At 70.1% G+C, this 56,555-nt stretch carries 48 protein-coding genes, 1 tRNA gene, 2 pseudogenes and 1 riboswitch; of the genes and pseudogenes, 40 read left to right on the top strand and 11 right to left on the bottom strand.

Annotated elements, in window-relative coordinates:
- The first annotated feature begins 178 nt into the window (after positions 1-178).
- The 13 genes from hpnC (at position 179) to ACIHFB_RS15535 (ending at position 13,890) form a co-directional block, all read left to right on the top strand.
- Positions 179-1,081, top strand: a complete 903-nt coding sequence (gene hpnC / locus ACIHFB_RS15595; protein WP_365286195.1) for a squalene synthase HpnC — start codon at positions 179-181, stop codon at positions 1,079-1,081.
- A complete protein-coding gene (gene hpnD / locus ACIHFB_RS15590) occupies positions 1,078-2,025 on the top strand; it encodes a presqualene diphosphate synthase HpnD (RefSeq protein WP_400127044.1) in 948 nt (315 codons plus the stop codon). The genes hpnC and hpnD overlap by 4 nt, the downstream gene beginning before the upstream one ends.
- Complete coding sequence (locus tag ACIHFB_RS15585) at positions 2,025-2,165, top strand: DUF6380 family protein (protein WP_400127043.1); 141 nt, start codon at positions 2,025-2,027, stop codon at positions 2,163-2,165. Before hpnD ends, ACIHFB_RS15585 begins: the two co-directional genes overlap by 1 nt.
- Complete coding sequence (gene hpnE, locus ACIHFB_RS15580; protein ID WP_400127042.1) at positions 2,162-3,595, top strand: hydroxysqualene dehydroxylase HpnE; 1,434 nt, start codon at positions 2,162-2,164, stop codon at positions 3,593-3,595. Before ACIHFB_RS15585 ends, hpnE begins: the two co-directional genes overlap by 4 nt.
- Positions 3,595-4,722, top strand: coding sequence for a polyprenyl synthetase family protein (locus ACIHFB_RS15575; RefSeq protein WP_400127041.1), 1,128 nt, complete (start codon positions 3,595-3,597; stop codon positions 4,720-4,722). Before hpnE ends, ACIHFB_RS15575 begins: the two co-directional genes overlap by 1 nt.
- A gap of 116 nt (positions 4,723-4,838) precedes the next feature.
- Positions 4,839-6,830, top strand: a complete 1,992-nt coding sequence (gene shc, locus ACIHFB_RS15570; protein WP_400127040.1) for a squalene--hopene cyclase — start codon at positions 4,839-4,841, stop codon at positions 6,828-6,830.
- Positions 6,830-7,471 carry a 1-hydroxy-2-methyl-2-butenyl 4-diphosphate reductase gene (locus tag ACIHFB_RS15565; RefSeq protein ID WP_365286183.1) on the top strand — a complete coding sequence of 214 codons (642 nt, stop codon included), beginning with the start codon at positions 6,830-6,832 and terminating at the stop codon, positions 7,469-7,471. The genes shc and ACIHFB_RS15565 overlap by 1 nt, the downstream gene beginning before the upstream one ends.
- A 5-nt stretch (positions 7,472-7,476) precedes the next feature.
- Positions 7,477-8,499 carry an adenosyl-hopene transferase HpnH gene (hpnH, locus tag ACIHFB_RS15560; RefSeq protein ID WP_365286181.1) on the top strand — a complete coding sequence of 341 codons (1,023 nt, stop codon included), beginning with the start codon at positions 7,477-7,479 and terminating at the stop codon, positions 8,497-8,499.
- A gap of 4 nt (positions 8,500-8,503) precedes the next feature.
- The gene (gene ispG / locus ACIHFB_RS15555; protein WP_365286179.1) at positions 8,504-9,661 is read left to right on the top strand and encodes a flavodoxin-dependent (E)-4-hydroxy-3-methylbut-2-enyl-diphosphate synthase; all 1,158 of its coding nucleotides are present in this window, start codon (positions 8,504-8,506) and stop codon (positions 9,659-9,661) included.
- A gap of 29 nt (positions 9,662-9,690) precedes the next feature.
- Complete coding sequence (gene dxs, locus ACIHFB_RS15550; RefSeq protein WP_365286177.1) at positions 9,691-11,619, top strand: 1-deoxy-D-xylulose-5-phosphate synthase; 1,929 nt, start codon at positions 9,691-9,693, stop codon at positions 11,617-11,619.
- Positions 11,616-13,001 (top strand): aspartate aminotransferase family protein, encoded by a 1,386-nt coding sequence (locus tag ACIHFB_RS15545; protein ID WP_365286175.1) that lies wholly within the window; start codon positions 11,616-11,618, stop codon positions 12,999-13,001. The genes dxs and ACIHFB_RS15545 overlap by 4 nt, the downstream gene beginning before the upstream one ends.
- 98 nt (positions 13,002-13,099) lie before the next feature.
- The gene (locus ACIHFB_RS15540; RefSeq protein WP_365286173.1) at positions 13,100-13,771 is read left to right on the top strand and encodes an XRE family transcriptional regulator; all 672 of its coding nucleotides are present in this window, start codon (positions 13,100-13,102) and stop codon (positions 13,769-13,771) included.
- Entirely contained in the window at positions 13,768-13,890 is a 123-nt protein-coding gene (locus ACIHFB_RS15535; protein WP_365286171.1) for a DUF6126 family protein, read from the top strand. The genes ACIHFB_RS15540 and ACIHFB_RS15535 overlap by 4 nt, the downstream gene beginning before the upstream one ends.
- A gap of 10 nt (positions 13,891-13,900) precedes the next feature.
- On the opposite strand, the gene ACIHFB_RS15530 is transcribed toward ACIHFB_RS15535, so the two are convergent.
- Positions 13,901-14,698: a tyrosine-protein phosphatase gene (locus ACIHFB_RS15530; RefSeq protein WP_365286169.1), complete on the bottom strand. Its 798-nt coding sequence runs from the start codon at positions 14,696-14,698 to the stop codon at positions 13,901-13,903.
- A 171-nt stretch (positions 14,699-14,869) separates the two neighbouring features.
- Between ACIHFB_RS15530 and ACIHFB_RS15525 the strand changes: the two genes are divergently transcribed.
- The 3 genes from ACIHFB_RS15525 to ACIHFB_RS15515 all read left to right on the top strand — a co-directional run bounded on the left by ACIHFB_RS15525 (position 14,870) and on the right by ACIHFB_RS15515 (position 19,411).
- Positions 14,870-16,939, top strand: coding sequence for an alpha-galactosidase (locus ACIHFB_RS15525; protein WP_365286167.1), 2,070 nt, complete (start codon positions 14,870-14,872; stop codon positions 16,937-16,939).
- A gap of 304 nt (positions 16,940-17,243) precedes the next feature.
- Positions 17,244-17,399, top strand: a riboswitch (cyclic di-AMP (ydaO/yuaA leader).
- A gap of 4 nt (positions 17,400-17,403) precedes the next feature.
- Positions 17,404-18,357, top strand: a complete 954-nt coding sequence (locus ACIHFB_RS15520; protein WP_400127039.1) for a peptidoglycan DD-metalloendopeptidase family protein — start codon at positions 17,404-17,406, stop codon at positions 18,355-18,357.
- Positions 18,358-18,625: 268 nt separating this feature from the next.
- Positions 18,626-19,411 (top strand): SGNH/GDSL hydrolase family protein, encoded by a 786-nt coding sequence (locus ACIHFB_RS15515; protein ID WP_365286163.1) that lies wholly within the window; start codon positions 18,626-18,628, stop codon positions 19,409-19,411.
- Between the two features lie 22 nt (positions 19,412-19,433).
- Here the strand turns inward: ACIHFB_RS15515 and ACIHFB_RS15510 are convergent, their stop codons facing one another.
- Together ACIHFB_RS15510 and ACIHFB_RS15505 are read right to left on the bottom strand one after the other, a co-directional pair.
- The gene (locus ACIHFB_RS15510) at positions 19,434-20,054 is read right to left on the bottom strand and encodes a TetR family transcriptional regulator C-terminal domain-containing protein (RefSeq protein WP_365286161.1); all 621 of its coding nucleotides are present in this window, start codon (positions 20,052-20,054) and stop codon (positions 19,434-19,436) included.
- Positions 20,055-20,090: 36 nt separating this feature from the next.
- Entirely contained in the window at positions 20,091-21,269 is a 1,179-nt protein-coding gene (locus ACIHFB_RS15505; protein WP_400127038.1) for a Glu/Leu/Phe/Val dehydrogenase dimerization domain-containing protein, read from the bottom strand.
- A gap of 155 nt (positions 21,270-21,424) precedes the next feature.
- Between ACIHFB_RS15505 and ACIHFB_RS15500 the strand changes: the two genes are divergently transcribed.
- From ACIHFB_RS15500 to ACIHFB_RS15440, 13 genes are all read left to right on the top strand, one after another.
- Positions 21,425-22,252, top strand: coding sequence for an MOSC N-terminal beta barrel domain-containing protein (locus tag ACIHFB_RS15500; RefSeq protein ID WP_365286157.1), 828 nt, complete (start codon positions 21,425-21,427; stop codon positions 22,250-22,252).
- Between the two features lie 109 nt (positions 22,253-22,361).
- Positions 22,362-23,615 (top strand): MBL fold metallo-hydrolase, encoded by a 1,254-nt coding sequence (locus tag ACIHFB_RS15495; RefSeq protein ID WP_400127037.1) that lies wholly within the window; start codon positions 22,362-22,364, stop codon positions 23,613-23,615.
- 688 nt (positions 23,616-24,303) lie between these two features.
- Positions 24,304-26,490, top strand: a complete 2,187-nt coding sequence (locus tag ACIHFB_RS15490) for an ATP-binding protein (protein ID WP_400127036.1) — start codon at positions 24,304-24,306, stop codon at positions 26,488-26,490.
- An 86-nt stretch (positions 26,491-26,576) separates the two neighbouring features.
- Positions 26,577-27,011 carry a roadblock/LC7 domain-containing protein gene (locus ACIHFB_RS15485; protein WP_210588461.1) on the top strand — a complete coding sequence of 145 codons (435 nt, stop codon included), beginning with the start codon at positions 26,577-26,579 and terminating at the stop codon, positions 27,009-27,011.
- Positions 27,012-27,013: 2 nt separating this feature from the next.
- Complete coding sequence (locus ACIHFB_RS15480; RefSeq protein WP_365286239.1) at positions 27,014-27,385, top strand: DUF742 domain-containing protein; 372 nt, start codon at positions 27,014-27,016, stop codon at positions 27,383-27,385.
- Entirely contained in the window at positions 27,363-27,980 is a 618-nt protein-coding gene (locus ACIHFB_RS15475; RefSeq protein WP_365286150.1) for an ATP/GTP-binding protein, read from the top strand. The genes ACIHFB_RS15480 and ACIHFB_RS15475 overlap by 23 nt, the downstream gene beginning before the upstream one ends.
- A 59-nt stretch (positions 27,981-28,039) precedes the next feature.
- Positions 28,040-28,603 (top strand): GAF domain-containing protein, encoded by a 564-nt coding sequence (locus ACIHFB_RS15470; protein WP_365286148.1) that lies wholly within the window; start codon positions 28,040-28,042, stop codon positions 28,601-28,603.
- Between the two features lie 146 nt (positions 28,604-28,749).
- Positions 28,750-29,778: an L-threonine 3-dehydrogenase gene (gene tdh / locus ACIHFB_RS15465; protein ID WP_400127035.1), complete on the top strand. Its 1,029-nt coding sequence runs from the start codon at positions 28,750-28,752 to the stop codon at positions 29,776-29,778.
- 28 nt (positions 29,779-29,806) lie between these two features.
- Positions 29,807-31,018 (top strand): glycine C-acetyltransferase, encoded by a 1,212-nt coding sequence (locus tag ACIHFB_RS15460; protein WP_400127034.1) that lies wholly within the window; start codon positions 29,807-29,809, stop codon positions 31,016-31,018.
- Positions 31,015-31,917 carry a LysR family transcriptional regulator gene (locus ACIHFB_RS15455; RefSeq protein WP_400127033.1) on the top strand — a complete coding sequence of 301 codons (903 nt, stop codon included), beginning with the start codon at positions 31,015-31,017 and terminating at the stop codon, positions 31,915-31,917. Before ACIHFB_RS15460 ends, ACIHFB_RS15455 begins: the two co-directional genes overlap by 4 nt.
- 36 nt (positions 31,918-31,953) lie before the next feature.
- A complete protein-coding gene (locus ACIHFB_RS15450; protein ID WP_365286140.1) occupies positions 31,954-32,538 on the top strand; it encodes an XRE family transcriptional regulator in 585 nt (194 codons plus the stop codon).
- Complete coding sequence (locus ACIHFB_RS15445) at positions 32,535-33,071, top strand: GNAT family N-acetyltransferase (RefSeq protein WP_400127032.1); 537 nt, start codon at positions 32,535-32,537, stop codon at positions 33,069-33,071. Before ACIHFB_RS15450 ends, ACIHFB_RS15445 begins: the two co-directional genes overlap by 4 nt.
- Positions 33,072-33,101: 30 nt before the next feature.
- The gene (locus ACIHFB_RS15440; RefSeq protein WP_400127031.1) at positions 33,102-33,461 is read left to right on the top strand and encodes an MmcQ/YjbR family DNA-binding protein; all 360 of its coding nucleotides are present in this window, start codon (positions 33,102-33,104) and stop codon (positions 33,459-33,461) included.
- Between the two features lie 64 nt (positions 33,462-33,525).
- On the opposite strand, the gene ACIHFB_RS15435 is transcribed toward ACIHFB_RS15440, so the two are convergent.
- Together ACIHFB_RS15435 and ACIHFB_RS15430 are read right to left on the bottom strand one after the other, a co-directional pair.
- Complete coding sequence (locus ACIHFB_RS15435; RefSeq protein ID WP_400127030.1) at positions 33,526-34,446, bottom strand: transketolase family protein; 921 nt, start codon at positions 34,444-34,446, stop codon at positions 33,526-33,528.
- Positions 34,447-34,491: 45 nt separating this feature from the next.
- Entirely contained in the window at positions 34,492-35,217 is a 726-nt protein-coding gene (locus ACIHFB_RS15430) for a transketolase (RefSeq protein ID WP_400127029.1), read from the bottom strand.
- A 151-nt stretch (positions 35,218-35,368) separates the two neighbouring features.
- Between ACIHFB_RS15430 and ACIHFB_RS15425 the strand changes: the two genes are divergently transcribed.
- A tRNA-Pro gene (locus ACIHFB_RS15425) sits at positions 35,369-35,442 on the top strand.
- A gap of 308 nt (positions 35,443-35,750) precedes the next feature.
- Positions 35,751-36,662 carry a PQQ-dependent sugar dehydrogenase gene (locus ACIHFB_RS15420; protein WP_400127028.1) on the top strand — a complete coding sequence of 304 codons (912 nt, stop codon included), beginning with the start codon at positions 35,751-35,753 and terminating at the stop codon, positions 36,660-36,662.
- A gap of 39 nt (positions 36,663-36,701) precedes the next feature.
- Here the strand turns inward: ACIHFB_RS15420 and ACIHFB_RS15415 are convergent.
- Positions 36,702-36,817, bottom strand: a pseudogene (locus ACIHFB_RS15415) (transcriptional regulator); the annotation flags it as partial.
- A gap of 66 nt (positions 36,818-36,883) precedes the next feature.
- Between ACIHFB_RS15415 and ACIHFB_RS15410 the strand changes: the two are divergent.
- Positions 36,884-37,081: pseudogene (locus ACIHFB_RS15410) on the top strand (transcriptional regulator); the annotation flags it as partial.
- Positions 37,082-37,628: 547 nt separating this feature from the next.
- The gene (locus ACIHFB_RS15405) at positions 37,629-40,586 is read left to right on the top strand and encodes a BTAD domain-containing putative transcriptional regulator (protein WP_400127027.1); all 2,958 of its coding nucleotides are present in this window, start codon (positions 37,629-37,631) and stop codon (positions 40,584-40,586) included.
- A gap of 20 nt (positions 40,587-40,606) precedes the next feature.
- Here the strand turns inward: ACIHFB_RS15405 and ACIHFB_RS15400 are convergent, their stop codons facing one another.
- Positions 40,607-41,209 (bottom strand): sigma-70 family RNA polymerase sigma factor, encoded by a 603-nt coding sequence (locus ACIHFB_RS15400; RefSeq protein ID WP_365286126.1) that lies wholly within the window; start codon positions 41,207-41,209, stop codon positions 40,607-40,609.
- 180 nt (positions 41,210-41,389) lie between these two features.
- Positions 41,390-41,629: a hypothetical protein gene (locus ACIHFB_RS15395; protein ID WP_365286124.1), complete on the bottom strand. Its 240-nt coding sequence runs from the start codon at positions 41,627-41,629 to the stop codon at positions 41,390-41,392.
- Between the two features lie 168 nt (positions 41,630-41,797).
- Here ACIHFB_RS15395 and ACIHFB_RS15390 point away from each other — a divergent pair, with 168 nt between their 5' ends.
- The 4 genes from ACIHFB_RS15390 to ACIHFB_RS15375 are packed head-to-tail and all read left to right on the top strand — an operon-like array spanning position 41,798 to position 46,043.
- On the top strand, positions 41,798-42,646 hold the full coding sequence (locus ACIHFB_RS15390; protein WP_400127026.1) for a 2-amino-3,7-dideoxy-D-threo-hept-6-ulosonate synthase: 849 nt from the start codon (positions 41,798-41,800) through the stop codon (positions 42,644-42,646).
- Positions 42,576-43,727, top strand: coding sequence for a 3-dehydroquinate synthase II family protein (locus ACIHFB_RS15385; protein WP_400127025.1), 1,152 nt, complete (start codon positions 42,576-42,578; stop codon positions 43,725-43,727). Before ACIHFB_RS15390 ends, ACIHFB_RS15385 begins: the two co-directional genes overlap by 71 nt.
- Positions 43,728-43,734: 7 nt before the next feature.
- A complete protein-coding gene (locus ACIHFB_RS15380; protein ID WP_400127024.1) occupies positions 43,735-44,553 on the top strand; it encodes an arylamine N-acetyltransferase in 819 nt (272 codons plus the stop codon).
- 2 nt (positions 44,554-44,555) lie between these two features.
- The gene (locus ACIHFB_RS15375) at positions 44,556-46,043 is read left to right on the top strand and encodes a class I adenylate-forming enzyme family protein (protein ID WP_400127023.1); all 1,488 of its coding nucleotides are present in this window, start codon (positions 44,556-44,558) and stop codon (positions 46,041-46,043) included.
- A gap of 34 nt (positions 46,044-46,077) precedes the next feature.
- Here ACIHFB_RS15375 and ACIHFB_RS15370 read toward each other — a convergent pair whose 3' ends face one another.
- Entirely contained in the window at positions 46,078-46,371 is a 294-nt protein-coding gene (locus ACIHFB_RS15370; RefSeq protein WP_365286237.1) for a helix-turn-helix domain-containing protein, read from the bottom strand.
- 227 nt (positions 46,372-46,598) lie between these two features.
- On the opposite strand from ACIHFB_RS15370, the gene ACIHFB_RS15365 reads away from it, so the two are divergent.
- Together ACIHFB_RS15365 and ACIHFB_RS15360 are read left to right on the top strand one after the other, a co-directional pair.
- Complete coding sequence (locus ACIHFB_RS15365) at positions 46,599-47,609, top strand: zinc-binding alcohol dehydrogenase family protein (protein ID WP_365286235.1); 1,011 nt, start codon at positions 46,599-46,601, stop codon at positions 47,607-47,609.
- A 45-nt stretch (positions 47,610-47,654) separates the two neighbouring features.
- The gene (locus ACIHFB_RS15360; RefSeq protein ID WP_400127022.1) at positions 47,655-50,789 is read left to right on the top strand and encodes a BTAD domain-containing putative transcriptional regulator; all 3,135 of its coding nucleotides are present in this window, start codon (positions 47,655-47,657) and stop codon (positions 50,787-50,789) included.
- 15 nt (positions 50,790-50,804) lie between these two features.
- On the opposite strand, the gene ACIHFB_RS15355 is transcribed toward ACIHFB_RS15360, so the two are convergent.
- Both ACIHFB_RS15355 and ACIHFB_RS15350 read right to left on the bottom strand, forming a co-directional pair.
- Positions 50,805-51,509 (bottom strand): hypothetical protein, encoded by a 705-nt coding sequence (locus tag ACIHFB_RS15355; protein WP_365286112.1) that lies wholly within the window; start codon positions 51,507-51,509, stop codon positions 50,805-50,807.
- Between the two features lie 13 nt (positions 51,510-51,522).
- Positions 51,523-54,741: a BTAD domain-containing putative transcriptional regulator gene (locus tag ACIHFB_RS15350; RefSeq protein WP_400127021.1), complete on the bottom strand. Its 3,219-nt coding sequence runs from the start codon at positions 54,739-54,741 to the stop codon at positions 51,523-51,525.
- Between the two features lie 270 nt (positions 54,742-55,011).
- On the opposite strand from ACIHFB_RS15350, the gene ACIHFB_RS15345 reads away from it, so the two are divergent.
- Complete coding sequence (locus tag ACIHFB_RS15345) at positions 55,012-56,532, top strand: GMC family oxidoreductase N-terminal domain-containing protein (RefSeq protein WP_365286108.1); 1,521 nt, start codon at positions 55,012-55,014, stop codon at positions 56,530-56,532.
- The last annotated feature ends 23 nt before the right edge of the window (positions 56,533-56,555 follow it).

The following is a 56,555-nucleotide window of genomic DNA, read 5'->3' as shown; positions in this document are numbered from 1 at the left end:
CAAGTGGGGCGATAATGCGCGACGCCCCATACCAGGCCAGCCGCGCGGACAGCCGGGCGGCGTGTCCGAAATAGTGCGTATTGGGTCGGCAGTGTAGAACGGGAGATGTGACGGCAATGGCTACGGAAACTCCCCAGGTCGACGCAGCGTGTGCCGTCCCCGCCCCGGGTAGTCGACGGTGACGGGAACCGGCACCGCGCCGACCGGCGATCCGGAGCGCGGCACGCTCGAGAAGGCCGCGGACGAGAACTTCCCCGTGGCCCCGTTCTTCCTGCCCAGGGCCTGGCGCGCCGATCTCATGGCGGTGTACGGATTCGCCCGCCTGGTCGATGACATCGGCGACGGCGACCTCGCCCCCGGCGGCGCCGACGCCCGTTTGCTCGGCGTGTCGGCCGAGGAGGCCGAGGACCGTCTTCTGCTGCTGGACGCCTTCGAGGCCGACCTTCACCGCGTGTTCGATTCGACTCCGCGCCATCCGATCCTGCGCCGCCTCCAGCCGACCGTGCGGCGCCGCTCGCTGACCCCGGAGCCCTTTCTCGGTCTGATCGCCGCCAACCGCCAGGACCAGCTCGTCAAGCGCTACGAGACCTACGACGACCTCCTTGCGTACTGCGAACTGTCCGCCAATCCCGTCGGCCGCCTGGTCCTCGCCGTCACCGGCACCGAGACCCCCGAGCGTGTCCGGCGCTCCGACGCGATCTGCACGGCCCTCCAGATCGTCGAGCACCTCCAGGACGTCGCCGAGGACCTCGGCCGCGACCGTATCTATCTGCCCGCCACGGACATGAAGCGCTTTCATGTCCAGGAGGCGGATCTCGCCGCGAAAATCGCGGGCGCATCGGTGCGCGCACTGGTTGCATACGAAGCACAACGCGCCCGCGATCTCCTGAATGAAGGCGCCCCCTTGGTGGGTAGCGTCCACGGCAGGTTGAAGCTGCTGCTCGCAGGGTTCGTGGCGGGGGGAAGGGCGGCAATCCGTGCGATTGCCGCCGCCGAATACGACGTACTTCCCGGCCCGCCCAAGCCCGGCAAGCTCCAGTTGCTGCGTGAGGTGGGCGTGACCCTGCGAGGAGAGGGGTGATCCGGACCGTGGACTCATCGCCACACGCGTCCGCACCGGTACTCGCCGCCTACAGCTACTGCGAGGCAGTCACCGGACAGCAGGCACGTAACTTCGCGTACGGCATCAGACTGCTGCCGACGCACAAGCGGCGCGCGATGTCGGCGCTGTACGCGTTCTCGCGCCGTGTCGACGACATCGGCGACGGCGTGCTGGCACCCGACGTCAAGATCGCCAGACTGGAGGACACCCGGGCGCTGCTCACCCGGATCCGTGAGGACGCGGTCGACGAGGACGACACCGACCCCGTGGCCGTCGCCCTGACCCATGCGGCCGAGCAGTTCCCGATTCCGCTGGACGGGCTGGACGAGCTCATCGACGGCGTGCTGATGGACGTACGCGGTGAGACCTATGAGACCTGGGACGACCTGAAGGTCTACTGCCGCTGTGTGGCGGGTGCCATCGGGCGGCTCTCGCTGGGTGTGTTCGGTACGGAGCAAGGGGCGCGTGGCGCCGAGCGCGCGCCGGAGTATGCCGACACGCTGGGGCTCGCGCTTCAGCTCACCAACATCCTGCGGGACGTCCGTGAGGACGCCGAGGGCGGGCGCACCTACCTGCCCGCCGACGACCTGGCCAAGTTCGGCTGCTCGGCCGGGTTCAACGGGCCGAAACCGCCGGAGGGCGCCGACTTCGCGGGTCTTGTGCACTTCGAAGTGCGCCGGGCCCGCGCCCTTTTCGCCGAGGGCTACCGGCTGCTCCCGATGCTCGACCGACGCAGCGGCGCCTGTGTCGCCGCCATGGCCGGCATCTACCGGCGTCTGCTCGACCGCATCGAGCGCGATCCGGAGGCGGTGCTGCGCGGTCGGGTCTCGCTGCCCGGCCGGGAGAAGGCGTACGTCGCCGTGCGTGGTCTGTCCGGGCTGGATGCCCGGCATGTGAACCGGACCGTCAGGAGGCGCGCCTGATGGACAAAACGGTCCAAGGTGATGCCACCGGAGAAAAGTGGCGGGCAACCCTCCGGGGCCGGGTGGCGTCCCTGACTGCAATGGTCTGCCGTGCACCGTTCAAGTACCGCGGCGGCCACGCAGGGGGGAGTGCACGATGACCGACGGCTCGCGGACGGACCTGGGCGCCTCGGAGACACACCGAACAGCACAGCCCGGTCGGGACGCCGTCGTGGTCGGCGGCGGGCTCGCCGGCATCACCGCCGCGCTCGCGCTCGCCGACGCCGGAGTGCGCGTCACCCTGATCGAAGGCCGGCCGCGCCTGGGCGGGCTCGCCTTCTCCTTCCAACGCGGCGAGTTGACGGTCGACAACGGCCAGCATGTGTATCTGCGCTGCTGCACCGCCTACCGCTGGTTCCTCGACCGCATCGAGGGGGCGGCGCTGGCGCCGTTGCAGGATCGTCTCGACGTGCCTGTACTCGACGTCGCCAAACCCGAGGGACGGCGGCTCGGCAGGCTGCGGCGCGACGCGCTGCCCGTGCCCCTGCATCTGGGGCGCAGCCTGGCCACGTACCCGCATCTCTCGCTCGCCGAACGCGCCAAGGTCGGACGTGCCGCGCTCGCGCTCAAGGGGCTCGACCTCGCCGATCCGACGCTGGACACACAGGACTTCGGCAGCTGGCTGACCGCGCACGGTCAGTCGGCGCGTGCCATCGAGGCTCTGTGGGACCTGGTCGGGGTCGCCACTCTCAACGCGGTCGCGGGCGATGCCTCCCTGGGGCTCGCCGCGATGGTGTTCAAGACCGGTCTGCTGTCCGACCCGGGCGCGGCCGACATCGGCTGGGCGCGCGTCCCGCTCGGGGAACTGCATGACCGGCTGGCCCGCAAGGCGCTCGACTCCGCGGGCGTGCGTACCGAAGTCCGTACACGAGTCACCTCCATCTCTACTGACGACAACGGACGTTGGAGCGTTCAGGTTCCCGGCGAAACACTCGGGGCGGACGCCGTCGTCCTCGCCGTACCGCAGCGCGAGGCGCACGACCTGCTGCCCGCCGGAGCCCTCGACGCCCCGGAACGACTGCTGGAGATCGACACCGCGCCGATCCTCAACGTGCATGTCGTGTACGACCGGAAGGTGCTCGGCAAACCCTTCTTCGCGGCCCTCGGCACCCCGGTGCAGTGGGTCTTCGACCGGACCGATGCCTCCGGGCTGAAGGACGGCCAGTACCTGGCGCTGTCGCAGTCGGCGGCGCAGGACGAGATCGACGCACCGGTCGCCGAACTGCGCGAGCGGTATCTGCCCGAGCTGGAACGGCTGTTGCCCGGCACTCGCGGCGCAGAGGTGAAGGACTTCTTCGTGACCAGGGAGCGCACGGCCACGTTCGCTCCCGCCCCAGGCGTCGGGCGGCTGCGGCCCGGCGCCCGTACCAAGGCCCCCGGCCTCTGTCTGGCCGGAGCGTGGACCGCCACAGGGTGGCCCGCGACCATGGAGAGTGCGGTCCGCAGTGGCGTGAGTGCGGCGGACGTCGCGCTGAGCGCCCTGGGCCGGCCCCGCCCCCGCCACCTCTTCGAAGTCCAGGAGGCGGCCTGATGCTCGATGAGCGCGCGGCAGGTCCCCGCACCCCCGGTACCGCAACAAGAGGAGAGACTGTGCCCACTGTGCCCCCGGCCCCGAAGGCTGCCGACGCGGTGGAGGTGATCGCGCTCCTGGAGCGCGGCCGGACCCTGGCCACACCGGTACTGCGGGCGGCCATCGACCGCCTGGCCCCTCCCATGGACACCGTTTCCGCCTACCACTTCGGCTGGATCGACGCGGCGGGCAACCCCGCGGACGGCGACGGCGGCAAGGCCGTACGCCCCGCCCTCGCCGTACTGTCCGCCGAGGTCACCGGCGCCGCCCCCGAGACCGGCATTCCCGGAGCGGTCGCCGTCGAGCTGGTCCACAACTTCTCGCTGCTGCACGACGACCTGATGGACGGCGACGAACAGCGCCGGCACCGCGACACCGTCTGGAAGGTGCACGGCCCCGCCCAGGCGATCCTGGTCGGCGACGCCCTGTTCGCCCTCGCCAACGAGATCCTGCTGGAACTCGGCACCGTCGAGGCGGGCCGCGCCACCCGCAGGCTCACCACCGCGACCCGTGCGCTGATCGACGGCCAGGCGCAGGACATCTCCTACGAGCACCGCGACCGCGTCAGCGTCGAGGAGTGCCTGGAGATGGAGGGCAACAAGACCGGCGCCCTGCTCGCCTGCGCCAGCTCCATCGGCGCGGTGCTCGGCGGCGCGGACGACCGCACCGCCGACACCCTGGAGAAGTACGGCTACCACCTGGGCCTCGCCTTCCAGGCCGTCGACGACCTGCTCGGCATCTGGGGCGACCCGGAGGCCACCGGCAAGCAGACCTGGAGCGATCTGCGCCAGCGCAAGAAGTCCCTGCCGGTCGTGGCCGCGCTCGCGGCGGGCGGCGCCGCCTCCGAGCGGCTCGGCGAGATCCTCGCCGCCGACGCCAAGAGCAGCGACTTCGCCAACTTCTCCGAGGAGGAGTTCGCGGCCCGCGCCGCCCTGATCGAGAAGGCGGGCGGCCGCGAGTGGACCGCCGAGGAGGCGCGCCGCCAGCACACCGTCGCCATCGAAGCCCTCGACGCCATCGACATGCCTGACCAGGTGCGGGACCGGTTCGCGGCGCTCGCCGACTTCGTCGTCGTACGAAAGAGATGATCACTATCGGTCGAATAGCCCTCGCGTAGTCGCCGGCCGGTGCTACGGACGCACGAGCACCGGCCGACGGCGGACCCACAGCAGCACGACTTGAACGACTGCACGAAGGGGAAGCCATGACAGCGACGACCGACGGAAGCACCGGGGCCCTGCCGCCCCGCGCTGCCTCGGCCAGGGAAACACTCATCACCACCCCCGTGACGGCCGGGGTGCACGAGGCCGCCGTACACGCCATCGGTCAGGCCACCGGCTTCCTGCTCTCCCGGCAGGACGCCGAGGGCTGGTGGAAGGGCGACCTCGAGACGAACGTCACGATGGACGCCGAGGACCTGCTCCTCCGCCAGTTCCTGGGCATCCAGGACGAGACCACCACGCGCGCCGCCGCCCTGTTCATCCGCGGCGAGCAGCGCGAGGACGGCACCTGGGCCACGTTCTACGGCGGACCCGGCGAACTCTCCACCACCATCGAGGCGTACGTCGCCCTGCGCCTGGCCGGCGATGCGCCGGACGCGCCGCACATGGCGCGGGCCTCCGCCTGGATCCGCGACCGGGGCGGCATCGCGGCCGCCCGGGTGTTCACCCGGATCTGGCTGGCGCTGTTCGGCTGGTGGAAGTGGGAGGACCTGCCCGAACTCCCGCCGGAACTCATCTACTTCCCGAAGTGGTTCCCCCTCAACATCTACGACTTCGGGTGCTGGGCACGGCAGACCATCGTCCCGCTGACGATCGTCTCCGCGAAGCGTCCGGTGCGGCCCGCGCCCTTCCCGCTCGACGAGCTGCACATCGACGCACGCAACCCGAACCCGGCCAAGCCGCTGTCTCCCGCGGCGAGTTGGGACGGTGTCTTCGAGCGGCTCGACAAGGCGCTGCACCAGTACCGCAGGTTCGCTCCGCGCGGGCTGCGCAGGGCCGCGATGAACTCCGCCGGCCGCTGGATCATCGAGCGACAGGAGAACGACGGCTGCTGGGGCGGCATCCAGCCGCCGGCCGTCTACTCGGTCATCGCGCTGTATCTGCTCGGCTACGACCTCGAACACCCGGTGATGCGCGAGGGGCTGGCGTCGCTGGACCGTTTCGCCATCTGGCGCGAGGACGGGTCCCGGATGATCGAGGCCTGTCAGTCCCCGGTCTGGGACACCTGCCTCGCGGCCATCGCGCTCGCCGACGCCGGGGTCCCCGCCGACCATCCGCAGCTGGTGAAGGCCGCCGACTGGATGCTCGGCGAGCAGATCGTGCGGCCCGGCGACTGGTCGGTGCGCAAACCCCAACTGCCGCCCGGCGGCTGGGCGTTCGAGTTCCACAACGACAACTACCCCGACATCGACGACACCGCCGAGGTCGTCCTCGCGCTGCGCCGCGTCAGGCACCACGACCCGGAGCGGGTGGAGAAGGCGATCGGACGCGGGGTGCGCTGGAACCTCGGGATGCAGTCCAAGAACGGCGCCTGGGGGGCCTTCGACGTCGACAACACCAGCAAGTTCCCCAACCGGCTGCCGTTCTGCGACTTCGGCGAGGTCATCGACCCGCCGTCCGCGGACGTCACCGCGCACGTGGTGGAGATGCTGGCGGTCGAGGGCTACAGCCACGATCCGCGCACCCGGCGCGGCATCGAGTGGCTGCTCGCCGAACAGGAGCCGGACGGCTCGTGGTTCGGGCGCTGGGGCGTCAACTACATCTACGGCACCGGATCGGTGGTGCCCGCCCTCACCGCCGCCGGACTCCCCGGGTCGCATCCGGCGATCCGCCGGGCCGTGGCCTGGCTGGAGTCCGTACAGAACGACGACGGCGGCTGGGGGGAGGACCTGCGCTCGTACCACGAGGTGAGGAAGTGGAGTGGCAAGGGCGCCTCCACCGCCTCACAGACGGCCTGGGCCCTGCTGGCCCTGCTCGCGGCCGGTGAGAAGGAATCCAAGGCCGTCGAGCGCGCGGTCGAGTGGCTCGCCGGCACCCAGCTGGCGGACGGCTCCTGGGACGAGCCGTACTTCACGGGGACCGGTTTCCCGTGGGACTTCTCGATCAACTACCACCTCTACCGACAGGTCTTCCCGCTCACGGCGCTCGGCCGGTACGTCCACGGAGACCCCTTCGCCAAGGAACAGGAGGGCTGATGAGCGCCCAGCCCGCCGCCGTTCCGCTGCTGATCGCCTGTGCGCTCGGCATCGAGCACCTCGCCCTGCGCCTGAGCGAGCGCGGTGGTGCGGGCGGCCCGGTCACCGTCCTGCGTACGGGGATGGGGCCCAAGGCGGCCGAGCGCTCCGTCACCAGGGTCCTGGCCGACCCGGCGCTCGACGGGGCCGCCGTGCTGGCCACCGGCTTCTGTGCCGGGCTCGCGCCCGGTATGCACCCCGGCGATCTGGTGGTCGCCGAGGAGACCAGGGATCCGGGTGGAACCATTCCGTGCGTCGGGACCGACCTACTCGTCAAAGAGCTGGTACGGGCCGCGCCCGGGCGCACCGTCCACACCGGCCCGCTCACCGGCTCCGATCATGTCGTCCGCGGTCAGGAACGGTCCGATCTCCTCGCGACCGGCGCGATCGCGGTCGACATGGAGTCCGCGGCCACGCTCCTGAGCGCCGTACGCACGGGCCCACGCCCGGTTGCGGCCGTCCGGGTGGTCGTGGACGCTCCAGAACATGAACTCGTCCGGATCGGCACATTGCGCGGTGGAATATCTGCCTTCCGCGTATTGCGTTCCGTTCTTCCAGCTTTCTATGAATGGCACCGTTCTTTGCTGCTCCCCAGGAGGTGAGCCAGATGGCCATGCCGCTGCGCCAGTCCATCAAGGTTGCTACGTACTTGGCTGAACAAAAGCTCCGCAGGCGGGACAAGTTTCCGCTCATTGTCGAGCTGGAACCGCTCTACGCCTGCAATCTCAAGTGCGAGGGCTGCGGCAAGATCCAGCACCCGGCGGGCGTGCTCAAGCAGCGCATGCCGGTCGCCCAGGCCGTGGGAGCGGTGCTCGAGTCCGGCGCTCCGATGGTGTCGATCGCCGGCGGGGAGCCCCTGATGCACCCCAAGATCGATGAGATCGTGCGCCAGCTGGTGGCGAAGAAGAAGTACGTCTTCCTGTGCACCAACGCGCTGCTGATGCGCAAGAAGATGGACAAGTTCACGCCCTCGCCGTACTTCGCCTTCGCGGTGCACATCGACGGGCTGCGCGAGCGGCACGACGAGTCCGTGGCCAAGGAGGGTGTGTTCGACGAGGCCGTGGAGGCGATCAAGGAGGCCAAGAAGCGCGGCTTCCGGGTCACCACCAACTCCACCTTCTTCAACACCGACACCCCGCAGACCATCATCGAGGTGCTCAACTTCCTCAACGACGACCTCAAGGTCGACGAGATGATGATCTCGCCCGCCTACGCCTACGAGAAGGCGCCCGACCAGGAGCACTTCCTGGGCGTGGAACAGACCCGCGAGCTGTTCAAGAAGGCCTTCTCGGGCGGCAACCGGCGCAGGTGGCGGCTCAACCACTCCCCGCTCTTCCTGGACTTCCTGGAGGGCAAGGTCGACTTCCCGTGCACCGCGTGGGCGATCCCGAACTACTCGCTCTTCGGCTGGCAGCGCCCCTGCTACCTGATGAGCGACGGGTACGTGACCACCTACCGGGAGCTGATCGAGGACACCGACTGGGACAAGTACGGCCGTGGCAAGGACCCGCGCTGCGCCAACTGCATGGCGCACTGCGGCTACGAGCCGACGGCGGTCATGGCCACCATGGGCTCCCTCAAGGAGTCCCTGCGTGCCATGCGGGAGACCGTCGCCGGAAACCGGGACTGACGTCATGACCGCCATCTCCTTGGGCGTCCCCGAGGTACCGGTCCGGCCGATCGCAGAGCGCCGTGTCTCACGGCAGATCCAGGTCGGGCCGGTGGCGGTCGGGGGCGGGGCCCCGGTGTCGGTGCAGTCGATGACGACGACGCGTACGTCGGACATCGGCGCCACCTTGCAGCAGATCGCGGAACTCACCGCGTCCGGCTGCCAGATCGTCCGCGTCGCCTGCCCCACGCAGGACGACGCGGACGCCCTCGCCACGATCGCCCGCAAGTCGCAGATCCCGGTGATCGCGGACATCCACTTCCAGCCGAAGTACGTGTTCGCCGCGATCGAGGCCGGCTGTGCGGCCGTACGCGTCAATCCCGGCAACATCAAGCAGTTCGACGACAAGGTGAAGGAGATCGCGCGGGCCGCGAAGGACCACGGCACGCCGATCCGGATCGGGGTCAACGCGGGCTCGCTGGACCGGCGGCTGCTCCAGAAGTACGGCAAGGCGACCCCGGAAGCCCTGGTGGAGAGCGCGTTGTGGGAGGCGTCGCTCTTCGAGGAGCACGGCTTCCGGGACATCAAGATCTCGGTGAAGCACAACGACCCCGTCGTGATGGTCCACGCCTACCAGCAGCTGGCCGAACAGTCCGACTACCCGCTGCACTTGGGTGTGACCGAGGCGGGTCCAGCCTTCCAGGGGACCATCAAGTCGGCGGTGGCCTTCGGGGCGCTGCTGTCGCGGGGGATCGGCGACACCATCCGGGTGTCGCTGTCCGCCCCGCCCGCCGAGGAGGTCAAGGTCGGCATCCAGATCCTGGAGTCCCTGAACCTCAGGCAGCGGCGGCTGGAGATCGTGTCGTGCCCGTCCTGCGGGCGCGCCCAGGTCGATGTCTACAAGCTCGCCGACGAGGTCACGGCCGGTCTGGAGGGCATGGAAGTGCCCCTGCGGGTGGCCGTGATGGGGTGTGTGGTCAACGGTCCCGGTGAGGCGCGGGAGGCGGACCTGGGGGTCGCCTCCGGCAACGGCAAGGGGCAGATCTTCGTCAAGGGCGAGGTCATCAAGACCGTGCCCGAGTCGAAGATCGTGGAGACCCTCATTGAAGAGGCGATGAAGATCGCCGAGCAGATGGAGCAGGACGGCGTCGCGTCGGGGGAGCCGGCCGTCACCGTGAGCTGAACAGCACGGACCGAAGGGGGCCCGCGAACGTGACGATTCTGGAGAACATCCGGGGACCACGCGACCTGAAGGCGCTGTCCGAGGCGCAACTCGGCGAACTGTCCGACGAAATCAGGGAGTTCCTGGTGCACGCCGTGGCCAGGACCGGTGGTCATCTCGGGCCCAATCTGGGGGTGGTGGAACTCTCCGTCGCCCTGCACCGGGTCTTCGAGTCGCCGGTCGACCGCATCGTCTGGGACACCGGCCATCAGAGCTACGTACACAAAATGTTGACAGGGCGTCAGGATTTCTCGAAGCTCCGCGGCAAGGGGGGCCTGTCCGGCTACCCGTCGCGGGAGGAGTCCGAGCACGACATCGTCGAGAACAGCCATGCCTCCACGGCACTGGGCTGGGCCGACGGGCTCGCCAAGGCCCGCCAGGTGCAGGGCGAGAAGGGACATGTCGTCGCGGTGATCGGCGACGGCGCGCTCACCGGCGGCATGGCCTGGGAGGCGCTGAACAACATCGCGGCCGCCAAGAACAGGCCGCTGATCATCGTCATCAACGACAACGAACGCTCGTACGCCCCCACCATCGGCGGCCTTGCCAACCACCTCGCCACCCTGCGCACCACCGACAGCTACGAACAGGTCCTGGCCTGGGGCAAGGACGTCCTTCAGCGCACGCCCGTCGTCGGCAACACCGTCTACGAGGCGCTGCACGGCGCGAAGAAGGGCTTCAAGGACGCGTTCGCGCCGCAGGGCCTGTTCGAGGACCTGGGGCTCAAGTACGTCGGCCCGATCGACGGACACGACATCGGTGCCGTCGAGTCCGCGCTCCGGCGTGCGAAACGCTTCCACGGACCGGTGCTGGTGCACTGCCTCACCGAGAAGGGGCGCGGCTACGAACCCGCCCTCGCGCACGAGGAGGACCACTTCCACACCGTGGGGGTGATGGACCCGCTGACCTGCGAGCCGCTCGCGCCGTCCAACGGACCGTCCTGGACCTCGGTGTTCGGCGAGGAGATCGTCAAGATCGGGGAGGAGCGGGAGGACGTCGTGGCGATCACGGCGGCCATGCTGCACCCGGTCGGGCTCGGCAAGTTCGCCGCACGGTTCCCGGACCGGGTGTGGGACGTCGGTATCGCCGAGCAGCACGCGGCCGTATCGGCGGCGGGGCTCGCGACCGGCGGACTGCACCCCGTCGTCGCCGTCTACGCCACCTTCCTCAACCGCGCCTTCGACCAGCTCCTGATGGACGTCGCCCTGCACCGCTGCGGAGTGACCTTCGTCCTGGACCGGGCCGGCGTGACAGGTGTCGACGGCGCCTCCCACAACGGCATGTGGGACATGTCGATCCTCCAGGTCGTGCCGGGCCTCAGGATCGCCGCGCCGCGCGACGCCGACCAACTGCGGGCCCAGCTGCGCGAGGCGGTCGCGGTGGACGACGCGCCGACCCTGGTGCGGTTCCCGAAGGAGTCGGTGGGGCCGTGCGTCCCGGCGGTCGACCGGGTGGGCGGCATCGACGTACTGCACCGCGACGACGCACCGGAGGTCCTGCTGGTCGCCGTCGGCGTGATGGCGCCCGTCTGCCTCCAGGCCGCCGAACTGCTCGAGGCCCGCGGCATCGGCTGCACCGTCGTCGACCCGCGCTGGGTCAAGCCCGTCGACCCGGAGCTCCCGGGCCTCGCCGCCGGGCACCGTCTGGTGGCCGTCGTCGAGGACAACAGCCGGGCGTCCGGGGTCGGCGCCGCGGTCGCCCTGGCGCTCGGTGACGCCGACGTCGATGTGCCCCTACGGCGCTTCGGCATCCCGGAGCAGTTCCTCGCGCACGCCAAGCGCGGCGAGGTGCTCGCCGACATCGGCCTCACCCCCGTCGAGGTCGCCGGACGGATCAGCGCGAGTCTGGCCGTCCAAGAGCAGGCCAAGGAGCCGGTCGACGTACCGGTGCACAGGCCGGTCAAGGAGAAACCCGAATGACCACGGAGTTCGACCTCGGCGCCCTGCTGGCCGAGCGCGGAGCCGAGCGCTACGAGCTGCACACCAAGTACCTCAATCACCAGCTCCCGCGCATGCTGCACACCATCGGCTTCGACAAGGTCTACGAGCGGGCCGAGGGCGCGTACGTCTGGGACGCGGACGGCGACGACTACCTGGACATGCTCGCCGGGTTCGGGGTGATGGGCCTGGGCCGCCATCACCCCGTCGTCCGCAAGGCACTGCACGACGTGCTCGACGCCCAGCTCGCGGACCTCACCCGCTTCGACTGCCAGCCGCTGCCCGGGCTGCTGGCCGAGCGGCTGCTCGTCCACAGTCCGCATCTGGACCGGGTGTTCTTCGGCAACAGCGGCACCGAGGCGGTCGAGACCGCGCTGAAGTTCGCCCGCCGTGCCACCGGCAAGGCCCGCGTCCTGTACTGCGACCACGCCTTCCACGGCCTGACCACCGGCTCCCTCTCCGTCAACGGCGAGGACGGCTTCCGCGACGGCTTCGCCCCGCTGCTGCCCGACACGGCCGTACCGCTCGGTGATCTCGACGCCCTGGCAAGGGAGTTGAAGAAGGGTGACGTCGCCGCCCTGATCGTCGAGCCGATCCAGGGCAAGGGCGTGCTGGAGACCCCTCCCGGCTATCTGCGCGCCGCCCAGGAGCTGCTGCACAAGCACAAGGCGCTGCTGATCGTGGACGAGGTGCAGACCGGGCTCGGCCGGACCGGGGACTTCTACGCCTACCAGCACGACGACGGCGTCGAACCCGACCTGGTCTGTGTGGCCAAGGCGCTCTCCGGCGGCTATGTGCCGGTGGGCGCCACGCTCGGCAAGGACTGGATCTTCAAGAAGGTCTACTCGTCGATCGACCGCGTGCTGGTCCATTCGGCGAGCTTCGGATCCAACGCCCAGGCCATGGCGGCGGGCCTGGCCGTCCTGTCGGTCATGGAGAACGAGCAGCTCGTCGCGAACGCCCGCGCCACCGGTGAGCTGCTCAAGTCCCGCCTCGCGGCACTGGTCGACAAGTACGAGCTGCTGGCCGATGTCCGCGGCCGGGGCCTGATGATCGGCATCGAGTTCGGCAAGCCCGCCTCGCTGAAGCTGCGCAGCCGCTGGACCATGCTCCAGGCGGCCCGCAAGGGCCTGTTCGCGCAGATGGTGGTCGTCCCGTTGCTCCAGCGGCACCGGATCCTCACCCAGGTCTCCGGTGACCACCTGGAGGTGATCAAGCTGATCCCGCCGCTGGTCGTGGGCGAGCGGGAGGTGGACCGGTTTGTCGAGGCCTTCACGGCCGTGATGGACGACGCCCACAGCGGGGGCGGTCTGATGTGGGACTTCGGGAAGACGCTGGTGAAGCAGGCGGTGGCGAACCGGTAGGAGACGGTGGCTCTTGTCTCTGCGGTCCCTGTCCGTCCGGTTCTTGTCTCTGAGGCAAAAGATTTGTCTCAGAGACAAGATTCCGGCTGAATGGGGGCATGAGCTCTCCCGAAGCCGAGCCCGAGCCCGAGTCCGCGCCGGCAGCCGGGCCGCCCGAGGACCCGCCGGCCGCGCAGGCGCCCGCTGTGGACCTGCCCGCCGTGGCGCCGCAGCTCCGTGCCCTGCGCCGCCGCGCCGCCCTCACCCTGGAGGTCGCGGCCCGCGCCGCCGGACTGTCGCCCGCCCACCTGTCCCGCCTGGAGACCGGGCAGCGCCAGCCTTCGCTGCCGATGCTGCTCGCCCTTGCCCGCATCTACGGTACGACCGTCTCGGAGCTGCTCGGCGAGACCGTCGCCGACCGGGACGCCGTCGTACGCGCCGCGGACATGGAACCGACCGCGGCCGGCGGCTGGACGTACCGTCAGGCCGGGGCGCCGGGCCGCGGTATGCAGGCCCTGCGCCTGCATGTGCCGTACGGCTCCCAGGGCGACATCGTGCGCGTGCACCCCGGCGAGGAGTGGCTGTACGTGCTCGAGGGGCGGCTACGGCTGCGCCTCGGCGACACCACGCATGTGCTCGCCCCCGGCGACAGTGCGCACTTCGACTCGCTGACCCCGCATCGCATCGCCGCCGAGGACCGCGGCGGGCTGGAGCTCCTGTTCGTCCACACCCTGTTGCAGAGCCCCACGGCCACGCTGTGCCTGGGCCCCACCCCTGGAGTCATGCCATGAGGGACATGGAGGAGAAGTTCCCGCGCGCCCTGTGGGTGCGCCTGATCATCTACATCGCGGTGGGCCACGTCTTCGCCGCCTTCATCTTCCTGCTCTTCGAGCTGGGGGCGAAGCAGTAGCGTCACGTCCTCAGTCCAGCAGGCGCTCGCGCAGCCGCTCGCGGATCTCGGGGGTGACTCCGAGGCCCTGTTCCAGGTAGACCTCGACGCTGCTCCAGGTCTCCTCGATGGTCTCGAAGGCCGCGGTGAGGTATTCGGCGCGCGCGTCGAAGAGGGGGCTGAGCAGCTCCATGACCTCGGGGGAGTAGGCCGAGGACGAGCTGCTGCTGCGGTGGACCTTGTAGCGGCGGTGCTTGGCGTTCGACTCCAGGTAGTCCGTCACGATCGCCTCGCGCTCCACGCCCAGGGCGAGCAGCGTCACGGCTATGGACAGGCCGGCCCGGTCCTTGCCCGCCGCGCAGTGCATCAGGGCGGGGACGCTCTCCTCGGCGAGCGCGTGCAGGACCCGGGAGTGCTCGGCGGTGCGCTCCTTGATGATCGTGCGGTACGAAACGATCATGCGGTTCGCCGCCTTGCCGTCGGAGAGGATCGTCCGCAGCTGGTCGATGTCGCCGTCGCGGACCATCTTCCAGAACTCGGCGCCGTCCGCCGGGTCGGTCAGCGGCAGGTTCACATTCCGCACGCCGGGCAGCTCGACGTCCGGGCCCTCCAGCTTCTGGTCGGCCGCGTTGCGGAAATCGAAGATCGTGTGCAGACCCAGGGAGTCGAGGAAGACGGTGTCCTCCGCGGTCGCGTGCGCGAGGTGGCCGCTGCGGAACAGCACGCCCTGCCGCACCCGCCGCCCGTCCACGGTCGGCAGTCCGCCCACGTCACGGAAGTTGCGCACTCCGGCCAGCTCCGGCTCGGTCGACGGGATCTGCTGCGTCACGAGGGCTCCTCCCAGACGGCTTCGTCGGCGCGGCTCGTCGACGGGCACGCACTCGACGATACGACATGGGTTCCTGGGGCAATGAAGTTGTCCACAGGCGTTGTGCCAGGGGATCAAGGGCATAGATGATGTTGGTACTTGAGTGCACCTGTTGGGATCTGTGGAGACGTGATGCTGGAGATTTCGGACAACGCCCGTACGTGGCTCCTCACCGGGCCGACCAGCGGTTACGCCATCCATCTCACCGACGAAGACGAACTGGTGCACCTGCACTGGGGCCCGCGGGTCGCGCTCGCCGACGCCGAGGCCCTCGCGATGCGTGCGCAGCCGGGCTGCAGCTCCTTCGAGTCCCAGCTCGACGGACGCGAGGAGTACCCGGTCGAGGGCGGCCCCCGCTTCGCCCGGCCCGCCCTGTCCGTACGCACCGAGGAGCGGCGCGGCACCGAGTGGCACTTCGAGGCGTACGAGGCCGAGGGCGACGCACTGCGGCTGCGGTTTCGCGACGAAGGCCTGACCGTCACGCTGCACTATCGCATGCGCGACGACGTCGTGGAGCGCTGGGTGACCCTCGACAACGACGGGCCGACGGTCGAGCTGCTGCGTGCCGACTCCGCCACCTGGACCCTGCCCGACCGCGGCGCCTGGCGGCTCTCCCAGCTGCACGGCCGCTGGGCAGCGGAGTCCCGGCTCGTGCGCTCCGACCTCACCTACGGTGAGAAGGTCATCGGCAGCCGGCGCGGCCACACCGGTCACCAGCATCTGCCCTGGGTCGCGCTGGACGACGACGCGACCGAGGAGCGCGGCGAGGTCTACGGCTGCGCCCTCGGCTGGTCCGGGTCCTGGCGGATCGCCGTGGCCCAACTCCCCGACGCGCGCGTGCAGATCACCGGCGGTGCCGGATACGACGACTCGGGCCTGCTGCGCCTGGCGGCGGGCGAGTCGTTCACGACGCCCGTCTTCGCCGGTCTGTGGAGCGACCGCGGCTTCGGCGGGGCGAGCCGCGCGTGGCACGCCTATCAGCGGGCGTACGTCATCCCGGACGCGGACCAGGACCGGCCGGTGCTCTTCAATTCCTGGGAGGCCACCGAGTTCGACATCTCCGAGGAGCAGCAGCGGGCACTCGCGCGCCGGGCCGCGGACATGGGCGTGGAGCTGTTCGTGGTCGACGACGGCTGGTTCGGGGCGCGGACCAGCGACCGGGCCGGGCTCGGCGACTGGACACCCAACCCCGACCGCTTCCCCGGCGGCCTCAAGCCGCTCGCGGACCACGTGCACGGACTCGGTATGCAGTTCGGCATCTGGGTCGAGCCCGAAATGGTCAATCCGGACAGCGACCTGTACCGCGCCCACCCCGACTGGGTGCAGTACCAAATCGGACGCAAGCGTGCTGAATTTCGCAATCAGCTCGTACTGAACCTCGCCCGCGACGATGTCCAGGAGTACCTCTGGGAGCAGCTCGACACGCTCCTCTCCAGCGCCCCGATCGACTACGTGAAGTGGGACTTCAATCGCTGCTTCACCGACGCGGGCTGGCCGGGAGAGGCGTATCCGCAGCGGTTGTGGGTCGACCATGTGCACGCTCTGTACCGCCTGTTGGACCGGCTGCGGGAAGCGCACCCCGGCGTCGCCTTCGAGTCCTGCTCCGGCGGTGGCGGCCGGATCGACCTCGGGATCATGAGCCGCACGGATCAGATGTGGACCTCGGACAACACCGACCCGCTCGACCGGCTCGCCATCCAGCACGGCTTCAGCCAGATCCACCCCGCGCGGGTCATGGCCGCCTGGGTCACCGACAGCCCCAACACCCAGCTCAACGGCCGGGTCAGCTCGCTGCGCTTCCGGTTCGTGAGCGCCATGGCCGGGGTGCTCGGGGTCGGCGGCGACCTCACGAAGTGGACGGACGAAGAGCTTGCCGAGGCCCGGGACTGGGTGGGCCTGTACAAGGAGATCCGGCCTCTCGTGCAGCGCGGGGACCTCTACCGGCTGCGGCCGCCGCAGGGCGGTTCGAGTGCGGTGCAGTACGTGCTCGGCGACGAGACCGTCGTCATCGCCTGGCTCCAGTCGCAGCACTACGGCGAGCCCGTACCGGCGCTCCGGCTGCGCGGCCTCGACCCGACGGCGTCGTATGAATGCCGCGAAACGGGCGAAGTTCACCGGGGTGCGGTGCTGTTGCACCACGGATTGCCTACGGGGCTGCGCGGCGACCTCGATGCGACGGTTCTCCGGCTGCGTCGCATCTGAGTCTTCTGTCCGAATTGGGATCTTCATTCCAACTCGCTCTGGAATAAGGCGCCCTGGGGAGATGCCGCGTGAGCAGCGTCATATTCGTGACCGAGCGTCGCCCGTCATGTTCACGTAATTCGCGTGTCTTTCCAGGGATTTGAATCCCGTGCGCGGTCGGAATTCACGGAGTGTGACTGGGATTTCCCACAAGGGATCAAGAGAAACGCATGTCCCGGGAACCTCTTGCTTGTCCCTTTGCGTCTTAGTCGCTTACGTTCGCCACCAATCCGGACGGACGCCCAATCCTGCCGCCGCCCGGAGACCGCACAACTCACCCGTGAACGGCAGGAGCGGGGGACCCACAGGTAGAACCGCCTGTTCCGGTCTCCGGAACGGCTAGGGGTCAAGCCGCGAACGCGCGGCCGGACATCTCCAGTCCGCACCCGACAGCTCACCTCGTAGGCGCCGGAGAGGAATTCGCCATGCCCGCGAAGGGTAAGCACCGCCGTCCCAAGAGCCAGCGCTTCACCCGCTCGATCGCCGTCGCCGGAACCGGTGGCGCAGCGCTCGCCCTCCCGCTGCTGGGGGCCACCGGAGCACATGCCGCTCCCGCTCAATCCGTTTCGGAAAAGGCCGTTCAGTCGGTTCCGAAGACCGAGAAGAAGGCAGCCGAGAAGAAGGCCGCCGCGAAAACCTCGGGAGTGAAGACCTATTCCGTGAGGGCCGGTGACTACCTCTCGAAGATCGCCGACGAGCAGAATGTCAGCGGTGGCTGGCACAAGCTCTACTCGGACAACCGAGAGGCCGTCGGCGACGACCCGTCGCTCATCCACCCCGGTCTGAAGCTCTCGATCGGCAAGAAGGCCGCGACCGACTCCTCCAAGTCGTCGCCTTCGTCGCCTTCGTCGAAGTCGTCCGGCTCGTCGGACTCATCCGCTTCGTCCGACTCGTCCGCGTCGGATTCGGCGGCGTCGTCCAGCTCGAACGCGGCGAACACTCAGTCCGCCGACACCACGAGCACCGCCGGCGGCTTCACCCTGCCGGTGGCCGGTGCCACCGTCGGGACCCCATACCACATGTCGGGCAGCATGTGGTCCAGCGGTTACCACACAGGCGTCGACTTCGTCGTCCCGACCGGCACCTCGCTGAAGTCCGTGGGTGCGGGCACGGTCGTCTCCGCGGGCTGGGGCGGTGCGTACGGCAATCAGGTCGTCGTCAAGCTGGCCGACGGCTACTACGCGCAGTACGGCCACCTGTCCTCGATATCCGTCTCCAACGGGCAGACCGTGACCGAGGGCCAGGAGCTCGGCCTCTCCGGCGCGACCGGCAATGTGACCGGCCCGCACCTGCACTTCGAGATCCGCACCACCCCGGACTACGGCTCGGACGTCGACCCCGTCGCCTACCTCCGCTCGCACGGCGTCTCCGTCGGCTGACACCCGCGACCGACGCGCCCCCCACGCCACCGAAGGCCGGACCCCGATCCCCGGGTCCGGCCTTCGGTGTTCTTCGTCGCCCGGATCGAGACGGACGGCTGAGTGACGCCACAACGTCCTTGATCGGAAGGCTATTCCTGAGTTGGTGAACACTTTAGGCGTGGCTTATCTCACCGCCCGTCAACCCCTTCCTACGGTCGCGTAGCTCACATCCGAAGGTGAATCATGGGCCGATGTGGCAGACGATTCGAAGAATGACAACAGATCAGTGATCGGGTCGTACGTGGCGGTGGGGGACAGCTTCACCGAGGGCGTCGGCGACCCCGGCCCCGACGGAGCGTTCGTCGGCTGGGCCGACCGGTTCGCGGTACTGCTCGCGGACCGGCGTCCGGAGGGCGACTTCGAGTACACCAACCTCGCCGTGCGCGGCAAACTGCTCGACCAGATCGTGGCGGACCAGCTTCCGAAGGCAGTCGAACTCGCCCCGGACCTGGTCTCGTTCTGCGCGGGCGGCAACGACATCATCCGGCCCGGAACCGACCCCGACGAGGTCGCCGAACGCTTCGAGCGGGCGATGGTCCGGCTCACCTCGGCCGTGGGCAGCGTCATGGTGACGACCGGCTTCGACACCCGGGGCGTCCCGGTGCTCAAGCATCTGCGCGGCAAGATCGCCACCTACAACGGCCATGTACGGGCGATCGCCGACCGGTTCGGCTGCCCGGTGCTCGACCTGTGGTCCCTGAAGACCGTTCAGGACCGGCGGGCCTGGGACAACGACCGGCTCCACCTCTCGGCCGAGGGGCACACGCGCGTGGCGCTGCGCGCCGGCCAGGTCCTCGGCCTGGAGGTCCCGGCCGACCCCGACCAGCCCTGGCCCCCGCTGCCGCCGCGGGGCACCCTCGATGTGCGGCGGGACGACGTCCACTGGGCGCGTGAGTACCTGGTCCCGTGGATCGGGCGGCGGTTGCGGGGAGAGTCGTCGGGCGACCATGCGACGGCCAAGGGGGCGCTGTCGCCGCACGACATCAAGGAACGGATCAGGTTCGTGGCCTGAGGGCGGCGGTGGGCGGTTCCGCTCACCGTCCTGTCGCGGTCAACGCCTTCCGCTCCAGTCCCAGTTCGCGGGCGAGTGCGTCATCGACCCATTCCTGCGCACGCGCGCGTGACACCGCGCCGGCATAGGAGGTCATCTGCACGGCGAGTCCGTCGAGGAGGGCCGTGAGGCGCAGGGCCGCGCCGGTGGGATCCGGGCAGCGGAACTCGCCCGCGGCCACCCCTTCGGCGATGACCTCGGCGATCGCGGCCTTCCACTCCTTGTCGAGATCGCGGGTGACCTCACGCAGGGCGGGCTCGCGCAGCGCCACCGCCCAGCCCTCGATCCACAGCCGCCAGCCCTTGGCCTGGCCCGTGGGCGCGTACCAGCGCACGGCGGCCCGAAGCCGGCGCAGTGCCGTCGTACGGCGGCCGAGCACCCGGCGCAGCTGAGCGAGGTCGTCCTCGGCGGCGTGGGTGAAGGCGGCGGCGACGAGCTTCTCCTTGGTGGAGAAGTGATAGAGCACCAGGGCGTTGCTCACACCGAGTGCGGCGGCCACGTCGGCGATCCGGACGGCCGCGACGCCCCGCGCCTCGATCTGCTCGATGGCGGCTTTCAGCAGCTCCTCGCGCCGCTCAGCCACGCTCAACCGCACCCTGGCCACGCGGTCACCCTACACAGAACATGTCAAAGACCCGCGTCACCGGTACCAGCCGAATCGCGCGGCGATCACCGGCAGCCGGTCCGCGACGATGGCGTGCGCCGCGGCCCGCGGTGTCGTCCCGTCGGTCTCCGCGCGGGCCAGCATCAGGTTCACCAGGGCGCGCATCGAACGGCGTGTGTGCGCGAACGCCTCGTCCGCGTCGGCGCCGATGTCACCGAACAGCGTCCACCACCACCAGGCATTCGTCCCGGAGTTGACGACCACGTCCGGCAGTACGGTGACCCCGCGCGCGGTCAGCAGCTCCTCCGCCTCGGGCAGTACGGGCATGTTCGCCGCCTCGACGATCCAGCGGGCGGTGATCCGCTCCTGGTTCACGGCGTCGACCGCGTACGAGACGGCCGCGGGCACCAGCACCTCCGCGTCGACGGACAGCCAGGCGTCGCCCGGCAGTTCCCGGTCACCGGGACGCAAGCCGGAACGGTCGACGGTTCCGTACGCGTCGCGCCCGGCGAGCAGGGTCTCGACGTCGAGCCCCGCCGGGTTGGCGATCGTGCCCTTGATGTCGGCGACGGCCACCACCGAAAGCCCCGCGCGCGTGAGGAAGCGTGCCGTCGCACCGCCCATGGTGCCCAGGCCCTGTACGGCGACGCGCGTTCCTGTGTACGGCACGCTCGCCCGGTCCAGGGCGGCGAGCGCCGACTCGGCGACCCCGCAGCCGCCGACGAGTTCGTCGAGCCCGAGGCCGTCCACCTCGACGGCGAACGCTTCGGTGAGCCGGCGCCGGGCCGCGGTCTCGTCGTCCAGCAGCGGATACACGGCCTGGATCGATGACACGAGCCCCGCCTCCGCGGCCGCCCGGTCCACCAGGTCCTGGGTGAGCCCGAGGTCCTCGCCCGTGGTCCAGAAGCTCTCGATGTGCGGCCGCATGGCGCGCAGGTAGCGCACGAGAAGCCCGTACGAGTCCGGGTCCTGCGGATCGCAGTCGATGCCCCCCTTGGCGCCGCCGAGAGGGACGTACCGCCCCTCGGGGTCGTAGTGCAGCGCCTCCTTCATCGTCATGCCGCGCGCGAGCCCGGTGACCTCGTCGAGGGTGCAGCCCGCCCGCATCCGCAGCCCGCCACTGGACACACCGCGTACCAGCCGGTCGACGACAAGGAAGCCCTGTCGCCCGGTGACGTGGTCGGTCCAGACGAGCGACATCAGGGGGGTGGTCATGCGGGCTCCTCGACATGAGCGTTGCTGAACGGCGAGTCAGTATCGGGACGGGTGGCGTGTCGTGTCAACGCGAAACCCGTTGGAGGGCGGGCGGGTGGGATCAGTAGGTTCTCTCCCAAGCGCACCGATCGTGGATCGGAGGGAGCGGGCAGGGCATGGCCCACGTCGTCGAACTGACCTACTACCCCATCAAGGGATGCGCCGGGACCTCGCCGGGCGAGGCGATGGTGACCCCGGCAGGCCTCGCGCACGACCGCAGCTTCATGGTCGTCAGTGAGGAGGGGGTGTTCCGGACGCAGCGGCGGGATCCCCGGCTCGCACTCATCCGGCCGGAGGTCGGGCCCGGCGGGGAAGTGCTCGTGCTGCGGGCGCCGGGGGCCGAGGCCGTGCGCGTCGACGTGGACGCATCCGGGGCCCGGCGGCCGGTCGACCTCTTCGGGAGTCCGTATCAGGGGATCGACCAGGGGGACACCGCCGCCGCATGGCTGTCGGACGTGCTCCGGGCGCCCAGCAGGCTCGTACGCGTGCCACCCGAGCACGACCGGGTGACCGACGGCCGTACACCGGGCACCTCCGGCTACGCCGACAGCTGTGCGCTGCACATGCTCTCCCGCGGGACCCTCGACCTCCTCAACGGCAAGGTGGCCGAGCGGGGCGGCAGCCCGCTGCCGATGGACCGCTTCCGCCCGAACGTCGTCGTCGGCGGTTGGGACGAACCGCACTCCGAGGACCGCGCCCACCGCATCACCATCGGCGACGCCGAACTGGGCTACGCGAAGCTCGCCATCCGCTGCGCCGTCACCCTGGTCGACCAGGAAACCGGTTCGAAGGACGGCCCGGAACCGCTGCGCACGCTCGCCGGCTACCGCCGGGCGCGCGCCGGCGGAGTCGCGTTCGGCGCGAAGTTCGCGGTCCTGCGGCCCGGCAAGGTGACGGTCGGGGACGAGGTGGACGTTCGGGTGTGGGGCGACTCCGAGCTGTAGTTTCCACCGGGCCGGGCAGGTGGGACATCGCAGTGTGACCGGGGTGACCCGGGGTTGTCAGAGGCGGCGCCCATAATGGAAGTCCTCAGCGACTCCACTTGGAGGTACCGTGACCGGATTCCGTTCCCTGAGCACCGGGCTCCGCGCACTGCAGCCCGCTGCCTTCGGCGCGGACCCCAGTGGTGAGCGTCTTGCGCGTATCCGCAGATCGCCGCACTTCAAGGACGGGGTCTTCCTCAATCCCGGGGGCGAGGCCCGGACCCGGCCCTCCGGTTCGTCCGTGGAGCTGGCCAAGGGTTTCCTCGACCGTGACACCCGCCCCCGCCGCGCCCCGCAGGGCACGGTTCCGGTGCACGCCACGACCCTCGCCGACATCGCCCGGCCCCCGGCCACGGGGCTGCGGCTGACCTGGATGGGTCACTCCAGCGTGCTCGCGGAGATAGACGGCCACCGAGTGCTCTTCGACCCCGTCTGGGGCGAGCGCTGCTCCCCGTTCCCCTTCGCCGGGCCCAAGCGGCTGCACCCGGTGCCCCTGCCGCTGGCCGCGCTCGGCCCGGTCGACGTCGTCGTCATCTCGCACGACCACTACGACCACCTGGACATGCCCTCGATCAAGATGCTGGCGGACACGGACACCCTGTTCGCCGTGCCGCTCGGCGTCGGCGCCCACCTCGAACACTGGGGAGTGTCCCCGGACCGGCTGCGCGAGCTCGACTGGCACGAGGACACCAAGGTCGGCGGCCTCACCCTGACCGCCACCCCGGCCCGCCACTTCTGCGGCCGAGGGCTGCGCAACACCCAGCACACGCTGTGGGCCTCCTGGTCCGTCGCGGGCGAGGAACACCGGATTTACCACAGCGGGGACACCGGGTACTTCGAGGGCTTCAAGGACATCGGCGCCGACTACGGCCCGTTCGACGCCACGATGATCCAGATCGGGGCCTACTCCGAGTTCTGGCCCGACATCCACATGACCCCCGAGGAAGGCATGCGCGCTCACCTGGACCTCCAGGGCGGGACGCCTCAGGGTGTGATGCTGCCGATCCACTGGGCCACCTTCAATCTGGCGATGCACCCGTGGGCGGATCCCGGTGAGGGAACCGTCGCGGCAGCACGCGCGGAGGGTGCTCGCGTGGCCCTGCCCCGGCCCGGTGAGCCCTTCGAACCCACGTCCGAGACCGTGCCCGCCGAGCCCTGGTGGCGCGCGGTGGCGGCGGCCCCGGCCGACGGGTGGCCGGACGCCGACCTCCGGACCGGCACCTCGACGAAGGCCGCGGCCGAGGGTCCGACCGATACGGCGCGTGACGCTCCAGGCGGTGCGGCCGAGGGCACGGGCGACCCCGAGACCGTACCGACGGGGTGATCGAACGCGGAGAATCCGTGGATGGCGAGGGCCGGAGAGCGAAAAGCTCTCCGGCCCTCGCCGTCTGTTCGTGACCACTTCTGACCAGCTGTGATCGCTCTTTTCTCGTTCCAGAACTGGGGTGCGAGAGGTTTATCGGTCTGTCGTACGAGGCCTCATACCAGAGCGGGAAGCTCTCCGGGGGACTTTGTCAACTGCCCACCGCACATGAAGCGCAGGCGACTACGGTGAGTGTCCGCCGAGCGACGCAGGGCCGAATTTTTCGGTCTTTCGATCGGCACCGCGATGCCGCATGCCCGATTCGCGCACCGCGGCCGGGGGCGTCGCGTGGATCAGGACGGATCAGGGAGCGGGGTCTGGAGAGGTGCAGCTGCGAGGCGGCGGAGGGAGTCGACGCGATGGGAGCACCCCTGGCTCGGCCCCGGCCCCGGCCCCGGCCGGGAGCCGGGGGAAGCCGGTGACCGGCGACCGCGGCGCCGCAGCGCCCTCCCGACGCGAGCGCGGCCGGGGGACCGGCGGAGCGCACGCCGGGTCGCCCCGGTCCAGCCGGGCGCACGTCGGATCCCGCGAGCCCGGGGGAGCGACCGCCCGGGGCCGTGAGCCCTCCGGGACGCACACCGGGGGCGACACCGGCGGCCACGCGAACCCCCCTGGCAACCAGGACCGACGGACCAGTACGAGGACACCGATGTCTCAGCTCCGCGCACCGGCACCACGCGCAGACCGCCGCGAGGGCGGCCGGCACGGGCGGCCGGTCGCCCGACCCGTACCCGCGCTGCCCGAGACGCCCATACGACCCCAACTCCTGCGTCTCGCCGTGCTGCCGCCCCTCGCGGTCGCCCTCAGCGCCTCGGCCGCCGTGCTGTTCACCGTCCGCACGACCGGGGCGCAGCCCAGCCTCATCCTGTGGGGCGTGCTCGCCGGTGCCGTCTCGGTGACCTGCGTCGGGATCGCGATCGCCGCCGTGGCCGCCGATCGCGCCGCCAGGTCCGTGAGCGAACGGCTCGGTGCGCTGCGCAAGAGCAGCGCGCGCGGCGAGGCCGATCTGCGGGCCCTCGTCGAGGCGCTGCGCCGCGGCGACGGCCCGCCCCAGCGCAAGCCGCGCAGCGGGCCTCCTGAGGACGCCGACGACTTCGAGCTGCTCGCCGCCGACCTGGCCCGCGTGCACGACGGCGCCGTCACCGCCGTCGTGCAGGCCGCACAGCTGTCCAGCCAGGCGGGCAGCGAGCAGAAGCTGGAGGTCTTCCTGAATCTCGCCCGGCGCCTTCAGTCGCTGGTGCACCGCGAGATCTCCATCCTCGACGAGCTGGAGAACGAGATCGAGGACCCCGACCTGCTCAAGGGCCTCTTCCACGTCGACCACCTCGCCACCCGCATCCGGCGCCACGCGGAGAACCTCGCCGTGCTCGGCGGCGCCGTGTCGCGCAGACAGTGGAGCAACCCGGTCTCCATGACCGAGGTGCTGCGCTCGGCCATCGCCGAGGTCGAGCAGTACTCGCGCGTCAAGCTCGTGCCGCCCATCGACGGCACCCTGCGCGGACACGCCGTCGCCGATGTGATCCATCTGCTCGCCGAACTCGTCGAGAACGCCACGGTGTTCTCCGCCCCGCACACCCAAGTGCTGCTCCGTGCCGAGCTGGTCACCTCCGGGCTCGCCGTCGAGGTCGAGGACCGCGGACTCGGTATGCCCGTGGGCGAGCAGAACAAGATGAACGCCCTGCTCGCCGACCCCGACCAGGTCAATGTCGCGAGCCTGCTCGCCGACGGCCGCATCGGGCTGTTCGTCGTCTCCCAGCTCGCACGACGGCACGGCATCAACGTCCGCCTCCAGACCAATATCTACGGCGGTGTCCAGGCCGTTCTCGTCGTGCCGCAGGGGCTGCTGGGTACGCATCCGGGCGCCCCCGGGGCCGTACCGCGGCCGCAGGACACCGGTGGCGGCGCGGGGCCGGCCGTACCGACGCAGCAGCCGCGGCCCGCACCGGCACCCGATGCGGGACAGCGGATCGCGCCCGCGCCGCCGACCGGCGTGCCGCCCCGGCAGCGGGCCCCTCGGGCGTCCGCCCCGATGCAGGACAGCGGCCCACCGGTGCCGCTGCCCGTACGCGCCCACGAGGAGCGGCCCAATCCCGCCGAGGCACTGCCCGGCATCCGGCCCGAAGACCGTCCGCTCGTCGCCGAGAACACGGCCACACCGCCCCTGCCGCGCACCAGTGCCGTGCGCGGCACCATGGGCAAGCCCCAACTACCCAGGCGCCGCGCCCAGGAACACATCGCGCCGCAACTGCGCGACGGCCCGGCACCGCGCCTGGACTCGGACTCCCTCGCCGGCCACGACCCCGGCCTGATGGCAGCCTTCCAGCGCGGCATCGGCCTCGCGGAGGCGCAGCAGCACATGGAGTCAGGCCACATGGACTCGTCCCACCTGGATGCGTCCCACATGGCGTCCGCCCCCCACATGGACTCCCCGCAGAGCAGCACCTCCCTGCACAGGGACTTGTCGCACATGGAGTTCCCACACATGGAGTCCTCGCACAGACAGCCCGCGCCCGTCGAGGCACCCCACCCGGTGTCGGGACACACGGGCTCCGGGCCACACATGGTGTCCGGCCATACGGAGCCCGCGCACACGGAGCCCGCACACATGGATCCGGCACACATGGAGCCCGTACACACCAAACCGGTGCGCACGGAGCCGACGCGCCTTGCGCCGACACAGCTCGACGCATCCCACACAGATGCCGAACCCATGACCAGGGCCCGCTCCATAGACGTACCGCCCATGGATGCGGCCCACACAACGGAGGCGCGCCCCATGCCGCCCCACCCCGACCACACCACCACCCGGCACGACGGGAGCGCACCAGCCGGATGACCACCTCCGTAGACACCCCCCTGACCACCGCCGGCCCCACCCCCAGCGCTCCCGCAGACCTTCGTACCTCAAGGAGTCGATCCACCATGGCGAGCGAAGCGCCGACCGGCCATGTATCCGATCTCGACTGGCTGATGAGCGGCCTCGTGCAGCGCGTACCGCACACCACCAGCGCGGTACTCCTGTCCTGCGACGGGCTCGTGAAGTCGGTCCACGGCCTCGACCCCGACAGCGCCGACCACATGGCGGCCCTGGCCTCCGGTCTCTACTCCCTCGGCCGCAGCGCCGGCGTCCGCTTCGGCGACGGCGGAGACGTCCGCCAGGTCGTCGTCGAACTCGACTCGACGCTGCTGTTCGTGACGACTGCCGGATCCGGCACCTGCCTCGCCGTGCTCGCCGGCCGCGAGGCCGACGCGGCGGTGCTCGGCTACGAGATGGCGATGCTGGTCAAGAGCGTCCGCCCCTACCTGATGACCGCGCCCCGTCAGCACGCCGTCGAATCCACGGCGTTGAGGCCTTGACCGTGGCGGCGGCCGGCGACGGGCCCTGGCTCGACGACGCGGCCGGACGGCTGGTGCGCCCCTTCACGGTCAGCAACGGCCGCACCCGGCCCACCGTCGCGCTCGACCTTCTGTCGCAGGTGATGGCCACCGGGGCCACCCCCTTCGGCTACCTCGGTCCGGAGCATGCGCAGGCACTCGACCTGTGCCGCGCGCCCGTCTCGGTCGCCGAGGTCGCCGGCCACCTGAAGCTGCCGGCGGTGGTCACCAAGGTGCTGCTTTCCGACCTCGTCGACTGCGGGGCGCTGACCACCAAGCCCCCCGAGTTCCACCACAACCCCACCGACCGGGCCCTTCTGGAGGCAGTGCTCGATGGACTACGACGACAGCTCTGACTACGACGACGGCACCGACCTCTTCCCCACCGCGCTCAAGATCCTGGTGGCGGGCGGGTTCGGGGTCGGCAAGACGACCTTCGTCGGCGCCGTCAGTGAGATTGCGCCGCTGAGCACGGAGGAGTTGCTCACCACGGTCAGCGCCGCGACCGACAACCTCGACGGAATCGAGAACAAGGTCGAGACGACGGTGGCCATGGACTTCGGCCGCATCACGCTCGACCCGGAACATGTGCTGTACCTGTTCGGCACACCGGGACAGGAGCGGTTCTGGTTCATGTGGGACGAGCTCTCCGAGGGTGCGCTCGGGGCGGTGATCCTCGCCGACACCCGCCGTCTGGAGGAGTGCTTCGCCGCCGTCGACTTCTTCGAACAGCGCGGCATGGGCTTCATCGTCGCGATCAACGAGTTCGACGGCTCCTACCGCTACGACCCCGAGGAGGTGCGCGCCGCCATCGATCTCGACCCCGAGATCCCCGTCGTGCGCTGCGACGCCCGGATCTCCAGCTCCGGCGTCCAGACCCTGCTGACCCTCGTTCGGCATCTCATCGCCCATGCCCCGGCCCCCGCGCCGAGCCATGGCGCCCACATGTGATCCCCGCACACCCCACGGAGCCCGCCTATGACATATCCCCACAGCGACGGAGCGCGCCCATGAGCTACGACCCGCCACGCCCGGCCGGTCGTCTGCTGCTCACGCCCGAGGACAAGGAGGCCCCGGCCCGGGCGGACCGGCTGCGTCGGCTGGGTCTGGGGGAGCGGACCGAGCCCGCCCTCGACGCCTTCGCGGACGGTCTCGCCGAGGTGACCGGGGCGCCGTACGCCATGGTCAACTTCATCGACGTGAACCGGCAGTTCTTCGCGGGTCTGCACCTTCCGGCCATCGGCCCGTACGTGAGGAGCGACGGCACCAGTCCGGAGGTCGGCCGGACCCTCCCGCGCGACCATGGGTTCTGCCCACATGTGGTGGTCCGACGCAAGGCGCTCGTCCTGGAGGACGTCTGCGACTATCCGCGGTTCGCGGGCAACCCGGTCGTCGACGAGTTCGGCATCCGCTCCTATCTGGGCGCACCGCTCATCGACAGTACGGACATGGTGCTCGGCACTGTCTGCGTCGTCGACGTGGCACCCCGGCCCTGGGGGAAGGCCGGGCTGGAGACCATCAAGACGGCGGCCGCGGAACTCACCGTACGACTGGAGCGCTACGGGCAGGTGTGAAGCGGAACTTCGGCCGCGGTTAAGAAATCCTCGATGGACCCGGGGTGCGGACGTGCGGCAGATTGCCACTCGACACCACCCCTCTCCCCGGCAAGGGCTCCTTCGGCATGCCCGCGCCCGGGGGCTGACCGTCAGGAGCCGTAGCGTTGAAGGCGCTGGTCAAGGAGAAGGCGGAGCCCGGGCTGTGGCTCGCGGACGTCCCCGAACCCGTCGTCGGACCGGGCGACGTACTGATCAAGGTGCTGCGCACCGGCATCTGCGGCACCGATCTGCACATCCGGTCCTGGGACGGCTGGGCACAGCAGGCGATCCGTACGCCGCTGGTCGTCGGGCACGAGTTCGTCGGTGAGGTCGTCGAGACCGGCCGGGACGTCGCCGACATCGCGGTGGGCGACCGGGTCAGCGGCGAGGGCCATCTGGTGTGCGGGAAGTGCCGCAACTGCCTGGCCGGGCGGCGGCATCTGTGCCGGGCCACGATCGGGCTCGGCGTCGGACGCGACGGGGCGTTCGCCGAGTACGTGGCGCTGCCCGCCGCCAATGTGTGGGTGCACCGTGTCCCCGTCGACCTCGATGTCGCCGCGATCTTCGACCCGTTCGGCAACGCCGTGCACACCGCCCTGTCCTTCCCGCTGGTCGGCGAGGACGTGCTGATCACTGGCGCCGGCCCCATCGGCCTGATGGCGGCGGCGGTGGCCCGGCACGCCGGTGCGCGGAACGTCATGATCACCGACGTGAGCGAGGAGCGGCTGGACCTCGCCCGCAAGATCGGTGTGAGCCTCGCGCTCGATGTCTCCGACGCCACGATCGCCGACGGGCAGCGCCGACTCGGTCTGCGCGAGGGCTTCGACATCGGTCTGGAGATGTCCGGTCGTCCCGAGGCGATGCGCGACATGATCGCGAACATGACGCACGGCGGCCGGATCGCGATGCTCGGCCTGCCGGCCCAGGAGTTCCCGGTCGACTGGGCCCGGATCGTCACGTCGATGATCACCGTCAAGGGCATCTACGGCCGCGAGATGTTCGAGACCTGGTACGCGATGTCGGTCCTGCTGGAAGGCGGCCTCGACCTCGCGCCCGTCATCACCGGCCGGTACGGCTACCGAGACTTCGAGGCGGCGTTCGCCGATGCGGCGAGCGGCCGCGGCGGCAAGGTCATCCTCGACTGGACCGCGTAACTCCCTTACCTCTTCAGGAGCTTCAGCCATGTTCGACTCCGTGCGCGACGACCTCCGCGCCACCCTCGACGAGATCCGAGCCGCCGGGCTGCACAAGCCCGAGCGCGTGATCGACACCCCGCAGTCCGCGACCGTGCACGTCAGCGCCGGCGGGCGCCCCGGTGAGGTCCTCAACTTCTGCGCCAACAACTACCTCGGCCTCGCCGACCACCCCGAGGTCGTCGCCGCCGCCCACGCGGCCCTGGACCGCTGGGGCTACGGCATGGCCTCCGTGCGCTTCATCTGCGGCACGCAGGAGGTGCACAAGGAACTGGAGGCGCGGCTGTCGGCGTTCCTCGGCCAGGAGGACACGATCCTGTACTCCTCCTGCTTCGACGCCAACGGCGGCGTGTTCGAGACGCTGCTGGGCGCCGAGGACGCGGTCATCTCGGATGCGCTGAACCACGCCTCGATCATCGACGGCATCCGTCTGTCCAAGGCCCGCCGCTTCCGCTACGCCAACCGCGATCTGGCCGACCTGGAACAGCAGTTGAAGGAGGCGCAGTCCGCCAGGCGCCGGCTGATCGTCACCGACGGCGTCTTCTCCATGGACGGCTATGTGGCCCCCCTGCGCGAGATCTGCGACCTCGCCGACCGCTACGACGCGATGGTCATGGTCGACGACTCGCACGCCGTGGGCTTCGTCGGCCCGACCGGCCGCGGCACCCCCGAACTGCACGGCGTCATGGACCGCGTGGACATCATCACCGGCACCCTCGGCAAGGCGCTCGGCGGCGCCTCCGGCGGCTATGTCGCCGCCCGCGCCGAGATCGTCGCCCTGCTGCGCCAGCGCTCCCGGCCGTACCTCTTCTCGAACACGCTCGCCCCGGTGATAGCCGCCGCGTCCCTGAAGGTGCTCGACCTGCTGGAGTCCGCGGACGATCTGCGCGTCCGGCTCGCCGAGAACACCGCGCTGTTCCGCCGCCGGATGACCGAGGAGGGCTTCGACGTCCTCGCCGGCGACCACGCGATTGCGCCAGTGATGATCGGGGACGCCACGGTCGCCGGGCGGATGGCGGAGCTGCTGCTGGAACGCGGGGTGTATGTGATCGGCTTCTCCTACCCCGTCGTACCGCAGGGGCAGGCCCGGATCCGGGTGCAGCTGTCCGCCGCGCACTCGACGGCGGATGTGAACCGTGCGGTCGACGCCTTCGTCGCGGCGCGGGCCGCTCTGGCCGATCTGGGAGAATCGACCACATGATCGAAGCGCGGCGGCTCCACATCCTCCGTGCGGTGGCCGACCACCGTACGGTGACGGCGGCTGCCGCCGCGCTCTATCTCACCCCCTCCGCCGTCTCCCAGCAGCTGACGGCCCTGGAGCAGGAGACGGGCCACCGGCTGGTCGAGCGCAGCGCGAAGGGCGTACGGCTGACTCCGGCCGGCGAGATCCTGCTCAGCCACACCAATGAGGTCCTCGCCCAGCTGGAGCGGGCCGAGGCGGAACTGGCCGCGTACGGCTCGGGCGAGGCCGGCACGGTCACCGTCGCCTCCTTCGCGACCGGCATCGCCCTGGTCGTCGCGCCCGCGGTGGCCCGCCTCGCCGTGACCGCGCCCGGCATCCGGATCCGCGTCCAGGACGCCGAGGGCGACGCCAGCCTGCCGATGGTGCTGGACCGGCAGGTCGATGTCGCGGTCGCCGTCGAGTACCGTGGGGCCCCGCCCGCCGACGACCCGCGGCTGACCCATGTCTCGCTGTATGCCGAGCTGTTCGACGCGGTGGTGCCGGTCAGTCACCGGCTGGCGGACGCCGAGGAGGTTCCGTTGGCGGAGCTGGCCAAGGACCCGTGGATCGGCCCGTACCCCGGCAACCCGTGCCACGAGGTCGTCGTCCTCGCCTGCGAGAGTGCGGGATTCCAGCCCCGCCTCGAGCACTCCTCGGACGACTTCCGCGCGGTCGTCGCCCTGGCCTCCGCCGATGCGGGCGTCGCGCTCGTGCCCCGTTCCGCCCTGCACGGCATGGACCTCACCGGAGTGGTGGTCCGCCCGGTCGACGGGGTCGCACCCACCCGCCGGGTCTTCGCGGCCGTACGAAGGGGAGCGGAGGGGCATCCACTGATCCGGCCGGTGCTTCAGGCGTTGGAGGCAGCCGCTCAAGGGTGAGACGGTCCATCTCGCATATGGGATATCATCCCGAATATGAAACGAGATGTCGTCGAGGCCGCGCCCGACCCCGTGGACGCCCGGCTCGGCGCCCGCCTCGCCGAGCTGCGGGCCGAACGGGGCTGGTCCCTGGGGGAGTTGGCGGAGCGCAGCGGAGTGAGCCGGTCGACGCTGTCCCGCGCCGAGCGCGCGGAGATCAGCCCGACGGCCTCCCTCCTCAACCGGCTGTGTGCCGTCCACGGACGGACCATGTCCCAGCTGCTCAGCGAGGTCGAGCAGGAGCCCGTGCTGCTGGTGCGGGCGGCCGAGCAGCATGTGTGGGAGGACCGGTCCTCCGGGTTCGTACGACGGTCCGTGTCCCCGCCGCACGCCGGGTTGCGCGGCGAACTCGTCGAGGGCCGGCTCGCCCCGGGCGCCGACATCGCGTACGACCGGCCGCCCGTGCCGGGCCTGGAGCAGCACATCTGGGTGCTGGACGGGTCCCTCGAGGTGACCGCGCAGGACATCGATCACCGTCTCGACACGGGCGACTGTCTGCGGCTGCGGGTGTGGGGGCCGACACGGTTCCGCTGCGCCGGCGCCGACGAGGTCCGGTATGTGCTGGCGGTGGTGCTGCCATGAACGTGGTGCGCCTGGAATCAGGTCAACTGCTTTCCGTGGTCGAGGAGTTGACCGAACTGCTGACCGACACCGTGCACACCGGTGCCTCCGTCGGCTTTCTCGCGCCGCTCGACCGTACGGCCGCCGCGGCGTGGTGGACGCAGCGCGCCGCCTCGGTGGCCGCCGGACAGCTTGCGGTGTGGGTGGCACAGGACGAGGGCGGCAGGGTGGTCGGCACCGTCAGCCTGGCCTTCGCGGACAAGCCCAACAGCCGTCACCGGGCCGAGGTCGTCAAGCTGATGGTGCACCGGGACGCGCGGGGGCAGGGCCTCGGCCGTACGCTCCTGGACACCGCGGAGAGGGCGGCCGCCGCGGCGGGCATCACGCTCCTGCACCTGGACACCGAGACCGACAGCCCCGCCGAACGCCTCTACCGCTCGGCCGGCTGGACCCGGCTCGGCGCGATTCCCGACTACGCGGCGAGCCCGGCCGGGGTGCTGCGGCCCACGACCATCTACTTCAAGCAGCTGGGTGCGACCGCTCTCACCTGCTGACTGTCAGTGGGAGCCGCTACGGTGCGTCTCATGCAGGATGCCGAAGACGTACGACGGATCTCCCTGTCCCTGCCGGACACGACGGAGAAGATCGCCTGGAGCATGCCCACGTTCCGGGTCGCGGGGAAGATGTTCGCCACGCTGCCGGAGGAGGAGACCTCCATCGCCGTGCGCTGCCCGAAGGAGGAGCGCGACGAACTGGTCCTGGCCGAGCCGGAGAAGTTCTGGATCGCCGAGCATGAGGCGATGTTCGCCTGGGTCCGCGTCCGGCTCGCGGCCCTGGAGGGCGAGGACGAGCTCCGGGACATCCTCGCCGACTCCTGGCGCCAGGCGGCTCCGCCCCGACTGACCGACGCCTACCCGGAGTTGGGGCTGCCGGCGGCGGACTGAAGGCGCCTTGGAACGCCGTCGCCTGCTTATTGAGGCGCCATCGCGCGCCGCCGCCCGCTCCTCCTCACCCCCGCACAGGCACCCGCCCGCCCGTGACGAACCGTGTGATCCGCTCCCGCAGCGACCCCGCGTCGAGGCCGTGAGCGGCGACATGCTCGTCGACGCGTCCGTAGCGCCTCAGCTCACGGCGTCCGACGCCCAGGCCCAGGACGCGGTGGGGTACGTCGGTGAGCGCGTCGTTCGCGGCGGCGGTCGAGGTGCCCGCGAGGTAGGGCTCGACGAGGACGACGTCCGTTCCGGCGGTTTCCGTGGCCCGGCGCAGCCCGGCCGCGTCGAAGGGCCGTACGGTCGTCGCGTACAGGACGGTCAGGTCGAGGCCCTCGGTGGCGTCGAGCACGGCGTCGAGCATCGGCCCCACGGCGACGACGACTCCGGAGCGGCCCTCGCGGACGGTGCTGAAGCGTGCCCCGTCGACCGGGCGTCCGGCCGCGTTCGACTGGAGGGACAGCCGGACGTACACCCTGTCGTCACCGGCGGCGATCGCATGCCGCAGCAGTGTCTCGGCCTCGTCCGGATGCCCGGGCACATGCACGGTCCAGCCGTCCAGGGTGTCGAGCAGCGCCACATCGCCCGGAGACATATGGGTGTACCCACCGGCCGGCCAGTCGAAGGACGCGGCGGCGCTGACCAGCACCGCACCGACGCCCTGGTGCCCGAGATCCAGCTTCACCTGCTCGAAGGGCCGCTCCACGAGGAAGCTGGCGAAGGTGTGCACGACCGGCCGCATCCCGGCGAGCGCCAGACCGGCGCCCGCCCCGACCAGGAGCTGCTCGCGGATACCGACGTCGATCACTCGGTCGGGATGCCTGCGCCGCACCTCCTCGAAACTGTCGACGCCGATCGCGGCGAGGACGACCGCGACCCGCGGATCCTCGTCGAGCACGCGCGAGACGACGGGGGTGAAACGGTCACGCATGGTGTCCATGGAGTTCCCTTTCTACGAGATCGGAGTGGGTGTGGGAGGTGGCGCTCAGCCGTGCTTCGGCTCGACGCGGGCCACGACCAGATGCGGGCGGCCCGGGTGCGGGGCGGTGCAGGCGGCGTACAGCTCCTCGTGGTCGCGACCGTCGACGGTGACCGTCGACCAGCCCGCGGCCTCGAAACGGGCGGCGATCCCGCGGGGCCGGGCATGGGCGGCGGACGCGTTGTCGATGACGACGGTGTGCAGCCGCTCCAGCCCGGCGGGCCCGGCGAAGGCGATCGCCTCGTGGTTGCTGCCCTCGTCCAGCTCGGCGTCTCCGACGAGCGTCCAGATCTGCGGCTCGTGGAGCCCCTGGGCGCGCAGCCCCAGCGCCGTCCCGACGGCGATCGGCAGCCCGTGCCCCAGCGAACCGCTGCCGATCTCCGCCCCCGGCACGAGCACCCGGTCGGGGTGATGGCCGAGCGGTGAGTCGTACGAGCCGAAGCCCGGCAGCCAGTCCACGGGGACGAAGCCCTTCGCGGCCAGAACCGCGTAGTACGCCATCGGCCCGTGCCCCTTGGACAGCAGGAACCGGTCCCGCCCGGGGTCGTCCATCCGCTCGGGGCTCACCCGCAGCACCCGGTCGTACAGCACCCACAGCGCATCCAGCGTGGACGTCGCCGCAGGTCCGTGCTTCTCGTCGCCCGTCATCAGGCTCATGAGCCGGGGCAGGTCCGCATAGCCGTACGTGCCCCTGTGTTCCTCGGTGATCGACTGTCCTTCGGTGATCGTCATGCCGACGATCGTGCAACCTCAATCAAACTTGAGGTCAAGGGCCGCCTCGCGGGGGCTTCGGCCCGGCATAAACGAGTGCGCGACCACCGACCCGAGTGCGGTATTGTTTCCATGCGCGTACGGCCGGGGGAAACCCCAGGTCAGACGGCACCGGGACGTGGCGCAGCTTGGTAGCGCACTTGACTGGGGGTCAAGGGGTCGCAGGTTCAAATCCTGTCGTCCCGACGGTGCGAAGGGTCTTCGCGGGCGGAAGCCTGTGGGGGCCCTTTTCGTATGCGGCGGCTCCCGTCCCTGCCCTGCTCCGAGAGCCAATTCTTCAGGTAACGGTCACCCTTTCGAGGTGGATGCCCCGACAGGGCGATTCCTAAGATCACCGCGTGCGATGGCGACGGGTCCTCTTACTTGGCTTGGCTGGTCTGCTCGTGGCGGGGACGGCCGTAGGGATTTACTCCTACGGTTCCTTCTATGGCTGGTGGGCCCGCCCGACCGTCCGCGACGCTCCGGTGGCGAAACCGGCGGCCGTGGAGCCGCTCGTGAGCGGGTTGCGTTACCCCTTCGACCTGGCTTTCCTCCCCGACGGGTCGGCGCTGGTCACCGAGCGTGAGACCGGGCGCCTGCGGAAGGTCACCCCGGACGGGCAGCTCACCGAGGTCCGGACGATCCAGGAGATCGCCGAGCCGGTTGTCCAAGCCGGGTTGCAGGGGGTGGCGGTCTCCCCCTCCTATGAACGGGACGGCTGGGTCTACGTCTACTACACCACCGAAGAGGACAGCCGGGTGAGCCGGCTGCGGCTGGACTCGTCGGCCCCACCCGAGCCGATCCTGACCGGTATACCCAGCGGTGAAATCCACAATGGCGGGCGGATCAGGTTCGGCCCGGACGGCATGCTCTACGTGACCACCGGGGAAGCCGACGACCGTTCCAGGGCCCAGGATCGCAACGACCTGGGCGGGAAGATCCTGCGCCTCACGCCCGCGGGCAAGCCCGCACCGGGCAACCCGATAGCGGGCTCACCGGTGTACAGCTGGGGATTCCGCGACCCGCAGGGGCTCGCCTGGGACGAAAAGGGCCGGCTCTACGTCTCCGACTTCGGCCACCACAACCTCGACGAGCTGAACCAGGTCGAACCCGGCGCCGACTACGGCTGGCCCGAGGTGGAAGGCACCGGTGGGGAGCCCGAGTTCACGGACCCGATAGCGACCTGGAAACCCGCCGACGCCTCACCCAGTGGGATGACTTACCACGACGGCCTGATCTGGGTCGCCTGTCTGCGCGGGGAGCGGCTCTACCGAATCGCCACCGACGGCTCGTCACCCGAGCAGTTGTTGTCCGGCCAGTACGGCCGGCTACGGCTCGTGACGGAGGCCCCGGACGGCTCGCTGTGGGTGCTGACCAACGGCCGCACCGGCCCCGATCACGACCTGATCCTCCGCGTGACCCCGTGACGCCCTCTTGGGCGGCAAGTGGTGCGGTGTCCGCCCGGTCATGCCGCGTTCGTCAGGTGTGAGGCGAGAGTCGCCCCACGCGGCCAGGGCGACGACCACCGGTCGTAGGGAGCGAGGAGTTCGGTGAGGACGTCCTCGTGGCGTACGGCGTCGGTCTGGGTCTCCCGCCCCCTCGGTGCCGGTGCGGCGTATCAGTGCGGCCTCGGCGGTCATGGCGGTTTTTCCGCCTGAGCGTCGTGATGCAGCTTCACGCCACCGTCGCCCGCTACCCCAGCGATCCCGCGGTGAACGGCCTCGTCGACGAACTCCGCGGCGCCAGCACCGACTTCGCCCGCCTCTGGGAACGGCACGACGTACAGGCCGCGCCGATGCTCACGAAGACCTTCCGCCACCCGACCGTCGGCGAGGTCACCGTCGACTCACTCGGCAACCGGTTGGGCGGCGGACTTGAGCATGTGACAAATGCCGGGTCGACGCCTGCCGTGAACGCTGGTTCTCCGAGTGAACCTCCTCGTCCTTGCTTCCGTTGCAAAAGAGGTAAGTGAGGTTGCCGGGTAAGGCGGAAGGTCAGTGCGTTGACTGCGAGGTTCACTTCCGAGCAGAAGATTCATCATCTCCTCACATGGGCGGCAGAGTGGAGAGGGGCTCGGCGAGGGCGGAGCATGTGGTCCTATTCCCTGAGTCTGGGAGGGGCTCACGCCCTGCTGAACGACTGGACCAAGAGCGGGAAGTTGATGGATCTGCTCACCTCGGAACAACGGAGCCTGATAGAAGCGGCGCGTGAGCGGTCGATTGAATCCGGACGCTCGCGGAAAAGGTCGCACGGGTGAATTCCAGGTGTGTTTCGCTGAGGTCGCCGACGGCGCGATCCGCCTGAGGTGTGTCCGCAGACAGCGCCCGGAAAGTGTGAGGACAGCGCTGCGGGGTGGACTCCGCTCGCCAGGAGTCGTACACACGAGGAGAGACATGAGCAGGGGCCCCGAGAAGTTCGTCCTGCTGGGACCGGTCAGGGCGTGGCACGGGCCGGCAGAGGTCCGGCTGGGGAGCCCGCGACAGCGTCTGGTCATGTCCGTCCTGCTGCTCCGCCGCGCTCTTCCCGTACCTGCCGACGATCTGCTCGACGCGGTCTGGGGAGACCGGCCCCCTCCCTCGGCCGCGAACCAGCTTCAGATCTACGTGCACCGGCTCCGGCGCGCGATGGAGCAGGCGGGCCGCTCGGAGTCCCTGATCGAATCCGTGGGCAGCGGGTACCGCCTCCACGCTCCTCCCGAGGCCGTCGACCTGGAGGTCTTCCAGGCGACGATGTCCGAGGCGCAGGACGTCCGGCGTGCGGAGCCCGACCGGGCCCGCGCGCTGCTCGGACAGGCTCTCGCCCTGTGGCAGGGTGTCGCACTCGCCGATCTGCCGGGGGAGTGGGCCGAGGCCCAGCGCGTGCGTCTGAACCGGATGCACCTCGACGCGCTCGAGACGTCGCTCCGGCTCGCCCTGGAGACGGGCGCCGCCCACGACATCGTCGGCGAACTGGCCGACGTCATCGACCGGAACCCGCTCGACGAGCGCTTCCGGGAGATCCTGATGCTCGCGCTCTACCGCTCGGGGCGCCAGGCGGCGGCGCTGGAGGTCTACACCGACGTACGCACTGTGCTGGCGGAGGAGCTGGGGATCGACCCGGGACAGGCGTTGCGGCAGATGTACGAGGGGATCCTGCGCGCCGACCCGGACCTGCTCGTTCCGGAGAGCGGCCGGGGCGAGAGTCAGGACGGGCGCCAGATCCTGGGTCGAAGTGAGAGCGGTGTCGTCGTCTCCGCCCTGGGACGATCACCTGCATCCGCCCCCGCCTCCTTGCCCATTCCCGCCCAACTCCCCTACGACCTGCCGGTCTTCTCGGGACGGGCCCGGGAGATCGAGGAGGTCGTCGAGGTCGCGGAAGCGGGCCGGCACCGTGGCGTCGGCACGGTGCTCTGTGTCGTCGGGGGATCGGCGGGCGTGGGCAAGACCACCTTCGCCGTGCATGCCGCCCACCGTCTGGCGCAGGACTATCCGGACGGGCAGATCCATCTGGATCTGCACGGGTTCGACCCCCAGGAGAGCCCGGTTCCGCTGCGCCGCGCCATGCGCAGTCTGCTGGAGAGCTTCGGAGTCCTGGCCGACCGGCTGCCCGAGGACCTCGACGCCCAGACGGCCCTGTACCGCAGTCTGCTCGCGGACCGGCGCGTGCTCCTGCTGCTGGACAACGCACGCGACGCCCGGCAGGTGCGCCCCCTGCTGCCGTCCGCTCCGGGCGCCCTGGTGCTCATCACCAGCCGCGACCAGATGTCCGGCCTCGTCGTACGGGACGGCGCACACTACCTGCCGCTGGAGACTCTGACGGCGACGGAGGCTCATGCCTTGCTGGTACGTCGTCTGGGTGCCGCCTGCGTCGACGCCGACCCGGCCGCGACCGAGGCCATCGTCGAACGCAGCGCCGGCCTGCCGCTCGCGCTGGCGCTGATCGCCGCCCGTGCGGCCACGCGCCGAGCGCGCTCACTCACCGCCATCGCCGACGAACTCCGCAGGACGGCGGCCACGTTGGACGCGCTGGCCGATTCGGACCGCAGCCTCGATGTGCGCTCCGTCTTCTCGTGGTCGTACGAGGCACTGCCCGACGACGCGGCGCGGCTGTACCGCCTGTCCTCGCTGGCGCCCAGCACCGGCTGCTCGGCCGCCGCGCTCGCCGCGCTGGTCGCGGTGGACGAGGCCGGTGTCCGGGGCATGCTCGGTGAGCTGACCAAGGCCCACCTCCTGGAGGAGTTCGAGCCCGGACGCTTTGTGTCGCACGATCTGCTCCGGGAGTACGCGGCCGAACTGCTGGCGGCGCAGGAGGGCGCCCACCAGGGGCCCGACGAGGGTGCCCACCTGCGCGCCGACACCAAGGGCGCCGCCTTCCGCCGTCTGCTGGGTCACTGTCTGCGTACGGCATACGCCGCCGCGCGGACGGTCGCGGTGAACCTGCCGTCCTTGGCGCTCCATCCGGACGCGGCGGACGCCGCGGAGGCCGAGGACGTGTCCGAACCTGCGCGGGCGGTGGCGTGGTTCGCCCAGGAGGCCGAGGGGCTGATCCATCTCGTGACGAGGGCCGGCGCCGTCCCGGGCTGTGAGACGCAGACCTGGCAGCTGGCGTGGTCGCTGATGGAGTATCTGCAGCGCGAGGGACGCTGGGACGACCAGATCACGACGCAACGCGCCGCACTGGACGCCGCGTTGCGCGCGGGCGACAGCCTCGGTCAGGCGCACTCCCACCGCAATCTCGGCCGGGCGTACGTCCAGGCCGGGCAGCTCGACGAGGCGCACGAGCAACTCGACCACGCCCTGGCCCTGTTCGAGAAGCTGGGCGATCTGGACGGCCAGGCCCGCTGCCACGGCAATCTCGGGTTGGTGCTGACGCGCCGGGGCCGGTACGGCGTGGCCCTGCCGCATGTGCACCAGGCCGTCGAGCAGTTCGAGGCGGCGGGTGACCGGCTGGGACAGGCCGCCGCCCTGAACAACCTGGGCTGGACCTATGCGCAGACCGGCTGCCATCGGGAGGCTCTGGAGTACTGCCGACGGGCCCTGGTTCTGCTGCACGATGCCGGGGACCGGGTCGCCGAGGCCGCCACCTGGGACAGCGTCGGCTATGTCCACCACCGACTCGGCGAGTACCGGAAGGCTCTGGACGGTTACGACCGTGCGCTGGAGCTCGACCGTCAGCTGGGCGACCTGTTCAACGAGGCCGAGACGCTGGCCCACGTCGGTGAGACCAGACTCGCCATGGGCGACCGGGCCGGCGCCCGGGAGGCGTGGCAGGCCGCCCTTGCCGTCTTCCAGGACCTCGATCCGCAGGCTGCCGCACGCGTCGGCGAACAGCTGGCCGGGCTCGACGGCGCGGTACCCGACAGCCCTCACTGACCTGACAGCCCTCACTGGACTCACGGAGTGAACCCGCGCTTGATCAACGCCCTGCGGAGGGCCTTCAGGGCCAGGTGGGTGCGGGACTTGACCGTGCCCTTGGGGATGTCGAGAGCGTTCGCCACCTGGGCCACGGACTGGTCGAGGAACTGGACCCGGACCAGGATCTCCCGGTGCTGCAACGACAGGTCGCCCAGCGCCTCGCGCACGATCTTCCTGGTCAGGGAATGATCCATGCACTCGGGCGCGGCCACGTCGTGCAGCGCGTGGTCCTCGGTCTCCGGTGGGCGGGCCTGCCGGGCCCGGAGACCGTCGATGACGAGGTTGCGTACGACGGTGACGAGCCAGGGCCGTATCCCCTCGGCGTCCGGATCGAGGATGTCGGCGTGCCGCCAGGCCCGCAGAACGGCCTCCTGCACCAGGTCCTGCGCCTGATGGCGGTCACCGCAGAGCAGTCCCGTGGCCACTCTCAGCAGGACCACACCGTGCTTGTCGTAGACGGCGCGGATGAACGCCTCGTCGCCCGCCCGGTCCCTGTGTGCGACGCCCCGGCGTTCCGGACGGGCCGCCAGGCCGCCAGGGCGGCTCGGACGGGCTTCCAGGACTGCTGCGCTGTGCCTCATAGCTGTGTTCCCCCGATGCGCGCATGACTCGCACACGGCGCAATGACTCGCTGAAACTCGAACGAAGTCACCTTCGGGAACGCCGCTTACTGCCGGCTTAATGTCCGCTTGGCACGCCGTCTCCCGCGGAGACAGCCGGGGCACAGCCGGGCGAAAGGCGCGGGCGGTTCACCAGGGCCCTCACTCCAGCGCGGCGCGGATCGCCGCCTCCCGTAGTTCGGGGATCCGGTCGGCCCAGTCTCCGAGCAGATCCTCCTCCGGAAGGCGGCGCAGAGTGACCAAGGTCGCGAGGAGATCGTCCGTTTCGGCCCAGCAGTCCGGGCATTCACGCAGGTGTCTGCCGACGCCGTCGGCCTCCTCGGGCTTGAGGGCTGCCATGGCGTAGGCAGCCAGTACTGATTTGTCCTGCTCGCATCTCACGCTGCGGTCTCCTGCAATGGTGTCCGTTGCCCCGGCGACTGGAATGGTCTACGCCGCTGTTGCCGGAACGGTTCATGTCGAGCCCATGAACGGCCGGACCGGACCCGTGAACCTCGCCCGTACGGCGGCCGTAGACGTCACCGACCCCCTCAGAAACGGATCGGTTGGATGCATGTGTTCGACGGCGCTTCGAGCGCCCGCAGGCTGCGGCTGCTACGTCTTCACCGACATAACCCCCGGCGCCTTCTGGTGGTTCCGCTGGATCATCCCTTGACGGACGGAACCATCACCGGCGGCGGAATCGGCCTCAATCGTCTGGTCGGCCGACTGGCGACCAATGGTGCGGACGCCGTGGTGCTGCACAAGGGAAATGTCCGCCATGTGGATCCGGCGTGGTTCACCCAGACCTCGCTCATCGTCCATTTGAGTGCGAGTACGTCCCATGCTCCCGATCCCGACGCCAAATATCTGGTCGCGACCGTCGAAGAGGCACTGCGGCTCGGCGCCGACGCGGTGAGCGTGCACGTCAATGTCGGCTCTCGGCAAGAGGCCCGGCAGATAGCCGACATGGCCGTGGTGGCAGAGGCTTGCGACCGCTGGAACATTCCACTGCTGGCGATGATGTATCCGCGGGGGCCGCGCGTCACCGACTCCCGTGATCCGGCGCTGATCTCCCACGCGGTGGCCGTCGCGGTCGAACTCGGTGCGGATCTGATCAAGACCTATGCCATCGAGTCGGACGCGGAGATGCTTCGGCTGACGGCTTCCTGTCCGGTTCCGGTCGTGGTGGCCGGTGGACCGCGACTGGGCAGCCGGAAGGCGCTGTTGGAGTTCGTCGACGGTGCGCTTCGGTGCGGTGCGGCGGGAATCGCCATGGGCCGCAACATCTTTGAGTCCGAGAACCCGGCAGCCACGACGCGCGCGCTCGCCCGCCTCGTACACGGGGATGTCCCCCCGCCCGCGCCGGTCGAGTTCTACAGCGCAGAGACAGGGAACCATGAAACTCACGTGGCTTGACATTCGAGGCGCGTCCGCCGCGCAGGCAGTGCTCGAAGAGGCGCTGCACCAGAGGTTGGACGGCGTCGTCTCGGACACGCTCGCGGATCTGGGAAATCTGCCACCCACGGTACGGAAGATCCTCTTCCCGCAGGGCAAGGCACTGCCGGACGACCTCACGGTGGCCGACGTGGTGATCGTCGATCCCCGTGAGCACGGCGCGCCCGCGGAACTCGCGCAGGCCCATCCGGGCGTGGAGTTCGGACGGTTCGTGGAGATCGTCGACGCCGCGACCCTGGAGGACGCCTGTCAGTCGGCTCGTACGGAGCGGTGGAGTCTGCTGCTGTTCCGCGATCCCACCAAGATTCCGCTGGAGATCGTCATCGCGGCCGCCGCCGGTGCCGAGGGAAGCACCATCACCATCGCTCAGGACGTGGCCGAGGCGGAGATCGTCTTCGGTGTGCTCGAACACGGGTCGGACGGTGTGATGATGGCGCCCGGCGCGGTGGGTGATGCCACCGCCCTCAAGCAGGCGGCCGCCACGGAGACTTCACCGCTCGACCTGGTCGAGCTCACGGTCATCGCCACGGAGCATGTGGGCATGGGGGAGCGGGCCTGTGTCGACACCTGTAGCCACTTCCGTGAGGACGAGGGGATCCTGGTCGGCTCGCACTCCAAGGGAATGATCCTCTGTGTGAGTGAGACGCATCCCCTGCCCTATATGCCCACCCGGCCGTTCCGCGTGAACGCCGGTGCCATTCACTCCTACACCCTGTCCCGCGACGGGCGTACGCACTACCTCAGCGAGTTGAAGTCCGGCAGCAAGGTCATGGCCGTGGACGTCAAGGGGCAGACCCGTATCGTCACCGTCGGCCGGGTCAAGATCGAGAGCCGTCCGCTGATTTCGATCGACGCGAGGGCCGAGGACGGACGCACCGTCAATCTGATCCTCCAGGACGACTGGCATGTCCGGGTGCTCGGCCCGGGCGGCGCGGTGCTCAACAGCACCGAACTCAAGCCCGGCGACCGGGTGCTGGGCCATCTGCCCGCCGAGGACCGGCATGTGGGCTATCCCATCAACGAGTTCTGCCTGGAGAAGTGAACACGCCATGGACACCGAACTCATCGATGCCTACCTTCGGCGCATAGACGCCGAAAGGCCGGAGCGGGCGGACGCGAATGTCCTGCGGTATCTCCAGGAACGCCATGTGCTGGCCGTGCCGTTCGAGAACCTGTTCTTCCTGTTGGGCGAGCCCATTCCGTACTCCCTGGATGCGGTCAGGAAGATCGTGTACGGACGACGCGGCGGTGGCTGCTTCGAATTGAATTCGGCCTTCGCCATGCTGCTGCGGGCGCTCGGATTCGAGGTCACTTTGCTGGCCGGCTGTATCTACCGTGGAGAGAAACCGGACAGCCCCATCGGTCATCTGGCGCTCCGGGTGGAGACGAACGAACCGGAGAGGCGTTCCTGGCTGGTGGACGTGGGCCAGGGGAGTCACAGCCGGTGGCCCCTGCGACTGGATCTGCGCACACCGCAGCAGGACCCGCACGGCGCATATCTTCTCAAGCCGACACGTGAAGGGGACATCGACGTCTTCCGTGACGGTTCGCCGCTGTACCGGATGGAGTTGAAGCCTCGGGAAATCGAATTCGGGCTCCCCATCATCTGGTGGTATCAAACCGCCCCCGACTCCCCCTTCGCGAACCGGCTGATGTGCGTCCAGCCGCGGGTGGACGGCAGGGTGACTCTGGCGAACAGGGTCCTCACCAGGGAAATCGACGGTGAGCGGATCAGGGAGCGGATCGTCACCGAGGAAGGGTTGTTGACGGCGCTCAGCACCTGGTTCGGAATCCACCTGGACAAGTTGCCGGACATACCGAACAGGTCCCCGGTAGCCGCCGCCGTCGTCGGAGAGGGGCGTTCGTAGACATGCCCGGGAATGTCACTCAGGATCTGGCCGAACTCGCCCGCGCCAAAGGGTGGGAGGACCGCGTCGCCTTCCTGGCCGACGACCGCGCCTGGACCTTTGCCGAGGTGTTCGACGGTGCGGCACGGGCGGCGGGCGGATACCGGTCCGCGGGAGTGCGCCGCGGCGACCGTGTCGTACTCGCGCTCCCCGACAGCATGGAGATGGTCTGGTGCGTGCTCGGCGCGTGGCAGGCCGGGCTCGTCGCCGTTCCCGTCAACGTCCAGATGAGCAAGGAGGACCTGACCCGGGCTCTGACCACGGCGGAGCCCGCACTGATCGTGGTCGACCCGGATACGGCCGGATGGCTGGACACCGCGGGCCCGGCCCCGACCACGAGGGCCGGAGCACTGCTCGCGGGCGAACCGGATCCCGATGTCGCCGACGGCGGGGACGCTCCGGCGCTGGCGGTCTTCACGTCCGGCACCACGGGTGCGCCGAAACTCTGCTTCTTCCTCCACCGCAACTTCTCCGACCAGCCCGTTCCGGCCGACGGCGGCGGTCTCCGGACGGTCGGGTTCTCGGTGTCCCGGATGTACTTCCTGGGCGGACTGCACTACTCGCTGCTCACCACACTCGTGACCGGGCAGACCGCCGTCCTCTCCCGGCCGCGTGCGACACCGGCCGAAGCGATCGAGCTCATACGCCGCCACCAGGTCACCGACCTCTTCGCGCAGCCGAGCTTTCTCGCACGCATGCTCCTCGAACCCGGCCACGCCGAAGCGCTCGGCCGCCTTCGTCAGGTCACCGGCGCGGGGGAGGTCCTCTCGGTGCGGCTGCGCGAGCAACTGGTGCCGATCCTCGGAGAACGGCTGATCAACAACTACGGCACCACCGAAGCCGGCGTGATCGCCATCGGCCGGCCCGCCGCCTACGACATGCCCTCGGCGGTCGGTCCGCCCCTCCCCGGACGGCCGGTGCGCATCGTCGACACCGAGGGACTGCCGCTGCCCACGGGCACACCGGGCGAGCTGCACATCCGCGTCGGGTTCGTCTCCCGGGGCGTTGCCCGCGGGAGCCTCGGCCCCGACCAGGAGACCGATACGTGGTGGCCGACGGGGGACCTGGCGTCCATCGACGACGAGGGTGTCGTGCACGTGCACGGCCGGCTGGACGACGTCGAGGTGATCGGCGGGCAGAACGTGGTGCCCGGTGAGGTCGAGCGGCTGCTGGAGAGCCATCCGCGCATCCTCGAAGCGGCGGTCAGCGCGGTCCGCCTCTCCGCCGGGGACACGAGCCTGTGCGCCTACCTGGTGGCGGTACCGGAATCCGAGCCGGGCGTGAAGACGGACGGCGACGCCGTGGCGGCCGAGCTGATCGACCTCGCCCGGTCCCGGCTGTCCTGGTACAAGGTCCCGCAGGACGTCGTATGGCTGGCGGCACTGCCCCGCAACGCCAACGGCAAGATCCTGCGACGGCGACTGCGCGCGTACGGCGGCCTGTTCGCCTGACGCCGGAACGTCAGCGCAGCCGCGCGTCCCGGTGTCAGACGGTCGCCGGGAACCGTTCGATGTTCTGCTCCACCCAGGTGCGAAGGTGGGCGAGGGGACGGCAGGCGTCCTCGCCGAGCGGGGTCAGGCTGTACTCGACGCGGGGCGGGACCTCCGCGTAGATCTCGCGGTGGACCAGCCCATGGTCCTCCAGGCGGCGCAGCGTCTGGGTGAGGACCTTGGGGCTCACGCCCTGAAGCCGGCCGCGCAGTTCGCCGAAGCGCTGCGGTCCGTCCTCCAGGGCGCCCAGGGCGAGCGCGCTCCACTTGTTGGCGAGCAGGTCGAGCATGTCGCGGCACGGGCAGGCGGCGAGATAGACGCTCTTCGGGTCGTCGCAGGTGTCGGCAGGCATCAGCATACGGCAATAGTACCCGATGGGAACCATGCTCCCTTGCGGGTAACCACTACCCATTCCGTACTGTCCCTGACGTGGCCGAAGCCACGAACTCCCCTGCATGGTGAAAGGCAGAACCCCTCATGACCGACACGCACCGCACCCACAGCATCCCCGAGACCATGCCCGCCGTCGCGTACCGCAAGTCGCTGCCCGTCGACCAGGCCGACAGCCTGCTGGACGTCACCCTGCCGACTCCGCAGCCGGGCCCCCGCGACCTGCTGGTGCAGATCGAGGCGATCGCCCTCAACCCGGTGGACTACAAGGTCCGGCAGAACGCCGACCCGGGCGGCGACACGAAGGTGCTCGGCTGGGACGCGGCCGGCACCGTGGTCGCCGTGGGGGACGAGGTGGAGCTGTTCTCGGTGGGCGACGAGGTGTACTACGCCGGTGCGATCGACCGGCCCGGCGCCAACTCCCGCTACCACGCGGTCGACGAGCGCATCGTCGGCCGTAAGCCCGCCACGCTCTCCTTCGCCGAGGCCGCGGCGCTGCCGCTGACCTCGCTCACCGCCTGGGAGGGGCTGTTCGAGCGGCTGGGGCTGCGCACGGGCGGACTGGAACAGACCGGCGCCCTGCTGATCACCGCGGCCGCGGGCGGCGTCGGCTCCATCGCCGCGCAGCTGGCCCGCGCCCTGACCAGCCTCACCGTCATCGGCACGGCGTCGCGGCCCGAGAGCACCGACTTCGCGCGCCGGATGGGCGTGCACCAGGTGATCGACCACCGCGAGCCGCTGGGTCCGCAGCTCGCCGAAGTGGCGCCGAACGGCCTCGACTTCGTCTTCAGCACCACGGGCACCGATCGCAACCTGGCCGCCTACGGCGAGGCGCTCAACCCCTTCGGCCACATCGTCGCCATCGACGACTTCGACTCCCTGCCCATCGGGGTGCTCAAGGCGAAGAGCATCTCCTTCCACTGGGAGTTCATGTACACGCGGTCGATGTTCCGCACCGCCGACCAGCACATGCAGCACCACATCCTCAACCAGGTCGCCCGGCTGATCGACGCCGGTATCCTCACCACCACCGCCACCCGGGACCTCGGCCCGATCAACGCCGAGAACCTCCGCGAGGCGCACCGCATCCAGGAGACCGGCACCGCCATCGGCAAGACGACACTCACCGGGTTCTGACGTAGAACGTACGGACACACCGGTCCCGTGATGAAAGTGGACGTCATGCACTTCCGCCTCCTCGGCCCCCTTGAGCTGGTCTCGGGGCGTGGCGCCGTCGCCCTTCCCGGGGTCCTCTCCCGTGCGATCGTCGGGCGGCTGCTGCTGGCCGGGGGAGCGGTGGTGCAGCGTGACATGCTCATCGACGACCTGTGGGCGGAGCGGGAGGCGAAGGACCCGGTCAACGCGCTCCAGGTCCAGGTGACCAAGGTGCGCGCGGCCTTCGCCGCTCACGGTGAGGGCGAGCGCCTGCTGTCGCGGCACGGGGGATACCGGGTCGTCGTGGGACCGGAGGACGACCTCGACACCGTACGGTTCGAGGCCGCCGTACGGGAGGGGCACGAGTACCTCGAGGCCGGTGCGTACGAGCAGGCCGAAGCGGTCCTGCGGCAGGGGCTGTCGCTGTGGCGTGGACGTGCCCTGGACAATCTTGAGGGACGGGTCTTCGAGGCGGAGCGATCGCGTCTCGAAGACCTGCGGCTGAGCGCGTTGGAGGATGCCGCGTCGGCCGGTCTGGAGCTGGGCCGGGCCGAACGGCTGGTGCCGGAACTGAAGGCGTCGCTGGCCGGGGCGCCGCTGCGGGAACGGCTGCGGGAGCGCTTGATGCTGGCGCTGTACCGCAGTGGGCGGTCGGCCGAGGCGCTGGCGGTGTACGAGGAGGGGCGCCGTCTGCTGCGGGCGGAGCTGGGGGTCGCCCCGTCGCTTCAACTGCGGTCGCTGCACGCGGCGTTGATTCGGCACGATCCCTGGGTGCGGACTCCCGCAGCCGAGGGCGCGGTACTGGGGGACGCCCGGCCGGTGCCGGTGAGGGGCAATCTGCGGCGTCCGCTGGGTCCCTTCGTCGGTCGGCGGGGGGACCTGGAGGGGCTGGGCCGGCTGGCTGCGGGGGAGCGGCTGGTCACGGTGGTGGGGCCGGGGGGTGTGGGCAAGACGCGGCTGGTGTCGGAAGCGGGCCTGCTGCTCCAGCCCTCGTACGACGGAGTGTGGTGGGCGGACCTCGCCTCGACCGGCGAAGCGGGTGTGCTGACCGCCGTGGCCGGCGCCCTGGGCCTGTCGGACGCTTCGGTACGGCCGGACCAGGCTCCGCACGACTATGTGCACCGGCTCGCCTCCTTCTTCGCCGGCCGCGACAGCGTCCTCGTGCTCGACAACTGCGAACACGTGCTGGACGCCGTGGCCCCGCTGGTGGGAACCCTCCTCGGCCGGTGCCCTGCGCTGACGGTCATCACCACCAGCCGGGAACCGCTCGGCATCCACGGCGAGGCGCTGCTCCAGCTCGCGCCGATGCCCGAGGAGGAGGCCGCCGACCTCTTCACGGCGCGCGCCGTCATGATCGACCCGACCTTCACGGCGGCCGACGAGACCGCGCTGCGTGACATCCGGTCGCTGTGCCGGCGGCTGGACGGGCTGCCGCTGGCGGTGGAACTCGCCGCCGCTCACGTCCGGCTGCTGGCGCCGCGGGAGATCGAGGCCCGCCTCGACAACCGTTTCGCCCTGCTGACCAAGGGCGAGAGGACCGCGCCCGCACGGCACCGGACCCTGCGCGCCGTACTGGACTGGAGCTATGCGCTCCTCGACACGGCCGAACAGCGGGTGCTGACCGAGCTGGCCCTCTTTGTCGGGGGCTGCTCCGTGGCGGTCGCGGAGGCGGCGCAGGTGCGGTGCGGGGCGGACGGCGACGGGCTGTTGCATGTGCTGGCCCAGTTGGTCGACAAGTCCCTGCTCTTCTGCGTCCCCACGCCCGGCGGCAATCGGCTGCTGATGCTGGAGACCGTACGTGCCTACGCGCTGGCCCGGCTCCAGGACGAGGGGAGGGTCGCCGAGGCCGAGGAACGCTTCACGGCGTGGGCCCTGACCTTCGTCCGCGAGAGCACCGACGACATCGCGTCCGGCGACCAGCGGGAGGGCGTCAGACGCGTCACCGAGGAGTCCGCCAACATCAGGGCCGCCTCGGACCTCATGATCGCCCGGGGCAGGACGGCACGGTCACTGTGGCTGGAAGCACGACTTGGCTACTACTGGACCATCAGCGGCCGTGAGGAAGAGGGCATCGACCGCCTCCGACGCAGCCTGCGGGCCTACGACGCCGCGGCGGACACGCGGGCCGCCGAGCCCACGGCCGAGGAGGAACAGGCGCTCTTCTACGCGGTTGCCTGGCTCGTCTGGCTCAACCACGTCGTCGGCCGGTACGAGGCGGCCGGCGCCTTCGCCGACCGGTACCGCACGGTGTGGCGGCAGGCGAAGAACCCCGACCTCGCCGTCCTGGGGCCCTGTTACGAGGCACTCCACGCCATGTTGAACGGGCGGGACGACGTGGCGGACCTCTTCGCTCCGGCGGAGAAGGGCGTCGCGGACACGGAGTTCCACTGGGACCGAGCGGTCCTCCAGACGAACTGGGCGACCCACTGCCTCCAGCACGGCGACATCGAAGGCGCCCGCCGCCATGGACTGGCTGCCGTCACGGCCTCACGTGCCGCCGGGGACGACTACGCCCGGGCCTTCTCCCTCCTGCTCTGCGGCGACGCGGAGGAGAGCGCCGGGCTGCGTGACCGCGCCCGCGAACACTGGACCGAGGCGGCGGACATCCTTCGCGCCATCGGCTCGCGCGCCCTCCATGCGTACACGGCACTCCGGATCGTGTGCCTGGACATCGCGGAGGGCACGCTCGGCGCGGCCGAGGAGCGGCTGTCGGAGCTGGTACGGCTCGCGGACGAAGCGAGTGCGGACGATCTCCGGGCCGCCGCGGCCGTCCTGCGCGGAGTGCTGGCGTGCCACGACGACCGCTTCTCGGACGCGGAGGTGATCTTCGCCGGCGTCTGGGACAGCGCCACGGCGCCACTCGACCGCAGAGCGATCTCCGCCGTCGGCCTGGCGGTGGCGGCGACGTTCGGCCCGTCCATCGACTCGGCGGCCGACGACGCCCGGACGTGGATGGAGCGCGCACGGCAGGCCCACGAGCGGGTGCGCGAGCCGCGGGCCCGGCGCACCGTGGGTGCCCTGCTGGACGAGCTGGACACGTACTGCCGGTCGGGTCCGAGCGGCGGGATCGGGGCCGATCGGCTGCGTGCATGGCTCTCCGGCAACCCTTCCGTACTCACCGGCTTCAGCGGAGTGCTGAACGGCCCCGGCCGACATCGCTGAATCGCGGGTGTCGCCTCAGGACGCCGTCTCACCGGGCCATGCCTGCGCGGCGAACCGCTCGAACTGCGGCAGCCAGACGGAGTGATGGAGGCGGGCAAGAGACGCGGGGAACGCGGAGAACAAACGGTCCGCGCGATCGGCGGACAGCCCGTCGCACAGCCAGGGCAGTACGAAGTCCAGCGTGTCCTGCGCGGCCTGTGCCGTCAGCACAAAGGACTCGACCCGCACCCAGTCCGCGGCGGTGAACGTGCGCAGTGCCGGCGACAGGAGCTCCGTCTCCTGCCAGAACGACAGGGCCGACATCTCCTCGTGGAACCGCCGGAAGGGGAAATGAGCGGAAGCCGGTGCGGCACGCGCCCGAAGAGCGTCGGTGAGTTTCTGCCCGGCTTCCGCCCGTGCAGGTTCCAGCGACTCGTAGCGCGTGTTCATCGAGGCGACGACGGTCTCGTACTCCGACCCCTTTGACAGCAGAAGGGTCCAGAACACTTCGCTCATGGCGCGCTGATGGCCCGTCATGACGGCCGTCAGCGCCTCCCACCACCGCACCAGTGCGTCGGCGCGCTCGCCGGACGCCTGTTCGCCGGAGGCGAGCAGCAGTCGGTAGCGGGCGAGATCCCGCATGTACCGCTTGTTCAGCAGCGGCAGGAACACCACGTCCGCATGTTCCAGGGCCCTTTCGAGAGTGGCCGGACGCAGCGGCGGTTCGACGTGATCGACCATCAGGGCTCCTTCGTCATGACACACGGGAACCACAGGGGACATGGACAGCCCTGGTGTTCCTTCCGTGCATCAAGTCGATCAGGAAGCCCTGTCCTGCCCCTTTCCGGCCGCTGTCCACGTCAGGGGCCGGGGTCAGCAGAAGGCGGCCAGCACCGAGGGCGAACCCGACAGTCGTTCGTGGAGGGCGAATCGCCGTGCGGGCACGGCGCGTCGGTGTTCCGAGATCTCGTCCAGAAGAGAATCGATCGCGGTCCGCGTGCGTGGCTCCATCAGCAGACCGGTCAGCTGCCCGACCTCGTGCAGTACGCCGCGCAGGTCCGCAGCGGTCTCCGTGCCGGGTGGAGCCGCACAGGAGGCGAGACCGAGGCCCGCCACCGCCCCTGCGGTTGCGTGGAGAGGTCGGTGCGGACCAGACCTCCCGGAATACGGTTTCGGCCTCGTGGAAGCGGGCCTGGCAGGCCAGGATCACACCGCGCAGATTGGCGACGGCGGACCTGAGGTCGTACGAGATGAGCTCGGACGCGACCTGTTCCACTTCGGACAGCCTTCGGTCCGCCGCGTCGATGTGTCCCTCCGCCACATCGAGAAAGGCGATCCGCAGCGCTCGGTACGACCATCGTGAACGGGCGCCCATGGAGCGGAAGATGCCGCTCGCCTCGCTCCACAGCGCGCGGGCCGCGTCCCTTCGGCCGACGCTCTCCTCGGCGTCGCCGCAGGCCGTGAGGCACACCGACAGGGTGACCGGGTCGTCGATGACCTTGGACACCTCGATGCCGGTCAGTGCGTGCTCCCGCGCGGCGTCCGCGTCGCCCGCGTGCAGGCAGTAGGTCGACCAGGCGTAGTGCAGGGCCACCCGGTCCCAGCCGAAGTCGGTCCCGACGATTCCCGCGTCCGCCGCCGCGAACCGGTCCTCCCAGCCCTCCTCCGCGGCGAGCCGCGCATGCAGGGCCTCCCAGACCGGGCCCACGACGGCCACATCCGGATTCTTCGCCCTCCGCCACGTCTCCCGGTAGCGCTCCTCGTAGCGCAGCGCCATGTCATGTCGTCCGGAGACGTGGTTCAGCCAGGCCAGCCAGACGAATGCGTAGCAGAGCGCCCATTCCACCTCCGCTGAAAGCTGCCGGTGATCGGCGGAGTTCCGCACGGCGGTGTCGTAGGCGTCCAGCGTGCGCGTCAGTCTGTCGATGCCCTCCTCTTCGCGGCCGAGGATGTACCAGAAGTACCCGAGAGTCGATTCGAGCAGCAGCGCATCCTCGGCCCGCCCCTGCTGCGTCATCAGTTCCGAGGCGGCCCTGAGATTGGCGGAGTCCTCGGCCACCCGCCGTGCCCATACGGACTGTTCCGGCGACGGCATGCCCTTGTGGCCCTTTCTGACGAACCCCAAGGACCAGGCGATGAAGCGGTCCTGAGCCCTCGTCAGATTGCCCTCTTCCGCAAGCTTTGCCTGGGCGTATTCGCGTACCGTCTCCAGCATTCGGAAACGGGTTCCCCCGGTGTCGCGCACCGTGAAGATCAGTGACTTGTCCACGAGTTGGCTCAGCACGAGGAGGATGTCCGCGGAAAGTTCCGGGGGAAGTGCCGCCTTCTCCGCGTCCTCGATCGAGCATCCGGCGACGCGGAGGGAGAGTTCGCCCAGTACCCGTTGCTCGGAGGTGCTGAGCAGTGCGTAGCTCCAGTCGAGAACCGCGCGCAGTGTCCGGTGCCGTTGAGGTGCGGTGCGCTCCCCCTTGACCAACAGGGCGAACCGGTCGTTCAGTCGGCGGTCGATTTCCGGCACGGACAGCAATCGCACGTGCGCGGCCGCGAGTTCGACGGCCAACGGCAGTCCGTCCAGACGGCGACAGAGTCCGATGACCTCATGGCTCGCCGCGTTCAGGTCGAACGACGGGTTGATCATCGAGGCCCGGAGCGCGAAGAGGTGGGCTGCCTCCTCGGCGGCCATCGGTTCCACCGGGAAGAGGATCTCGCCGGATGTGCTCAGCGGCTCTCTGCTGGTGGCGACGATCGTGACGGACGGACAACGGTCGAGGAGTTTCTTCACCAGAATCGCGGTCTCGTCAAGAACGTGCTCGCAATTGTCGAACGCGAGGACTGCCGTGCGTTCCCTGAGATAGGAAACGATCCGCTGGAGGGGGTCCAGCGGTCGCTGTTCCGCGGTGACGGCGCCTTCGGACAGACCGAGCGTGCCCGCAAGAGCCGTCAGGACTCCGCCCTTCTCGACGCTCACGAGGTCGATCCACCAGACGCCCGGGCCGCCGTGGTCCGGTGGCGACAGGGCCTCCAGCAGGAGCCGGGTCTTGCCCACACCCCCCGGCCCGACGGCCGTGACGAGACGCCGACGGCCGATTTCCCGGCGTAGATTCCGCACCATGGTCACGCGCCCCACGAACGCCCCGGGCGGACGGACCAGGTTTCCCTCCGTCGCCGGGCGAGGATGCGTTGTGGCCGTCGGCTGCTTGCCGGGGACGTGGTCGGCTCCCATGAGGGCGGGATTGTGCGCGAGAATCGCCAGCTGTAGCGCATCCAGCTCGGGGGATGGGGCGAGCCCCAACTCCGCGTCCAGCAGCTTGCGTCCGTCGTGGAACACGTCGAGGGCGTCGGCATGCCGTCCGCAGCGATACAGCGCCAGCATCAACTGGGCACGCAGCTTTTCCCGCAGGGGATGCGCGGCGACCAGACCTGACAACTCCGCGACGAGTTCCTCGGCCCTTCCCAGTTCCATACCGGCGGTGATGGCGTCCTCGTGGGCGGTGAACCGGAGTTCTTCCAGCCGAGTGCGCATCGTGTCGAAACAGGCGCCGGTCATTTCCGCGAGGGCGGGGCCCCGCCACAATGCCAGCCCGCGCCGGAGCAGTTCATCCGCTGCCACGAATTCTCGTCGCCCGAGATACTCCCGGCCGCGGCGGATGTGATGCTCGAACTCGGTCACATCGATACGGTCGTGTTCCGACAGGACCAACCGGTAACCGCCCGCCCGCATGGTCAGACGCCCTTCCTCGCCGCCGGCGGCGAAGGACGTACGCAGCTTCGTCATCTGGACCTGCAGAGCGTTGGCGGGATTCCGGGCGGGCCGCTCGGCCCACAGTTCGTCGATGAGAACCTCGCTCTGCACCGGACGTCCTTCGGCCAGGATCAGCCGTGCGATCAGGGCGCGTCCCAGAGGGCCCGCAAATCGGATCGAGGTGCCGTCCGATGCGATCACGTCGAGCTGGCCGAGCAAGCGGAAATGCATGCGCATTCCTATCACGGGTGACCGGCGGGACCGCCGGTCGGCATGAGCCCACTGTCCCGACGTACGACATCTGCTGCGGTGGTGGTGAACCGTCCCGTGTGACGGCACGTTTCCCGCAGTGAAGGGCGCTTGCCGTCCCGCGCGTACGGCGTGACAGGCAGTGGGCCGCCCCGACTCACGACTGCTCGTGGCGAGCGACTCACGGCGTGCTGCGTTCCCCGCAGTGACGCAGCCGAGCCGCGCCCACGGGACGATCACAGGAGAACCCATATGACGACCCTGACTTGCGACTACATCGTCGTCGGAGGCGGCACCGCGGGCTGTGTGCTGGCCGCACGACTGTCCGAGGATCCGGCGACACGCGTGGTGCTCCTGGAGGCCGGCGAGGAGAGCGGCCCGGAGGCGATGTCGTCCCCCGACCCGCTGGCGTCCTTCGGTCTCTGGGGCTCCTCGGTGGACTGGGCGTACTCCACCACCGCCCAGGCCGGCACCGACGATGAGGTTCACGCTTGGCCGAGGGGCCGCGTGCTCGGCGGGTCGAGCGCCATCAACGGCATGGTGCACCACCGCGGGCATCCCCACAGCTACGACGCCTGGGAGAAGCAGGGGGCGACGGGCTGGACCTTCTCCGCGCTGCTGCCCTGCTTCCGTCGCAGTGAGACCGCGGCCGAAGGCCATGACCCACGTGTACGGGGCACCGACGGCCCCATGCGCATCGAGGCCGCTCCGGCGCCGAGCCCGCTCGCCAAGGCGTCCTTCGAGGCGGCGATGGAGTCCGGGCACACGCCGCTGGAGGACGGCAACGGCTGGTGGAGCGAGGGTGTGTCGTGGCGTGAGACGAACGTCGTCGACGGACGCCGGCAGAGCGCCGCCGACGCCTATCTGACGCCCGCCGTCCGCTCCCGGCCCAACCTCAGGGTGGTCACCGGCGCTTACGCCCGCCGCCTGGTGCTGGACGGCGCACGCTGCGCCGGGGTGGAGTACACCGCCGCCGGCGAGGTGCGGACCGTCCTGGCCGGCCGGGAGACCGTCCTCGCGGCCGGCACGATCGGCTCGCCGCACCTCCTCATGCTCTCCGGGATCGGCCCCGCCGACCATCTCCGGGAAGCGGGCGTCGAGGTCCTGGCGGACCTCCCCGGCGTCGGCGCCAATCTCCACGACCACGTGACGAGTTACGTGTCGTACGGCTTGCGGCAGCAGCCCGACGGGGGTCCGTCGGCCGAGGCGCAGGTGCTGACCCGAAGCGCCCGTGACGCGGCACCCGACCTGCTGCTCCTGTTCGCCGGCGCGGCGCTGCGGCCCAGGTGGACCGGGGCGGACCCCGGCGGCTATTCGATCCTGTTCTCCCTCATGGCCCCCGTCGGCCGGGGCACCCTACGTCTGGGCAGCTCCGACCCGACCGCTCCGCCGCTGCTCGATCCGGCCTATCTCACCGACGACCGGGACATCGACCGGCTGCTCGTCGGGCTGCGGCTCGCCCGCGAGCTCGGCGGGACCGACGCGCTCGCGCCCTGGCTGACGGACGAACTCGCCCCCGGCGCGGGCATCCGGGACGACGACCTCGCGCGCGCGTACCTCCGGAGTACCGCGAGCACGTACTTCCACCCCGTCGGGACCTGCCGCATGGGTACGGACGAACTCGCCGTGGTCGACCCGCAGTTGCGGGTGCGGGCGGCCGAGGGGCTGCGGATCGCCGACGCCTCGGTGATGCCGTCCATCGTCTCGGCGCCCACCAACGCGACCGTGCTCGCCATCGCCGAGCGAGCGGCGCAGCTGATGACCAAGCCGTAGAACGACGGCCGCGGGCGGCGGTG

The sequence above is a fragment of the Streptomyces sp. NPDC051963 genome (assembly GCF_044593495.1).
In the GTDB taxonomy this organism is placed as follows: Bacteria; Actinomycetota; Actinomycetes; order Streptomycetales; family Streptomycetaceae; genus Streptomyces.
This window is presented reverse-complemented; position numbering and strand designations above follow the sequence as displayed.

What these genes read in the sequence shown, in the direction of transcription:
- ACIHFB_RS15370 (WP_365286237.1), bottom strand. Translation starts at nt 46,371, where the DNA reads ATGCTCGACCTGCTCGCCAACAAGTGGAGCGCGCTCGCCCTGGGCGCC.
- ACIHFB_RS15345 (WP_365286108.1), top strand. Translation starts at nt 55,012, where the DNA reads ATGACGACCCTGACTTGCGACTACATCGTCGTCGGAGGCGGCACCGCG.
- ACIHFB_RS15505 (WP_400127038.1), bottom strand. Translation starts at nt 21,269, where the DNA reads ATGACCACCCCCCTGATGTCGCTCGTCTGGACCGACCACGTCACCGGG.
- ACIHFB_RS15380 (WP_400127024.1), top strand. Translation starts at nt 43,735, where the DNA reads ATGGACACCGAACTCATCGATGCCTACCTTCGGCGCATAGACGCCGAA.
- ACIHFB_RS15490 (WP_400127036.1), top strand. Translation starts at nt 24,304, where the DNA reads ATGTCTCAGCTCCGCGCACCGGCACCACGCGCAGACCGCCGCGAGGGC.
- ACIHFB_RS15440 (WP_400127031.1), top strand. Translation starts at nt 33,102, where the DNA reads ATGCAGGATGCCGAAGACGTACGACGGATCTCCCTGTCCCTGCCGGAC.
- ACIHFB_RS15565 (WP_365286183.1), top strand. Translation starts at nt 6,830, where the DNA reads ATGAGCGCCCAGCCCGCCGCCGTTCCGCTGCTGATCGCCTGTGCGCTC.
- ACIHFB_RS15390 (WP_400127026.1), top strand. Translation starts at nt 41,798, where the DNA reads ATGCATGTGTTCGACGGCGCTTCGAGCGCCCGCAGGCTGCGGCTGCTA.
- ACIHFB_RS15540 (WP_365286173.1), top strand. Translation starts at nt 13,100, where the DNA reads ATGAGCTCTCCCGAAGCCGAGCCCGAGCCCGAGTCCGCGCCGGCAGCC.
- ACIHFB_RS15545 (WP_365286175.1), top strand. Translation starts at nt 11,616, where the DNA reads ATGACCACGGAGTTCGACCTCGGCGCCCTGCTGGCCGAGCGCGGAGCC.
- ACIHFB_RS15535 (WP_365286171.1), top strand. Translation starts at nt 13,768, where the DNA reads ATGAGGGACATGGAGGAGAAGTTCCCGCGCGCCCTGTGGGTGCGCCTG.
- ACIHFB_RS15375 (WP_400127023.1), top strand. Translation starts at nt 44,556, where the DNA reads ATGCCCGGGAATGTCACTCAGGATCTGGCCGAACTCGCCCGCGCCAAA.
- ACIHFB_RS15450 (WP_365286140.1), top strand. Translation starts at nt 31,954, where the DNA reads ATGAAACGAGATGTCGTCGAGGCCGCGCCCGACCCCGTGGACGCCCGG.
- ACIHFB_RS15500 (WP_365286157.1), top strand. Translation starts at nt 21,425, where the DNA reads ATGGCCCACGTCGTCGAACTGACCTACTACCCCATCAAGGGATGCGCC.
- ACIHFB_RS15445 (WP_400127032.1), top strand. Translation starts at nt 32,535, where the DNA reads ATGAACGTGGTGCGCCTGGAATCAGGTCAACTGCTTTCCGTGGTCGAG.
- ACIHFB_RS15520 (WP_400127039.1), top strand. Translation starts at nt 17,404, where the DNA reads ATGCCCGCGAAGGGTAAGCACCGCCGTCCCAAGAGCCAGCGCTTCACC.
- ACIHFB_RS15475 (WP_365286150.1), top strand. Translation starts at nt 27,363, where the DNA reads ATGGACTACGACGACAGCTCTGACTACGACGACGGCACCGACCTCTTC.
- shc (WP_400127040.1), top strand. Translation starts at nt 4,839, where the DNA reads ATGACAGCGACGACCGACGGAAGCACCGGGGCCCTGCCGCCCCGCGCT.
- ACIHFB_RS15435 (WP_400127030.1), bottom strand. Translation starts at nt 34,446, where the DNA reads ATGGACACCATGCGTGACCGTTTCACCCCCGTCGTCTCGCGCGTGCTC.
- ACIHFB_RS15405 (WP_400127027.1), top strand. Translation starts at nt 37,629, where the DNA reads ATGAGCAGGGGCCCCGAGAAGTTCGTCCTGCTGGGACCGGTCAGGGCG.
- ACIHFB_RS15385 (WP_400127025.1), top strand. Translation starts at nt 42,576, where the DNA reads ATGTCCCCCCGCCCGCGCCGGTCGAGTTCTACAGCGCAGAGACAGGGA.
- ACIHFB_RS15575 (WP_400127041.1), top strand. Translation starts at nt 3,595, where the DNA reads ATGCTCGATGAGCGCGCGGCAGGTCCCCGCACCCCCGGTACCGCAACA.
- ACIHFB_RS15460 (WP_400127034.1), top strand. Translation starts at nt 29,807, where the DNA reads ATGTTCGACTCCGTGCGCGACGACCTCCGCGCCACCCTCGACGAGATC.
- ACIHFB_RS15585 (WP_400127043.1), top strand. Translation starts at nt 2,025, where the DNA reads ATGGACAAAACGGTCCAAGGTGATGCCACCGGAGAAAAGTGGCGGGCA.
- ACIHFB_RS15400 (WP_365286126.1), bottom strand. Translation starts at nt 41,209, where the DNA reads ATGAGGCACAGCGCAGCAGTCCTGGAAGCCCGTCCGAGCCGCCCTGGC.
- ACIHFB_RS15350 (WP_400127021.1), bottom strand. Translation starts at nt 54,741, where the DNA reads ATGCATTTCCGCTTGCTCGGCCAGCTCGACGTGATCGCATCGGACGGC.
- ACIHFB_RS15355 (WP_365286112.1), bottom strand. Translation starts at nt 51,509, where the DNA reads ATGGTCGATCACGTCGAACCGCCGCTGCGTCCGGCCACTCTCGAAAGG.
- hpnE (WP_400127042.1), top strand. Translation starts at nt 2,162, where the DNA reads ATGACCGACGGCTCGCGGACGGACCTGGGCGCCTCGGAGACACACCGA.
- ACIHFB_RS15365 (WP_365286235.1), top strand. Translation starts at nt 46,599, where the DNA reads ATGCCCGCCGTCGCGTACCGCAAGTCGCTGCCCGTCGACCAGGCCGAC.
- ACIHFB_RS15455 (WP_400127033.1), top strand. Translation starts at nt 31,015, where the DNA reads ATGATCGAAGCGCGGCGGCTCCACATCCTCCGTGCGGTGGCCGACCAC.
- ACIHFB_RS15430 (WP_400127029.1), bottom strand. Translation starts at nt 35,217, where the DNA reads ATGACGATCACCGAAGGACAGTCGATCACCGAGGAACACAGGGGCACG.
- ACIHFB_RS15485 (WP_210588461.1), top strand. Translation starts at nt 26,577, where the DNA reads ATGGCGAGCGAAGCGCCGACCGGCCATGTATCCGATCTCGACTGGCTG.
- hpnH (WP_365286181.1), top strand. Translation starts at nt 7,477, where the DNA reads ATGGCCATGCCGCTGCGCCAGTCCATCAAGGTTGCTACGTACTTGGCT.
- ACIHFB_RS15525 (WP_365286167.1), top strand. Translation starts at nt 14,870, where the DNA reads ATGCTGGAGATTTCGGACAACGCCCGTACGTGGCTCCTCACCGGGCCG.
- ispG (WP_365286179.1), top strand. Translation starts at nt 8,504, where the DNA reads ATGACCGCCATCTCCTTGGGCGTCCCCGAGGTACCGGTCCGGCCGATC.
- ACIHFB_RS15360 (WP_400127022.1), top strand. Translation starts at nt 47,655, where the DNA reads ATGCACTTCCGCCTCCTCGGCCCCCTTGAGCTGGTCTCGGGGCGTGGC.
- ACIHFB_RS15470 (WP_365286148.1), top strand. Translation starts at nt 28,040, where the DNA reads ATGAGCTACGACCCGCCACGCCCGGCCGGTCGTCTGCTGCTCACGCCC.